The organism is Paenibacillus sp. 2TAB23, assembly GCF_052115165.1.
GTDB lineage: Bacteria > Bacillota > Bacilli > Paenibacillales > Paenibacillaceae > Pristimantibacillus.
Genome location: NZ_JBFRGD010000023.1, coordinates 1 through 57,671, shown reverse-complemented (window position 1 = coordinate 57,671; position 57,671 = coordinate 1). Strand labels below are relative to the sequence as shown.

The 57,671-nt window shown below is 50.0% G+C and carries 51 protein-coding genes (1 of these 51 running past the window's edge); 34 read left to right on the top strand and 17 right to left on the bottom strand.

Annotated elements, in window-relative coordinates:
- The 10 genes from AB4Z29_RS25880 to AB4Z29_RS25835 all read left to right on the top strand — a co-directional run.
- Window positions 1–593: the end of a sensor histidine kinase gene (locus AB4Z29_RS25880; RefSeq protein WP_441945860.1), read on the top strand. It extends 1,165 nt beyond the left edge of the window; 593 of the gene's 1,758 nt are visible here — the last part of the coding sequence; the start codon falls outside the window, past its left edge; its stop codon occupies window positions 591–593.
- Window positions 586–1,080 (top strand): hypothetical protein, encoded by a 495-nt coding sequence (locus AB4Z29_RS25875; protein ID WP_441945859.1) that lies wholly within the window; start codon window positions 586–588, stop codon window positions 1,078–1,080. Before AB4Z29_RS25880 ends, AB4Z29_RS25875 begins: the two co-directional genes overlap by 8 nt.
- 88 nt (window positions 1,081–1,168) lie before the next feature.
- Window positions 1,169–2,173: a LacI family DNA-binding transcriptional regulator gene (locus tag AB4Z29_RS25870; protein ID WP_441945858.1), complete on the top strand. Its 1,005-nt coding sequence runs from the start codon at window positions 1,169–1,171 to the stop codon at window positions 2,171–2,173.
- Between the two features lie 280 nt (window positions 2,174–2,453).
- The gene (gene iolD, locus AB4Z29_RS25865) at window positions 2,454–4,319 is read left to right on the top strand and encodes a 3D-(3,5/4)-trihydroxycyclohexane-1,2-dione acylhydrolase (decyclizing) (protein ID WP_441945857.1); all 1,866 of its coding nucleotides are present in this window, start codon (window positions 2,454–2,456) and stop codon (window positions 4,317–4,319) included.
- Window positions 4,320–4,344: 25 nt separating this feature from the next.
- Window positions 4,345–5,244, top strand: a complete 900-nt coding sequence (gene iolE, locus AB4Z29_RS25860) for a myo-inosose-2 dehydratase (RefSeq protein WP_441945856.1) — start codon at window positions 4,345–4,347, stop codon at window positions 5,242–5,244.
- 13 nt (window positions 5,245–5,257) lie between these two features.
- On the top strand, window positions 5,258–6,268 hold the full coding sequence (gene iolC / locus AB4Z29_RS25855; protein ID WP_441945855.1) for a 5-dehydro-2-deoxygluconokinase: 1,011 nt from the start codon (window positions 5,258–5,260) through the stop codon (window positions 6,266–6,268).
- Between the two features lie 19 nt (window positions 6,269–6,287).
- A complete protein-coding gene (locus AB4Z29_RS25850) occupies window positions 6,288–7,733 on the top strand; it encodes a CoA-acylating methylmalonate-semialdehyde dehydrogenase (RefSeq protein ID WP_441945854.1) in 1,446 nt (481 codons plus the stop codon).
- Between the two features lie 52 nt (window positions 7,734–7,785).
- A complete protein-coding gene (iolG, locus tag AB4Z29_RS25845) occupies window positions 7,786–8,841 on the top strand; it encodes an inositol 2-dehydrogenase (RefSeq protein ID WP_441945853.1) in 1,056 nt (351 codons plus the stop codon).
- Window positions 8,834–9,652, top strand: coding sequence for a 5-deoxy-glucuronate isomerase (gene iolB / locus AB4Z29_RS25840; RefSeq protein WP_441945852.1), 819 nt, complete (start codon window positions 8,834–8,836; stop codon window positions 9,650–9,652). The genes iolG and iolB overlap by 8 nt, the downstream gene beginning before the upstream one ends.
- Before the next feature lie 278 nt (window positions 9,653–9,930).
- The gene (locus AB4Z29_RS25835; RefSeq protein ID WP_441945851.1) at window positions 9,931–13,566 is read left to right on the top strand and encodes a glycoside hydrolase family 44 protein; all 3,636 of its coding nucleotides are present in this window, start codon (window positions 9,931–9,933) and stop codon (window positions 13,564–13,566) included.
- 83 nt (window positions 13,567–13,649) lie between these two features.
- On the opposite strand, the gene AB4Z29_RS25830 is transcribed toward AB4Z29_RS25835, so the two are convergent.
- On the bottom strand, window positions 13,650–14,120 hold the full coding sequence (locus AB4Z29_RS25830) for a GNAT family N-acetyltransferase (protein ID WP_441945913.1): 471 nt from the start codon (window positions 14,118–14,120) through the stop codon (window positions 13,650–13,652).
- A gap of 86 nt (window positions 14,121–14,206) precedes the next feature.
- Between AB4Z29_RS25830 and AB4Z29_RS25825 the strand changes: the two genes are divergently transcribed.
- Both AB4Z29_RS25825 and AB4Z29_RS25820 read left to right on the top strand, forming a co-directional pair.
- Complete coding sequence (locus tag AB4Z29_RS25825) at window positions 14,207–14,743, top strand: cysteine hydrolase family protein (RefSeq protein ID WP_441945850.1); 537 nt, start codon at window positions 14,207–14,209, stop codon at window positions 14,741–14,743.
- Between the two features lie 282 nt (window positions 14,744–15,025).
- Window positions 15,026–16,378: a cytochrome P450 gene (locus AB4Z29_RS25820; protein WP_441945849.1), complete on the top strand. Its 1,353-nt coding sequence runs from the start codon at window positions 15,026–15,028 to the stop codon at window positions 16,376–16,378.
- A 111-nt stretch (window positions 16,379–16,489) separates the two neighbouring features.
- Here AB4Z29_RS25820 and AB4Z29_RS25815 read toward each other — a convergent pair whose 3' ends face one another.
- Window positions 16,490–17,458, bottom strand: a complete 969-nt coding sequence (locus AB4Z29_RS25815; protein WP_441945848.1) for a hypothetical protein — start codon at window positions 17,456–17,458, stop codon at window positions 16,490–16,492.
- 220 nt (window positions 17,459–17,678) lie between these two features.
- On the opposite strand from AB4Z29_RS25815, the gene AB4Z29_RS25810 reads away from it, so the two are divergent.
- Window positions 17,679–18,836: an MFS transporter gene (locus AB4Z29_RS25810; protein WP_441945847.1), complete on the top strand. Its 1,158-nt coding sequence runs from the start codon at window positions 17,679–17,681 to the stop codon at window positions 18,834–18,836.
- Between the two features lie 89 nt (window positions 18,837–18,925).
- On the opposite strand, the gene AB4Z29_RS25805 is transcribed toward AB4Z29_RS25810, so the two are convergent.
- From AB4Z29_RS25805 to AB4Z29_RS25795, 3 genes are all read right to left on the bottom strand, one after another.
- Window positions 18,926–21,112 (bottom strand): glycoside hydrolase family 3 N-terminal domain-containing protein, encoded by a 2,187-nt coding sequence (locus AB4Z29_RS25805; RefSeq protein ID WP_441945912.1) that lies wholly within the window; start codon window positions 21,110–21,112, stop codon window positions 18,926–18,928.
- 133 nt (window positions 21,113–21,245) lie between these two features.
- Window positions 21,246–22,118, bottom strand: a complete 873-nt coding sequence (locus AB4Z29_RS25800) for a carbohydrate ABC transporter permease (protein WP_441945846.1) — start codon at window positions 22,116–22,118, stop codon at window positions 21,246–21,248.
- A 15-nt stretch (window positions 22,119–22,133) separates the two neighbouring features.
- The gene (locus AB4Z29_RS25795) at window positions 22,134–23,084 is read right to left on the bottom strand and encodes an ABC transporter permease (protein ID WP_441945845.1); all 951 of its coding nucleotides are present in this window, start codon (window positions 23,082–23,084) and stop codon (window positions 22,134–22,136) included.
- A gap of 144 nt (window positions 23,085–23,228) precedes the next feature.
- Here AB4Z29_RS25795 and AB4Z29_RS25790 point away from each other — a divergent pair, with 144 nt between their 5' ends.
- The 3 genes from AB4Z29_RS25790 (at window position 23,229) to AB4Z29_RS25780 (ending at window position 28,438) form a co-directional block, all read left to right on the top strand.
- Window positions 23,229–25,064 (top strand): sensor histidine kinase, encoded by a 1,836-nt coding sequence (locus AB4Z29_RS25790; RefSeq protein WP_441945844.1) that lies wholly within the window; start codon window positions 23,229–23,231, stop codon window positions 25,062–25,064.
- The gene (locus AB4Z29_RS25785) at window positions 25,045–26,652 is read left to right on the top strand and encodes a response regulator transcription factor (protein WP_441945843.1); all 1,608 of its coding nucleotides are present in this window, start codon (window positions 25,045–25,047) and stop codon (window positions 26,650–26,652) included. Before AB4Z29_RS25790 ends, AB4Z29_RS25785 begins: the two co-directional genes overlap by 20 nt.
- Window positions 26,653–26,758: 106 nt before the next feature.
- Window positions 26,759–28,438 (top strand): ABC transporter substrate-binding protein, encoded by a 1,680-nt coding sequence (locus tag AB4Z29_RS25780; protein WP_441945842.1) that lies wholly within the window; start codon window positions 26,759–26,761, stop codon window positions 28,436–28,438.
- A gap of 100 nt (window positions 28,439–28,538) precedes the next feature.
- Here the strand turns inward: AB4Z29_RS25780 and AB4Z29_RS25775 are convergent, their stop codons facing one another.
- On the bottom strand, window positions 28,539–29,393 hold the full coding sequence (locus tag AB4Z29_RS25775) for an SDR family oxidoreductase (protein ID WP_441945841.1): 855 nt from the start codon (window positions 29,391–29,393) through the stop codon (window positions 28,539–28,541).
- 207 nt (window positions 29,394–29,600) lie between these two features.
- Here AB4Z29_RS25775 and AB4Z29_RS25770 point away from each other — a divergent pair, with 207 nt between their 5' ends.
- Window positions 29,601–30,533 carry an AraC family transcriptional regulator N-terminal domain-containing protein gene (locus AB4Z29_RS25770; protein WP_441945911.1) on the top strand — a complete coding sequence of 311 codons (933 nt, stop codon included), beginning with the start codon at window positions 29,601–29,603 and terminating at the stop codon, window positions 30,531–30,533.
- A 73-nt stretch (window positions 30,534–30,606) separates the two neighbouring features.
- Here AB4Z29_RS25770 and AB4Z29_RS25765 read toward each other — a convergent pair whose 3' ends face one another.
- A complete protein-coding gene (locus tag AB4Z29_RS25765; RefSeq protein WP_441945840.1) occupies window positions 30,607–30,891 on the bottom strand; it encodes an Atu4866 domain-containing protein in 285 nt (94 codons plus the stop codon).
- A gap of 365 nt (window positions 30,892–31,256) precedes the next feature.
- Entirely contained in the window at window positions 31,257–32,507 is a 1,251-nt protein-coding gene (locus AB4Z29_RS25760) for an FAD-dependent oxidoreductase (RefSeq protein WP_441945839.1), read from the bottom strand.
- Window positions 32,508–32,656: 149 nt separating this feature from the next.
- On the opposite strand from AB4Z29_RS25760, the gene AB4Z29_RS25755 reads away from it, so the two are divergent.
- The 7 genes from AB4Z29_RS25755 (at window position 32,657) to AB4Z29_RS25725 (ending at window position 41,591) form a co-directional block, all read left to right on the top strand.
- A complete protein-coding gene (locus tag AB4Z29_RS25755) occupies window positions 32,657–33,700 on the top strand; it encodes a LacI family DNA-binding transcriptional regulator (protein WP_441945838.1) in 1,044 nt (347 codons plus the stop codon).
- 288 nt (window positions 33,701–33,988) lie between these two features.
- Window positions 33,989–34,951: an ABC transporter permease gene (locus AB4Z29_RS25750; protein ID WP_441945837.1), complete on the top strand. Its 963-nt coding sequence runs from the start codon at window positions 33,989–33,991 to the stop codon at window positions 34,949–34,951.
- A gap of 16 nt (window positions 34,952–34,967) precedes the next feature.
- The gene (locus AB4Z29_RS25745; RefSeq protein ID WP_441945836.1) at window positions 34,968–35,849 is read left to right on the top strand and encodes a carbohydrate ABC transporter permease; all 882 of its coding nucleotides are present in this window, start codon (window positions 34,968–34,970) and stop codon (window positions 35,847–35,849) included.
- Between the two features lie 33 nt (window positions 35,850–35,882).
- Window positions 35,883–37,433: an extracellular solute-binding protein gene (locus AB4Z29_RS25740; RefSeq protein WP_441945835.1), complete on the top strand. Its 1,551-nt coding sequence runs from the start codon at window positions 35,883–35,885 to the stop codon at window positions 37,431–37,433.
- 172 nt (window positions 37,434–37,605) lie between these two features.
- Window positions 37,606–39,438 carry a cache domain-containing sensor histidine kinase gene (locus tag AB4Z29_RS25735; RefSeq protein WP_441945834.1) on the top strand — a complete coding sequence of 611 codons (1,833 nt, stop codon included), beginning with the start codon at window positions 37,606–37,608 and terminating at the stop codon, window positions 39,436–39,438.
- 5 nt (window positions 39,439–39,443) lie between these two features.
- Window positions 39,444–41,021: a response regulator gene (locus AB4Z29_RS25730; RefSeq protein WP_441945910.1), complete on the top strand. Its 1,578-nt coding sequence runs from the start codon at window positions 39,444–39,446 to the stop codon at window positions 41,019–41,021.
- A 105-nt stretch (window positions 41,022–41,126) separates the two neighbouring features.
- The gene (locus AB4Z29_RS25725) at window positions 41,127–41,591 is read left to right on the top strand and encodes a GyrI-like domain-containing protein (RefSeq protein WP_441945833.1); all 465 of its coding nucleotides are present in this window, start codon (window positions 41,127–41,129) and stop codon (window positions 41,589–41,591) included.
- Between the two features lie 125 nt (window positions 41,592–41,716).
- On the opposite strand, the gene AB4Z29_RS25720 is transcribed toward AB4Z29_RS25725, so the two are convergent.
- Window positions 41,717–42,169: a DinB family protein gene (locus AB4Z29_RS25720; RefSeq protein WP_441945832.1), complete on the bottom strand. Its 453-nt coding sequence runs from the start codon at window positions 42,167–42,169 to the stop codon at window positions 41,717–41,719.
- A gap of 238 nt (window positions 42,170–42,407) precedes the next feature.
- On the opposite strand from AB4Z29_RS25720, the gene AB4Z29_RS25715 reads away from it, so the two are divergent.
- From AB4Z29_RS25715 to AB4Z29_RS25705, 3 genes are all read left to right on the top strand, one after another.
- A complete protein-coding gene (locus tag AB4Z29_RS25715; RefSeq protein ID WP_441945831.1) occupies window positions 42,408–43,319 on the top strand; it encodes a helix-turn-helix transcriptional regulator in 912 nt (303 codons plus the stop codon).
- A 143-nt stretch (window positions 43,320–43,462) separates the two neighbouring features.
- Complete coding sequence (locus AB4Z29_RS25710; RefSeq protein ID WP_441945830.1) at window positions 43,463–43,771, top strand: hypothetical protein; 309 nt, start codon at window positions 43,463–43,465, stop codon at window positions 43,769–43,771.
- A 52-nt stretch (window positions 43,772–43,823) separates the two neighbouring features.
- Entirely contained in the window at window positions 43,824–44,381 is a 558-nt protein-coding gene (locus AB4Z29_RS25705) for a shikimate kinase (RefSeq protein ID WP_441945829.1), read from the top strand.
- 70 nt (window positions 44,382–44,451) lie between these two features.
- Here the strand turns inward: AB4Z29_RS25705 and AB4Z29_RS25700 are convergent, their stop codons facing one another.
- Window positions 44,452–45,264, bottom strand: a complete 813-nt coding sequence (locus AB4Z29_RS25700; protein ID WP_441945828.1) for an alpha/beta fold hydrolase — start codon at window positions 45,262–45,264, stop codon at window positions 44,452–44,454.
- Window positions 45,265–45,554: 290 nt separating this feature from the next.
- Here AB4Z29_RS25700 and AB4Z29_RS25695 point away from each other — a divergent pair, with 290 nt between their 5' ends.
- Together AB4Z29_RS25695 and AB4Z29_RS25690 are read left to right on the top strand one after the other, a co-directional pair.
- A complete protein-coding gene (locus tag AB4Z29_RS25695) occupies window positions 45,555–46,208 on the top strand; it encodes a DNA-3-methyladenine glycosylase family protein (RefSeq protein ID WP_441945827.1) in 654 nt (217 codons plus the stop codon).
- A gap of 17 nt (window positions 46,209–46,225) precedes the next feature.
- Window positions 46,226–46,918 (top strand): DNA alkylation repair protein, encoded by a 693-nt coding sequence (locus AB4Z29_RS25690; RefSeq protein ID WP_441945909.1) that lies wholly within the window; start codon window positions 46,226–46,228, stop codon window positions 46,916–46,918.
- Window position 46,919: 1 nt separating this feature from the next.
- On the opposite strand, the gene AB4Z29_RS25685 is transcribed toward AB4Z29_RS25690, so the two are convergent.
- From AB4Z29_RS25685 to AB4Z29_RS25660, 6 genes are all read right to left on the bottom strand, one after another.
- Window positions 46,920–47,600 carry an SRPBCC family protein gene (locus tag AB4Z29_RS25685; RefSeq protein WP_441945826.1) on the bottom strand — a complete coding sequence of 227 codons (681 nt, stop codon included), beginning with the start codon at window positions 47,598–47,600 and terminating at the stop codon, window positions 46,920–46,922.
- Between the two features lie 78 nt (window positions 47,601–47,678).
- On the bottom strand, window positions 47,679–48,020 hold the full coding sequence (locus tag AB4Z29_RS25680) for an ArsR/SmtB family transcription factor (protein WP_183569636.1): 342 nt from the start codon (window positions 48,018–48,020) through the stop codon (window positions 47,679–47,681).
- A gap of 112 nt (window positions 48,021–48,132) precedes the next feature.
- Window positions 48,133–48,951, bottom strand: a complete 819-nt coding sequence (locus AB4Z29_RS25675) for an SPL family radical SAM protein (protein ID WP_441945825.1) — start codon at window positions 48,949–48,951, stop codon at window positions 48,133–48,135.
- 52 nt (window positions 48,952–49,003) lie between these two features.
- The gene (locus tag AB4Z29_RS25670) at window positions 49,004–49,717 is read right to left on the bottom strand and encodes a 2OG-Fe(II) oxygenase (RefSeq protein ID WP_441945824.1); all 714 of its coding nucleotides are present in this window, start codon (window positions 49,715–49,717) and stop codon (window positions 49,004–49,006) included.
- The gene (locus AB4Z29_RS25665; RefSeq protein WP_441945823.1) at window positions 49,710–50,261 is read right to left on the bottom strand and encodes a methylated-DNA--[protein]-cysteine S-methyltransferase; all 552 of its coding nucleotides are present in this window, start codon (window positions 50,259–50,261) and stop codon (window positions 49,710–49,712) included. The genes AB4Z29_RS25670 and AB4Z29_RS25665 overlap by 8 nt, the downstream gene beginning before the upstream one ends.
- A complete protein-coding gene (locus AB4Z29_RS25660; RefSeq protein WP_441945822.1) occupies window positions 50,258–50,833 on the bottom strand; it encodes a bifunctional transcriptional activator/DNA repair enzyme AdaA in 576 nt (191 codons plus the stop codon). The genes AB4Z29_RS25665 and AB4Z29_RS25660 overlap by 4 nt, the downstream gene beginning before the upstream one ends.
- 538 nt (window positions 50,834–51,371) lie before the next feature.
- On the opposite strand from AB4Z29_RS25660, the gene AB4Z29_RS25655 reads away from it, so the two are divergent.
- Window positions 51,372–51,767: a VOC family protein gene (locus AB4Z29_RS25655; RefSeq protein WP_441945821.1), complete on the top strand. Its 396-nt coding sequence runs from the start codon at window positions 51,372–51,374 to the stop codon at window positions 51,765–51,767.
- A gap of 171 nt (window positions 51,768–51,938) precedes the next feature.
- Here the strand turns inward: AB4Z29_RS25655 and AB4Z29_RS25650 are convergent, their stop codons facing one another.
- The gene (locus tag AB4Z29_RS25650; protein ID WP_441945820.1) at window positions 51,939–52,232 is read right to left on the bottom strand and encodes a hypothetical protein; all 294 of its coding nucleotides are present in this window, start codon (window positions 52,230–52,232) and stop codon (window positions 51,939–51,941) included.
- Between the two features lie 2,015 nt (window positions 52,233–54,247).
- Between AB4Z29_RS25650 and AB4Z29_RS25645 the strand changes: the two genes are divergently transcribed.
- From AB4Z29_RS25645 to AB4Z29_RS25630, 4 genes are all read left to right on the top strand, one after another.
- Window positions 54,248–54,784 carry a hypothetical protein gene (locus AB4Z29_RS25645; RefSeq protein ID WP_441945819.1) on the top strand — a complete coding sequence of 179 codons (537 nt, stop codon included), beginning with the start codon at window positions 54,248–54,250 and terminating at the stop codon, window positions 54,782–54,784.
- 103 nt (window positions 54,785–54,887) lie between these two features.
- Complete coding sequence (locus tag AB4Z29_RS25640; RefSeq protein WP_441945818.1) at window positions 54,888–55,517, top strand: hypothetical protein; 630 nt, start codon at window positions 54,888–54,890, stop codon at window positions 55,515–55,517.
- Between the two features lie 93 nt (window positions 55,518–55,610).
- Window positions 55,611–56,351, top strand: coding sequence for a hypothetical protein (locus AB4Z29_RS25635; protein WP_441945817.1), 741 nt, complete (start codon window positions 55,611–55,613; stop codon window positions 56,349–56,351).
- Window positions 56,352–56,460: 109 nt separating this feature from the next.
- On the top strand, window positions 56,461–57,513 hold the full coding sequence (locus tag AB4Z29_RS25630) for a M42 family metallopeptidase (protein ID WP_441945816.1): 1,053 nt from the start codon (window positions 56,461–56,463) through the stop codon (window positions 57,511–57,513).
- Window positions 57,514–57,671 lie beyond the last annotated feature (158 nt).

Here is a 57,671-nt window from a genome sequence, read left to right as displayed (position 1 = left end):
AGAAGAGAGAGCGTTATCTCTCGCTAATCGTGAAAGAAACGGATCGAATGAATGCGTTAATACTGGATATGCTGGAGCTCTCCAAATTCGAGGTCAGAGCCGTTCGGCTTCAGCTCGAAAGCTTTTCCATACACGAGCTTGCCCTAAAGGTGCTGGATTCGTTCACGCAACAGCTTCAGGCTAAGCAGCTGCGAGTGCGGCTGGATCCAGCAGGCAAGGAAGATTGGCTAGTCATGGCGGATCCAAGGCGTATCGAACAGGTACTTCTCAATTTACTCAGCAACGCGATCCGCCATGCTGATGAGAACAGTGTCATAACGATTGCGATTCGCCATTCTTTGAACGGAACAGTAACGACGGCAATCGAGAACATCGGCCCGCCAATCGGCGAGGAGGATCTAAGCCGGATCTGGGACCAATTCTATCGGGCGGAACGCTCACGCGACCGCAAATTCGGAGGGACAGGGCTCGGCCTTGCGATCGTCAAACATATTCTGGAGCTTCATGGCAGCAAGTTCGGTGCAGCCAATACGGAGCATGGCGTCTTCTTTTCTTTTACCTTATATGAAAACGGAGGATATTCTCATGAATAAAATAAAGTTAATCTCTCTCTTTGCAACTATGCTTGTGCTGCTTCTTGCCAGCGCTTGCGGTGTGAAATCAAATGATGGTACTACCAATAACGCGAACGTGCAGCCGGCCGATTCCGTGAAGGACACGAATGCTGTCAATGCTGGCGGATCAGCCCAAAACGAAGATGACATACTCATTATTGTAGACCAGACACCTAAGCCAATCGAAGGAAACAGCTTTGATTTCGTCGTGAAAAAGCTGCCCGAAGGCTATGCTTTAGCAGAAATGCAATGGAAATCCGACAAGACCAATATTAAAAATACGGTCCAGGAAGCTATTGCGCATGGCGGTAATGGCGAGGATGGCTTTTACATTAGCGGCAATGGGCAATTCTCAGGTTTCTTCTATCCCGACTCCATGAAAGGAGAGGAAGGCAAGGTAACTTTCGTATTCCGCAATGAGCAGGGCAAGGAACGGACGTGGCAGAAGTCGATCACGTTGAAATAATCGAAGTTTATGGTTACTTTCTTGCAAATTCCGCATGCGGTATTCATAATGGGGGAAAACCTATACAACCGCAAAATGGGGAACTTACATGAAAATGACGATTTACGATGTGGCTAGAGAGGCGGGCGTATCCATTGCCGCGGTATCGCAAGTCATTAACGGGAAAGGCAAAATCAGCGAGCTGCGCAGACAGGAGATTATGCAGGTCATGGAACGGCTTAATTATCAGCCGAGTGTCATTGCATCGGCATTAACGGGGAAAAAGACATTTACGCTGGGTCTTCTCGTGCCGGACATTTCCAATCCGTTTTTTGCTGAAATCGCGCGTGCCGTTGAGGATCAAAGCCATCATCTGGGCTATAGCCTGTTTATATGCAGCACGGACAATAAGAAGGAGCGGGCGGAGCGGTATTTATCGTTGATGCAGCAGAAGCGCGTAGACGGCATGATTATCGGAACGGGCATTGCTAATAAGAGCACACTGGCGAGCTTGATGAAGGGCAGAGTGCCCGTTGTCGTGATTGCCCGCGAAGCGAAGCTTGCGGCCAAAACCGTGATCATTGATGATTACTGCGGAGGAGGCCTTGCTGCGAGCCATCTGCTGGAGCAGAACCACGTACAGGTTGGCTTATTGTCGGAGAATGAAGAGGTCAGCAGCAGCAGGGAACGGATTAGAGGTTTTGTATCCACATGGAACGAGGCCGGATTGAACATTGGTTCGGACATGATTCGGATTTGCGGTGATGAATTGGTACAGGACGGCAAATCGCAAGCGGGAGAGCTGCTGCGCGGACCGAATCCGCCAACGGCACTGTTTTGCTGCAATGACCTCCTCGCGATCGGTGCACTCAAAGCGGCAAAGGAGCTTGGCTTGCGGATACCGGAGGACGTATCGATCATCGGTTTTGATAACACGATCTTGGCAGAGCTGACGGATCCTCCTCTTACGACGGTTGCCCAGCCTACCAAGCAGATGGGGCAGCTGGCAGTCGATTCGCTGATAGAAATGCTGGAGACGGGTGAAAAGAATGACGAGCGGATTGTGCTTCAGCCTGAGCTAGTTATTCGCCAATCTACGGGTATTAAACGCTAGAATATGAGGTTTGGTTTATGAGGATCGGACAGTGGGGAGGCTCCCACTGTCCGGTCCTTTTTATAAATATAAGATTTTATATGTTTTACGCAAAAAGCATTCTTCTAATGCTACGAGAAACGGATAACTTCCTTTTGCAAAGGAAGGCGACAGCCGTTTACGTTTGATGCCCATCAAATAAAAAGATTGCCGGAGTTGTCATTTTGGTGTATATTAAGGTCAATTAAGCGCTTAACCTTGTTAAGTTAAGCGCTATACCTGTTATTGGAGGCTGCTATATATGAAAAAAATCCGGTTGACGATGGCCCAAGCATTGCTGCGTTTTCTAGATAACCAATATGTATCCGTAGATGGAACGGAATCGAAATTCGTAAAGGGCATTATGGGGATTTTCGGTCATGGCAACGTGACAGGGATTGGTGAAGCGATTGAGCGCAGCCCAGGAGAATTAAGCTTCATTCAGGGAAAAAACGAGCAAGGCATGGTTCATGCTGCAACCGCTTTCGCGAAACAAAAAAACAGGCTTCAAATTTACGCATGCACCTCCTCGATCGGCCCAGGGGCATTGAACATGGTGACGGCTGCTGCCACAGCGACCGTCAACCGTATCCCGGTACTGCTGCTGCCTGGCGATAATTTCGCATCCAGACAGCCTGATCCCGTGCTTCAGCAGCTGGAAGTCCAATCGGACTACACGATTTCCGCGGTCGACGCTTTCAAGCCCGTAAGTAAATATTGGGATCGCATCGTGCGTCCGGAGCAGCTGATGCAAGCAGCTATCCAAGCGATGCGCGTATTGACGGACCCGGCGGAGACCGGGGCAGTGACATTGGCATTGCCGCAGGACGTTCAGGCGGAGGCGTTCGATTATCCGGAATCCTTTTTCGATAAAAAGGTTCATTATCTGGATCGTCGCCAGCCTGCGCCGGAAGCGCTGCAGCGGGCGACCCGATTGATCGCGAAGAAGCAAAGGCCGCTTATTATTGCAGGCGGAGGCGTGCTGTACTCGGGTGCCATGAAGGAGCTGGCAGCATTCGCCGAAGCGTTCGGCATTCCGGTAGCGGAGACGCAGGCGGGAAAAAGCTCGCTGCCATGGAATCATCCGCTGAATGCGGGAGCTGTCGGCGTTACGGGCACGCTTGCTGCCAATCGCCTTGCAGCCGAAGCGGACCTCATTATTGGTGTCGGCACGCGGTATTCCGATTTCACGACCTCCTCCAAATCCGCATTCCGCAGCGAAGAGGTTCAATTCGTCAATTTGAATGTCAGCGCCTTTGACTCCCATAAGCTGGGCGGCGTATCGCTCACCTGTGATGCGCAAGTCGGATTGAAAGGCCTTCGACTTGCGTTGGCTGAGCTGGATTATCATGCAAGCTATGAATCCTCCGAGGTTGCAGCGCTCAAGCAGCAATGGGATACGGAGGTTGACCGGCTGTATGCAGCAGAGCACGAAGACGGTCTTGCTCAGACGAGAGCCCTTGGCGTAATCAACGAAAGCTTAGGCGATACCGACATTATCGTCTGCGCGGCGGGCAGCCTGCCAGGCGACCTTCACCGCGTATGGCGTTCGGTTATGCCGAAAACCTACCATATGGAATACGGTTTTTCCTGCATGGGCTATGAGGTTAGCGGAGCGTTCGGCGCGGCGCTGGCTGAGCCGGATAAAGACGTCTATGCCATTCTAGGCGACGGCAGCTATCTGATGCTTCACTCCGAGCTTGTCACGAGCATTCAGGAGGGACGCAAAATTACGGTGCTGCTGCTCGACAACCACGGCTACCAATGCATTCACAATCTGCAGAGAGGCCATGGCAGCGACGGCTTCGGCAATGAGTTCCGTTACCGTACGGGACAATCCGGCGGCTTAACGGGAAGCTATATGCCGATCGATTTCTCGGCGCATGCGCGCAGCATGGGGGCTGCGGCCTATAAAGCAACGACGGCGGAAGAACTGAAAGACGCCTTAGCGCAAGCAAAGAACGAGCAAGGGACGACATTGATTGAAATTTCGGTCGTGCCGGGTACGAACACCGGAGGCTACGAATCATGGTGGAACGTTGGCGTGCCTGAAGTATCCGTTAGCGATAAAGTGACACAGGCCCATAAGGAAATGAAAGAGACGATCGATTCGGTAAAACTCATCTAAACGGGAGCAAAAGGAGAAATCACAAATGGGCAATTATCCTTTCAAGCTAGGCATTCACCCGATCAACTGGGTAGGCGAGGATGTCAAGGAGCATGGAGAGCATACGACTTTCGAGCAAATCGTAGATGAAATTCAGCTGCTCGGGTTAACGGGGACGGAGATGGGATGCAAGTTTCCGACTGACCCGGACGTATTGAAGGAGGAGCTCTCGAAGCGCGGCATCGGCTTAACCTCGCAGTGGAAAACGGTCTTGTTCTCAGATCCGAGCTTTCGCGAGAAGGAGCTAGCTGCTTACCGCGAGCATGCGAAATATTTGCAAGGCATGGGCAGCACGGTCATCAGCACCTGTGAAGGAGGGGGCTCGCTCCATTTCGATGTGCGGCGGACACCGCATGAGAAGGAGGTGCTGCGCCTCGACGAAGCAGGCTGGCAGCATCTAGCCGAAGGACTGAATGCGGCTGGCGCGATTGCGCAGGAGTACGGCTTGAAGCTGACCTATCATCATCATGGCGGAACGGTTGTTGAAAGCCCGGATGAGATCGACAGGCTGATGGAGCTTACCGATCCGACGCTCGTCTATCTGCTGTTCGACACGGGTCATGCCTATTACGGCGGAGCTGATCCGCTGCATGTGCTGCGCAAGCATTACGACCGAATCGCGTATGTCCACCTGAAGGATATCCGGCAGAATGTGCTGGATCGCTCACGCGCCGAGCAAGCGGACTTCGTAACCTGCATCCGCAACGGGGTGTTCACCGTGCCTGGCGACGGCTGCATTGATTTTGAACCGATCATCGGCGAATTAGTTTCCCGAGGCTATGACGGCTGGGCGATGCTGGAGGGCGAGCAGGACCCTGCCGAGCATCCCGCATATGAGTATGCGAAGCAAGCATTAAACTACTTGAAGTCGCTTAAAATCACATAAAGGAGGATGCAGCATGCAGCATGTGACTTTCCCAACTGGCAGAACGTTTGACTTTGCAGCCATTGGACGGCTGTGCATAGATTTGAACGCGAATGAAATTAACCGCCCAATGGAAGAGACGATGACCTTTACCAAATATGTCGGCGGATCGCCCGCGAACATCGCGATTGGAATGTCGAGACTCGGTCAGAAAACGGCTTTTATCGGCAAAATTGCCAACGATCAAATGGGCCGATTTATTGCCAGCTACTTGGAGCGTGAAGGCATTGATACATCAAGCGTTTCGGTGGATGACACCGGAGCAGTGACGGGTCTTGCTTTTACCRAAATCAAAAGCCCGTCTGAATGCAGCATTCTTATGTACCGCGACAACGTCGCTGATCTGCTGCTGAAGCCGGAGGAGGTAAGCGAAGCGTTGATCTCGCAAGCCAAGCTGCTGCTGATCTCGGGCACGGCTTTGGCCCAAAGCCCCTCGCGAGAGGCGGTATTCCAATCGCTTGAATATGCGAAGAAGCATGGAACGGTTATTGCGTTTGATCTGGATTACCGCCCTTATACATGGAAATCCGCGGAGGAGACGGCCGTTTATTATAATTTGGCGGCGGAGAAATGCGATATTCTCATCGGAACGCGCGAAGAGTTCGACCAGATGGAGATGTTCGAAGCCAATCCCGAGCATGATGACCGGGTGACGGCCACGAAGTGGTTCAGCCATACCGCTAAGATTGCGATTATCAAGCATGGCAAGGAAGGCTCGATTGCTTACACGAAGGATGGTTCGGAGCATCGTGCCAAGAGCTATCCAGCGAAGGTTATCAAAACCTTCGGAGCGGGCGATTCGTACGCGGCTGGATTTCTATACGGCGTGATGCAAGGCTGGACACTGGAAAAAAGCATGGAATACGGCAGCGCGGCAGCTTGTATTGTCATTTCGAGCCATAGCTGCTCAGATGCAATGCCAACAACTGAACAGGTAGAGGACTATATCAAGCGCTGCGAGCGCGGTGAAATTACAGCTTCATAAGCCGAGAGGAGAGCGAAAAATGGTGAAAACATTGAAAAACTGGATCGGCGGGGAATGGGTGGAGGCTTCAACCTCCGCAGCGGAGGCGGTTGTTAATCCGGCAACGGAGGAGACGCTTGCGCATGTGCCTTTATCTACGAAGGAAGATGTCGACAAAGCGGTTGCCGCGGCAAAAGCCGCATTCCAAGGCTGGAGCAAAACAGCTGTGCCAAAGCGTGCACGCATGCTGTTCAAATATCAGCAGTTGCTCGTTGACCATTGGGAGGAGCTGGCTCAGCTCATCACAAAAGAAAACGGGAAAAGCTATAACGAAGCATATGGCGAGGTACTGCGCGGCATCGAATGCGTAGAATTCGCCGCGGGAGCTCCGAACCTGATGATGGGCAAGCAGCTGCCAGACATTGCTTCTCATATTGAATCGGGCATGTACCGGTATCCGATCGGCGTAATCGGCGGGATTACCCCGTTCAACTTTCCGATGATGGTGCCTTGCTGGATGTTCCCGCTCGCCATTGCATGCGGCAATACCTTCGTTTTGAAGCCGTCTGAGCGTACGCCGCTGCTTGCGGAACGGCTTGCGGAATTGTTCGATGAAGCGGGCCTGCCTGCCGGCGTGCTGAACATCGTGCATGGGGCGCGTGATGTCGTGAACGGCATTCTGGAGCATAAGGATATTGCTGGCGTATCATTCGTTGGCTCACAGCCGGTTGCGGAGTATGTGTACAAAACCGGAACGGCGAATGGCAAGCGCGTGCAGGCTTTGGCTGGCGCGAAAAATCACTCCATCGTGCTTCCAGACGCTGATCTTGATCTTGCTGTCAAAGAAATCGTCAGCGCCGCTTTCGGCTCGGCGGGCGAACGCTGCATGGCCTGCGCGGTCGTCGTGGCGGTCGGAGAGGTAGGCGACCAGCTGGTAAGCAAGCTGACAGATGCCGCCAACCGCATTACGATTGGCAACGGCATGACAGAAAATGTGTTTCTCGGTCCGGTTATTCGCGGTGCTCATAAAGAGAGAACGCTTCACTATATTGAAACAGGCGAACAGGAAGGCGCTCTGCTCGTTCGCGATGGGCGCAAGGACTCGGCTGCTGATGGAGCGGGCTACTTTGTCGGGCCTACCATTTTTGATAACGTCGCGTGCGGCATGAAAATTTGGCAGGACGAGATTTTTGCTCCTGTGCTGGCCGTCGTTCGCGCAGCCACGCTGGAAGAAGCGATTGCGATTGCGAACGAGTCTGATTTCGCCAATGGCGCCTGCTTGTTCACAACAAACGGCAGCAGCGTAAGGCAATTCCGCGAGACAATCGACGCAGGCATGCTGGGCATCAACTTAGGCGTACCGGCGCCTATGGCGTTCTTCCCGTTCTCAGGCTGGAAAAAATCATTCTATGGCGATCTCCACGCGAACGGCACCGATGGCGTTGAATTCTATACACGCAAAAAAATGGTGACGGCTCGGTGGTAAGCTGCCTAGGTTTACATTCATACATGCAAAGCGAAGCGGGAGGAATAGCGAGATGACGAAGAAAGTAACGATCGGCATTATCGGAGCAGGGCGCATCGGCAAAATTCATGCCGACAATCTGCTCCGGCTGCCACAAGTACAGATTACAGCGGTAAGCGATCTGTTCGCAGGTCCCGAGCTTATAGAGTGGGCGAGTGAACGGGGGATTGCCAAGGTAACGAAGGACAGCTCCGATATTATCAATGACCCGTCGATTGACGCGATATTCATTTGCTCCTCGACGGACACCCATGTTCCGTTGATTAAAGAGGCGGCTAAAGCAGGAAAGCATGTGTTCTGCGAGAAGCCGCTCAGCATGGACATTGGCCGGACCGAAGAGGCTGTTCAAGCGGCGGAAGAAGCGGGAATCAAGCTGCAAATCGGTTTTAATCGGAGGTTTGACCATAACTTCAAACGCGTGCGCGAGCATGTGCTCATTGGCTCGGTCGGTACGCCTCATATTGTGAAAATCACCTCGCGCGACCCCAATCCGCCGCATGAGGACTATATCCGTGTTTCCGGCGGCATATTCATGGACATGATGATCCATGATTTCGACATGGCGCGGTACCTGACGGGCAGCGAGGTTACGGAGGTATACGCGCAAGGCGGCGTCCTCATCGACCCTGTATTCGGCAAATACGGCGACGTCGATACGGCAATCGTTACGCTTCGCTTCGAGAACGGAGCGCTTGGCGTCATTGACAACAGCCGCCAAGCTGCTTACGGCTACGACCAGCGCGTAGAAGTATTCGGCTCAAAAGGCAGCGTTGCTGCGGGCAATGACCATCCGAACACAACGGAGGTCAGTTCAGCGGAGGGCGTTTCAAGAGACAAACCGCTTCATTTCTTTCTCGAGCGCTATAATGAGGCCTACATCGATGAAACGAGGCAGTTTATAGCGTGCCTGGCCAACGGACAGCCGCTTCCTGTTACGGGAGAGGATGGGGTCAAAGCAGAGATGATCGCATTGGCTGCCAAGCTGTCGCATCAGCTCGGGCGGCCGATCAAAATCAGTGAAGCCGCGCAGTTGAAACGGGAAACAGAAGGGATGGAGAGCCATGTCTAAGTTAATCGTTAGGCCGAATGCACCGGACAAGGACGGCATCGTCCTTGCTGTTTCACCGGAGTCTGCAGGCTGGGAATATGTTGGGTTTGAGGTAGCGAAGCTTGAAGCGGGACAGTCGCTGCAGCGCGATACCGGCAGCCTTGAATATTGCCTTGTGTTTTTGTCCGGCATTGCGAATGTAGCTACGCAGGAGCTGAGCTGGGAAAACGTCGGGGAGCGCATGAGCGTATTCGAGAAAAAACCGCCCTATTCGGTATACGTTCCGGATGGAAACAGCTTTGAGGTGACGGCTGCGACCGCGGTCGAGCTTGCGATCTGCAGCGCTCCCGGCAAAGGCAGCTTTAAGGCACGGCTTATCGCACCATCGGCTTCCGCTCAAGAAACGCGCGGTTACGGGAATTTGGAGCGGCAGATCTATAATATTTTACCAGAGATCGAGCCTGCAGACAGCCTGTTGGTTGTGGAGGTAATCACGCCGGAGGGACATTGGTCCAGCTACCCGCCTCATAAGCATGACCGTGACGCTATGCCGGAAGAGTCGCTGCTGGAAGAAACCTATTATTACAAAATCCAGCCCGAACAGGGATTTGCCGTACAACGTGTCTATACCGATAACCGATCACTAGATGAGACGTTGATCGTAAAGAACGGTGAAACGGTGCTCGTGCCGGAAGGCTATCATCCCGTTTCCGCCCCTCCAGGCTATGAAGTGTATTATTTGAACGTGATGGCGGGACCTACCCGTGCTTGGAAATTCACCAATGATTCGGAGCATGCGTGGATCATGACGAAGCCGGAAGATCGCAAGTAAATAATAGGCACATAAACAGAGCCTTCAGCTCCGCTTTAATAGTGGGGTTGAAGGTTCTTTTGTGCTTTTTATGGGATGGATCCGCTTTGGTTACCTCTCTGATTAGGACAGTCGCTTCGTTCTGAAAAGCATCTTATTTATCCGCCTTTTGGTAGGGGTGAATATTTTTCATCCTCCTCAAGAGCATTAAAGCTGCGTTATACTCCAATTTGGAACAGCGGGTCGAAGCGCTTTAGTTTCAGACCTACCATGAAGAAGCTGAAACATAAGGAGAATGAATGATGAACGGATTAGCTAGAACGGTGAAGAAACCAGCGCTTATTGTACTGATAGCACTTATGCTGCTTGTAAACAACATAAGTTTACCCATGCCGATCGTGACGGCTTTGGCGTCAAATCCGTTGACAGCATCTGCAGTGCTCGCATCCTCAATCGTTGAGGCGGGAACGGGGGCAGCTGTAAACGTAAGCGTGAAAGCGACAGATCAGACGGATGTACTAATTGACGTGGAGTTTTTTGACTCCTCGCTTAAAAACGTAGGCAAAGTGTTCGTTGACCATATAAAGCTGGAGGCTGGGGTGGAGCGAACGGTCCCGCTTGTTTGGCAAGTACCGGCTAACTTGCCCGCGGGCCAATATCTGGTGAGCTTCGGCATCTTCGGCGCCGGCTGGGGAAGCGGCGTGAGCAAATGGTTTCCAGGTGCGGCGACACTGACGGTAACGGGAGGAGCTCCGGTACTCAGCTTCTCATCACAAGCACTGGCATCGCCTTCAAGCGCAATGACAGGCGGCGAGGTGAGCATCGATGCTTCAGTGACAGCAAGCGAATCAGCGTCTGTACTCGTCGAGGTCAGTATTGTTGAGCCGAGTGGAACGAAGGCGAAGATACAATCGTTCACCGAGTCGTTTGCGGCCGCTCAGACAAAGCATTTCCCGCTGGCTTGGACCATTCCTGCGAATGCACAGACGGGCAATTATAAGGTTGAGATCGGGGTATTCAGCCCAGACAGAACGAAGTCCTATATGCAGAATCAAACGGCAGCGCAGTTTTCGGTAGGCTCTGCGTCGCAGCCTGTACCCGCCATACCTGCGAACGTGAAGGCTGCAGCAGGCGCGGCAGAAGTTACTGTGACATGGGACGCGGCGGAGCACGCGATTTCTTATGACATTGAGATTGACGGTACGCTTGTTAATGACGCTGGCACTGCTTCCTATGTACATAAGGGTTTGCAGCCGGATAGCGAGCATACGTACAAAGTAAGGGGCAAAAACGGCAGCATCGTAGGACCATGGAGCGGGCTAGTTAAGGCTAAGGTTCTTCCCGCAGGCAATGACACGGAAGCCATTAAAGTCGTGACAGCGACAGGCAACAACGCCAAAACCTCGTCGATATCGACAAAGTTTAAGGTGGCAAACAAAGGGAAGACGCCAATCCAATTAAAGGATCTGCGCATTCGCTACTACTTTACTGCGGACTTTGCGGGCGAGGATGAGAAGGAGTTTGCAGTCGGGTTCTACAGCATGGTGAAATGGAGAACGGTTCTGAAAGAGAGCATAAATGCGCAAATCGTGAAGATGCCGATTCCTTCCGCTGATGCCACTCATTATCTGGAGATTGGCTTTACGGAGCAATCGGGTGCCATTCCGGCGGGCGAGGAGCTGGCGTGGAATGGCTGGTTCAATAAAAGCGATTGGTCCTCGTTCAATCAAGCGAATGACTATTCTTACCTGCATTCGTCTACAGAGCAGGAGAGCTCCAAGACGATTGTTTACAAGGACGGGACACGTACTTGGGGAGTTGAACCTGTGCTGCTCGATATGCCATCCTTCCCGGTGAATGTCAAAGCAGCTCCGAATGATACTTCTATTACGTTGACTTGGGATGCTGTAGAGGGAGCGACCGGCTACGAGGTATATGCGGATGGTGTGACAACGAATGTTGCCGATCCTTCCTATGGCTATGATTATCTGAAGCCGGGTACTCTGCATACGTTCAAGCTTAGAACGATTAAGGACCAAACAGCGAGCTTATGGAGCTCGGCGCTTACCGTTAAAACAACGGGCGAGCAGCAGCTCCCTGCGCCATCAGGCATACGGGCAGAGAAGACGGAAAGCTCGATTAAAGTGACTTGGAGGGCGCTTCAGGAATTGGTGACCGGCTATGATATTGAAATTGACGGGACGGTCATGCCGTTAGAGTCGACTTTGTTCTATACACATAGCGGTTTAACACCAGCTTCACTGCACACTTATCGGGTACGAGCGAAGGATGGGAGCACGTTAGGCCCATGGAGCGACCGAATCAAAATCAATACGCTTCGCACGCCGACGGCCGCCTTTGACGTGGATTTCCGCATCGACCCGACAGCCGAAAGAGCTCCGATCAGCCCTTATATTTATGGCTCGAACGAGGATTTGACGGGGACAGAGAACCTCACTGCAAGAAGAGCTGGCGGCAATCGCTTCTCTGCGTACAACTGGGAGAACAATGCTTCCAACTCCGGAGATGATGCGGGCTTTGTAAGCGACTCGTTCGTACCTTGGTATTACGGCGGCATTCCGGTTTCCGAGAGCGCCAAGTGGAATATCCCGGGGAGCGCGGCAATCGGCTTTCACCAGAAGTCGCTCGAGAAAGGCGCCTATACGCTGTGGACACTGCCGACGGCAGGTTATGCGGCGAAGGACAAAAACGCGCGGGTAACCAAAGCCGAAACTGCGCCATCGAATAGATGGATCGATGTGAAGGCAGCCAAAGGCTCGCCGTTCAGCTTGTCTCCGGATTTAAATGATAATGTTGCCTACAACGATGAGTTCGTTAACCTGATGGTCAACCGGTTCGGCCTTGCATCCTCAGGAACAGGAATTAACGGCTATTCCATCGATAACGAGCCGGGACTTTGGAAAAAGACGCATGCCTATATGCATCCGGAAGCGACGAAGGGGGCTGAGGTGCTCAGCAAATCGGTTGATCTTGCCAAAGCGGTCAAACAGGTCGATCCAAGCGCTGAAATGTTCGGTCCTGTATCCTACGGCTTCAGCGATGCCTATATGGTCGACAATAAGCAGGAATGGGAACAAATCAAAGGCAATTATCGCTGGTATTTGGATTATTATTTGGATAATATGGCCCGTGAATCACGCAAGGAAGGCAAACGTCTGCTCGATGTGCTGGATATTCACTGGTACTCTGAGGAAATGGGCGGAGGAACGCGCATTACGAGCACCGCTCTCGATAAGCATAACCTGGAGACGCATAAGGTGCGCGTTCAGGCTCCAAGATCGCTTTGGGATCCAAGCTATCGTGAGAAGACGTGGATTGGGGATTGGTACAGCGAGTTTCTGCCGTTAATTCCGGCCATGAAGAAATCGATCAACACGTATAACGAAGGTACCAAAATGGCGTTTACCGAATACGATTTCGGCGGAAGCCACCATGTGTCAGGCGGGATTGCGCAGGCAGACACGCTCGGCGTATTCGGCAAGCAAGGGCTGTACATGGCGAACTATTGGAACATGGCGGGAACGTCACGTCTATCCCAAATCCCTTACTTGTCCTCCGGATTTCGAATCTTCAACAATTACGACGGAAGCCATTCAAAATACGGTGACACGAAGGTAGCTGCAGACACGAATGACATCGAGAACAGCTCGATCTACAGCTCGGTGTTCAAGGACAGCGACAACAATCTGCACATGATCGCCATCAATAAAAACTTCGATTACGACATGAATGCTTCGTTCACGATTGGCGGAGATACGGCCTATCAATCGGCCCGAGTCTGGGCGTTTGACGAGAGCAGTCCGGCAATTACGGAAAGAGCAGGTGTTGCGGAAATTAGCGGCAATACGTTTACGCTGAGCATTCCGAAGCTGACCGTCGCGCATATCGTGCTTTCGGCGGAGAGCAGCTCGTAAAATTGTACATGGCGCTAATTCAAAAGGCTATGGCCGCGAGGCCATAGCTTTTTGGGCTGGATGGGCGAGTGGAAGCCTTATGCCTACAGCGGTTTGAGCATTTTAAAATTGACGAGCTTAATTCCTCGGCGTTCAACCTCCTGCGCGAGAACGACGCGGTATCCGCGGCTCTCGAAAAACGGTTTGGCGGTAATGCTTGCTTCCGTATCGATTTCGACCATGCCTGCATGTCTTGCGGCTTCTTCGAGGCGATTGACTAATGCAGACGCAATGCCTTGCCTCTGAAAATCTTTATGAACATATAGACGGTCCAAGAGGCCATGTGGAGTCAAGTCCGAAAAGCCGACGAGTTTTCCGTCGATTTCGGCGACGTAAGCAATATTTTGCCGCATTGATTGTCCCCAAATTTGCAATTTGAGCGGTTTATCGTCCTGAGACGCCCAAGCATCGAGCTGCTCTTGCAAATAATCTCGTTTGTTAACCTCATGGACCGTTTCGTAGAACAAGGAAACAATAGCATCGATATCCGTATCGGTAAAAGCTCTAACTTGCACCATTCATCCTCCTTAGATGGCGGGGAACCCGCTTGAATGCTAGCAATTTTAAAAGCAATGAAAATATCAATCAAGGATGTGTCGCTTTGAAATCTGTCCTATTCGTCATGGATATCCAGCAGGACTTTGTGGGAGAAGGCGCTAGAATGCCCGTTGCGAAACATCAGGTCGAGCAACTAATTACGAATACGAATGCAGCCATTACGCAGGCTGAAATCCACAGAATCCCGATATTTTACATTAGAAATGAATTTGAAAAGGAGCAATGGCTATCGAACTGGTTCAGGAATCATGCGGCCATAAAGGGAACGGAGGGTGCACTACTAGATCCTCGATTGAAGGTTGTCAACAGCTTCGGCTATGCAAAAAAACAGAGCAATGCGCTCAGTAATCTAGCGTTGCTTCAGCATTTACAGAAGCTTGGGACCGAGCATTTATACATCGCTGGATTATTTGCAGAGGGCTGTGTCTCCTCGACGGCCTGGAATGCAATGACTAAAGGCTTATTGGTGTCCGTCATTCAGAATGCTGTTGCAGGAGCCAATGAATCGAAACTGCAATCCGCGTTGAAGAGACTTGAACATCGTGGAGTCAGGCTTCTCCATGCCAAACGGGTTAGTTAAGCCATCATAAACGGATTGTGGCTGGCGCGCAATATGATTCTTCAAAAGTTGTCTGCAATGATACTTATCGTCCGTCGACTTCAAGCGGAGGCGTAAATTAACATAAGGGAAGAGCATGTGAGTGGATGGATCAGCGCTCCATTTTATTAACGATCGTAAGAAGTGAGGGATAGTGATGACAGAGCTTCATCCTTATATTTTTGAACAAGTGCTATACATCCAGCAGGCAGAGCTGGAGCAAAGAAGCCGACATGCATGGTTGTGGAATTGGAGGAGAGACATATGAAAACGGCTTTAGCGAGTAAATACACGCCGAATGGACCGAAAGGGTCATGGCTGAGCGGGAATTTGATGGCCTATCGGAAAGACCCGCTCGGATTTTTGACGGATCTGCAAAGAGATTACGGGGGAGTCGCAAAAATTCGGTTCGGGCCGCAGCAGATGTACGTTATTTATGATCCTGCGCTGCTGAGGGAAGTGCTATTGACGAAGCAGGAGCACTTTGTGAAGCTAAAGGCGTTTCAGGAGGCTAGGCTCTTTGTCGGTGACGGAATGGCGACAAGCGAAGGAGAGAAGCACAAAAAAATAAGAAAATTGATGCAGCCGCATTTTACGAAAGCCCATATTCAGAAGTATGCGGAACAAATGGTCGATATCGTGGAAAATGAGCTCGATACGTGGGAGCCTGGCCAATATCGCAATCTGACGGATGACATTTCAAACATGACATTCGCCATCATAGCGAAAACGCTATTTAGTCTCGAGGGCAACGAATATTCTCGTGGGATTCGGGAGCCATACGAGCTGATTAATCGTATGTGCTCGGAGCGGATGCGCTCGCTTCTGTCGATGCCCTTATTTGTGGGGACGGCCAAAAATCGGGCCTATAAGGCGGCGCTTCAAGCGCTAGACCAAGGCGTTTATTCGATCATTCGGGAGAGAAAGCTGAACCCCGAGCAGGGGGAAGGCGATCTGCTATCCGTGTTGTTAACGGCGAAGGATGAGCAGGGCGAAGGCATGAGCGACCAGCAGCTTCGAGACGAGCTAATGATCATGTTCATCGCCGGGCATGAGACCTCGGCCAACGCCTTGTCTTGGGCATTTTCTTATATCTTAAAGCAGCCGGAGGTATTGCATAGACTTTACGAGGAATGGGATCGCGTATTAAACGGCAGCAGCGTTACGGCAGCGAATTATATGCAGCTTACCTATACGCAGAACGTGCTTTGGGAGGCGATGCGCCTGCGGTCGCCAAGCTTTTTTACCGGACGCTCTGCAACTGCCGACGTAGAAATCGGTTCTTTTACCGTCAAGAAAGGGCAGTCTGTTTTGTTCAGTCCTTATGCCATTCATCAAAATCCTGAGTACTTCCCGAACCCGCTTTCGTTTATTCCGGAGAGATTCGAGAACGATTTGCTGAAAAGAATTCCGCAATTTGCTTACATCCCGTTTGGCGGCGGGCCGAGAGGATGCATCGGCAACCATTTTGCTATGCTGGAGATGGTCATCACGCTATGCACGATTGGTCAGCGCTTCCGTCTGCGGCTTCCGCTTGGTCATCCCCCAATCGAAATGGAAGCCCTTATGACCTTACGGCCGAAGAATGGCATCGAGGTATTAGTGAATAACCGCTAGACGGGCTGCACGACACAGCAAGCTTTCGGGCAGATGGAAAGAAGAGCAAGCTATGAGCGGTGGCTCATAGCTTGCTCTTTTGTTCCAATCGAGATGGATTGTTTCTGTTCCTTACCATGCATGCGGAGATGGTCTATCCGGGTAGGCGTCATTCCACTGAGCGACCGCGTCGCGCAGCGCGTCCTTGCCTCTTGGTATAAGCCATGAGGTAGGTGCAATGATATTCCCGGCATCGGAGCCGGCGCTACGCTTCACATGGAGGTAGTTCGCCGATGTAGGAACCGGATGGTAATGGATTTCGATATTGTAAACATTCACCTGCGGCACGCCAGGCACGGAGTTATCTGGAATTCTAACGGTAGCGTATATATATACGGTCTCCACGCTTACTTCAATTCTTCTCTCAATAATGGTTGCGGAAGGAGGCTTTGAAGCAATCCAAGCATTAAGGATCGGATTTGTCGCGATAGCCTGAACGTCTACCGCCTGTTGAACGGTTTTTGTCCCGCCGGTGAACAGCAGTGCCGCTAGATTCTCCTTTGGCTCTTTTTTCTTTTTCTCTTTTTTCGGCGCAGGTACGGCCATCTCTTTCGATTCTTCCTTTGCTTTAGGGGCTGGCGGTGGAGCTGCTGCCGCTGCCGCTTCAGAGGCGAGCTTGGCCGTTTTCGCGGTATCTGCTTTAGCGGCAATCGTATTGATCCTTTTTTCCAAATCGTCGAGACTGGATGCTGCTTCAAAGAGGTCGTCAAAAGTCAAATCATTAAAATGATAGAGCGCAGACATGACACCAAGCTTATTACCGAAGAGGTCTCTTAGTTTTTTTAGCTTTGTTTTATCGCTTCTTGATTCTATATCTTCTTCGGTCAAACGCTGAATGGGCATAGAAGAGGATTTGGCGGCTATCAATTGCCTCGCGGCGTTGTTGCCTGCCGTTCGCTGGAGCTGCATGAGCTGGGAAGCAGAGAAAGCGCCGGATGGAGATGTCATAAGCTGCATGGGCTGTGCGGACCGAGGAGTATGGGATTGCTGTGCTGGTGTCGTCGTCTTTGTTGCAGGCTGCTGCGTAACTGAGCTTTTCAAAGGGATGCCTCCTAGTATACGTATACCGCATGCTTTAATAGTTTTACAGTAGCATATTTTGGAAATGTGCTCAATGTGGCTCTGGGAGCAATTAGCGTTAAGTACGGTTGTCAGGGTTTAGTGATTTATCTGTTATAATGTATAAATTCAACTAACGAATGAATAGCCATTCGGATGCCGTTCGCGGCGGATTCCATGACCAGCGAGGAGCCTTAATTGTATGCCAGCCTTAAGATTGCTGCGGAGCTTTAATTTTCTTTATTTTTCTATGCTTGCTATGTTTGTATCGTTCCTTCCCGTCTATCTGGACGAGCAGGGCCTTACGCCTGCCCAAATCGGCTTCATCATCGGTACGGGGGGATTTGTCACCATCATCACCCAGCCCCTATGGGGGATCATAAGCGATAGAACGAAGACGATTCGTAAAATATTGCTGCTGCTGCTCGTGGTCTCCAGCATTACGGGGTATATGCTTTACAGCTCTAGCAGCTTTATTCTGCTTATCCTGTTTGCGATGCTGCTGTACTTTTTCCTCATGCCGATTGATCCGCTAACGGAAAGCCTTAACTTCTCGATATCCGAGGAAGCTGGCGTCAGCTATGGCTCGGTACGTACTTACGGCGCGTTAGGCTATGCGGTAACATCGCTGCTTACGGGCTATGTCATGTCTTATTTCGGGGCGAACAGTCTCGCTTTGCTATTTGTTGCAATTGGCGTTATCAGCTTTGTCACCAGCTGGCTGATGCCGGATGTTCCGGTTACAGGCAAGCCTGTTACGTTAAGCAGCCTGAAGCAATTCATTAGCAACAAAGAAACGCTGATGTTTCTTCTGCTAATCTTTATCTGCGCCGTTCCGGCTCGGATGAATGATACGTTTCTTGGCATATACATTCGGGAGCTTGGCGGTGAGCCAGAACTGGTCGGCTTGGCGTTCTTTCTGGCGGCAGGCAGTGAAATTCTCGTGTTTGCTTTAAGCTTCTGGTGGCTTCGAAAAGGCAAGGAGATGCTGTTGATCGCTATTTCGGCGGCCTTTTTCTTCATTCGGTTTTTTATTTCGGCTTGGATTACCGATCCGCATACGCTGGCGTATTTGCAAATTCTTCAGCTGCTCACGTTCCCGGTCTTCTACTCCGCAGCGATCCAATATCTGTACCGGATCGTGCCAGTGGAATGGCGGGCTACCGGCCAGACCGTACTGGCGCTGCTTTTCTTCGGCGTATCGGGCATTATCGCCTCTTATTTGGGCGGCTCGGTCTACGACATGTTCGGTGCGAAAACGTTATACTTAACGATCGCTGCTATGTCATTCGCCGGCATGCTGTTTGGATTCGTTCTGTACCGGGTTTATGAAAAGAAGGAGAAATCAGCAGCGGCATAGTAAATGCCGACGACTTCGTTAATGAGGTGATAGATATAGAAAAACAACCAACGCGCCGCAATGGCATGTTGGTTGTTTGCTTTAGCTTGTTATTTCGTTAATTGGAAGGACAATGCAGTCGTCTCTCTGCTGTTAGGTCCGACAAAGACGGTGAAATCGCCGTTATCGCTTGTATGGCTAAGGTCGGAGTGATAATAACGAAGCTGAGTCTCCGACAGCGTAAATGCCATTTCTTGCGTCTCGCCTGGCTCTAACGCGACTCTGCGGAAATCTTTCAGCTCCTTGACCGGCCGTACAACCTCGCCTGCCAAGTCACGCACATACAGCTGTACCGTTTCTATACCTGCGACGCTGCCGGTGTTGGTTACTTTTACACGAACCTCAAGAGGCTGCCCCATAACCATCTGGTCCGAGGAGATCCGCATGTCGCTGTATTCAAACGACGTATAGCTGAGACCGAAGCCGAAAGGCAGCAGCGGCTCATTCGGAATATCGAGATATTGCGATACATAGCGCACCTGAGCATCGGCCGCGCCTTGCGGGCGTCCGGTGTTGTAAGCATTGTAATAGACAGGCACTTGTCCGACGCTGTACGGGAAGGACATCGTCAAGCGGCCTGATGGGTTAGCATCGCCAAACAGCAATTCCGCTACCGCGTTGCCGCCTTCGCTGCCGGGGAACCAAGCTTCCAGAATGGCATCAGCTTCATGATAAACGCCATGCAGGTCAAGCGGTCGACCGTTGAAGAGCACGACAACGATCGGTTTATCAAGCGAACGGAGCTTGCGGAGCAATTCGAGCTGAACCGCTGGCAGCTGGATGTTCGATCGGCAGCCCGCTTCACCGCTCATATCCGAATGCTCGCCGAGCGCAAGGACGATGACATCCGCAGCTTCAGCTGCCGCGCGCGCTTCTTCCCACTGCGCATCCGTTGACGTTTCGATACCGCAGCCCTCGGCAACATGGAGCGCAGCTGGATGGTCTAGCTTATGTTTGATGCTGTCAGCCAAACGAACAACAGCGTCATGAGAGCCGGTCCATGACCATGGTCCAAGCAGGTCGCCGCTGCGGGCGAAGGGACCGATCACCGCGATCCGCTGACTCGGCTGAAGCGGCAGCACGCCTTCGTTTTTAAGCAGAACACAGGATTTAACGGCTAGTGCAAGCGATGCTTCCCGGTGAGCGTCGCAGAATACGATCTCTTTCTCGCGCTCAGGATCAGCCGCTCGGTAAGGATTCTCGAACAAACCGAGCTTCTGCTTCAGCGTCAGAATGCGCATAACCGCTTCGTCGATTAAAGCTTCTTCGATTTCCTTGTTCTCTACCAGCTCGGAGAGATGCTTCGCGTAGCAGGAGGTCATCATCTCAATGTCGACACCGGCCTTCATCGCTTTGGCCGCAGCCTCAGATTCATCGGCTGCGATTCCGTGCGCGATCAGCTCCTTAACAGCTCCCCAGTCGGAGATAAGTATGCCGTCGAAGCCCCATTCCTCGCGGAGCAGCTTGCGCATCAGCTTGGCGTTGCCCGTCGCGGCGATGCCATCGACCGTATTAAACGAGGTCATGACCATCTCGCAGCCTTCGTCAAGCGCAGCCTTGTAGCCCGGCAGATAAAACTCGCGAAGCTGGCGTTCAGAGAGGTCGACGGTGTTGTAGTCGCGGCCGCCCTCAGCTGCGCCATAAGCGGCAAAATGCTTCACGCATGCCGCTACTCTATCCCTATCACCCGCAAGATCGGAGCCTTGGAATCCGCGGACGAAAGCCCGCGCGAACTCGGCGTTCAGATAAGGGTCTTCCCCCGTGGATTCCATCACGCGTCCCCAGCGCGGGTCGCGCACAAGATCAACCATTGGCGCATACGTCACGTGAACGCCGGATACGGCTGCTTCCTTAGCGGCAATCTCGGCGCTGAGCTCTGCAAGCTCCAACTCCCAAGAGCAGCCAATCGCAAGCGGCACAGGGAATATCGTTTTGAACCCGTGCACGATATCTGCCATCATGAGCAGCGGAATGCCAAGCCGGTTGTTCTGCAAATGGATGCGCTGCACGTTGATGGTATCCGCTGCGCCAGCCATGCCGAGCACGGAGCCGCTATTGCGAACCGTATCCTCCGTAATGCCGAGCGACTCCATAGGACCCGTAATAAGGCCGGCATCCACTGCCCCCTCGTAGAAAGGAACGGCTAATTGGATCAGCTGGGCAATTTTCTCGTCCAGCGTCATTTGTGCGAGCAGATCAGGCAAAGAAATAGTTGAGCCCGTTTTGGTTTGCTGCATGGATTGTTGTTTGGTTTGCTGCTTGGTTTGCTGCTTGGTTTGTTGCCCGGTTTGCTCCGCGTGTTTCGTCATGTTGTTCGCTACCTCTCTTGATTATATAAGTGATTTCATGAAGTTTGATGGCAGGCGGATGCTATTCCTTCACCGCGCCAATGACGATGCCTTTGACAAAATAACGCTGTAGGATCGGATACACGAGCAGGATAGGCAGGGCGCCGATGAAAATTTGCGAGGCCCGGAGCGTACGCTGCGATTTGTTGGCCACGATGGACGGATCGAACTTGCTCATATCCGCCTGGACGATAACCGTCTGCAGGAAGCTGGCAAGCGGCAGGTCCATTGATTCCTTGATGTAGATCAAGCCATCGAAATAAGCATTCCAGTGCATAACCATCGTGAACAGGGAAATAGTGGAAATCGCCGGCATGGAGATCGGCAGATAAATGGATACGAAGCTTCTCATATGGCTGGCTCCGTCAATGAAGGCTGCTTCCTCCAGCTCCTTAGGCACGGTGCGGAAGAAGTTGAGCAGCAGGATGACGTTATACACGGATACCGTCACTGGAAGAATAAGCGCCATTAGCGTGTTCATAAGACCAAGCTTAAGAATGAGAATGTAGCCTGGGATGAGTCCGCCGTTGAATAGCATCGTCACAACGAAGTACCACAGATAAATATTTCTTGCCCGGAATACTCGGGTGTCCTTCGAAAGGGCGTAAGCCGCTACCGCATTGATGATCATGGCGAATGCCGTTCCGAGCACGGTCCGCTGCACCGATACCCAAAGGGAAGACAGGAAGTTGGCGTTCTCGAACGTTTTGGCATACGCCTCAAAGGTGAAGCCTACTGGCCAGAAGGTGACAAGCCCGGCATTCGCCGGAGCGGACGAGCTTAACGAAACCATCAGCAAGTGATAGAGCGGCAGCAAACAGACGATCGAGATGACGGTGAGCAGCACATTATTGAAGATGCTGAATAGTCGGTAGGATACGGTTTTGTGGTACATGAGCGTTCACCCTTTCTAGAAGATCCTGTAGCCGGCGAATTTATAGGCTAGACGATATGAGATTACGATTAGAATTAAACTAATGAATGATTTGAAGAAGCCAACAGCCGTTGCGAAGCTGAATTGTCCGCTGAGCAAGCCTTCACGATAGACGAAGGTGTCGATAATATCGCCTTGCTGGTAGATGAGAGGGCTGTAAAGATTGAACACTTGGTCGAAATTGGCGTTGAGCACGTTACCAAGCGCAAGCGTTGCGACAACGATAAGAATCGGGATAAGCGCCGGAATCGTAATATGCATCGTCTGCTTGATCCGATTTGCCCCATCGACCTCGGCTGCTTCGTACAGAGCCGGATTAATGCCGGAAAGAGCCGCAAGGATAATAATCGTATTGAAGCCGAATTCCTTCCACACATCGCTGAATATAATTGTGAACCGGAACCAGAAGCCGTCTCCGAGGAAGAAAATCGGCTTAATGTCGAATACGCCCGAGAGGAATTGATTGACTAGTCCGGTCTGGGCAAGCACGTCGATCAGAATGCCGGAGAGTGTAACCCAGGAAAGAAAGTGAGGCAAATAAACGAGCGTTTGGATGGAGCGTTTGAGTCCCATATTCCGTACCTCGTTAAGCAGCAGGGCAAAAATAAACGGAATAACCAAATTCATAATGATTTTGGAGCAGGCAAAAAATAGCGTATTCCATGTAATTTGCAGGAAATATTCGTTCTCCAGCATATAGCGGAAATGCTTGAGCCCAACCCAGGGTGAGCCCGATATACCGAGTCCAGCTTTATAATCCTGAAAAGCCATAAGAAGTCCGGACATAGGAAGATAAGAAAAAACGAAGACCAGCAAAATGGCTGGAAGCACCATGAGATGAAGCATCCAGGGCTGTTTGTAGCCGCTGTCCTTCTTCGATTTCCGAGCAGCTTTAGGGTTTGGTTGCAATAGGGTATTAGAGTCCATAGTTCTCCCTTTCCGTAAAATCATATTTGTGTAACACTTGAAACCCTGATATAAATAGTAACAAAGTGCATCCGCACCAAACTATAAGACAATGTTAGGATTCATAGGTTTTTGTTAGGCAGATCAGCCGGGGAGGATCGGAATATGGTACTACGTCAAACCGCAGCGTATGTGAAGAAGAAGATGGGACCGAGGTACAGCCTTTTCGTCAAAATGAATATTTTGATTCTGCTCCTGTTCATTCCGATCATCATCTTATTCACGTATTCCAACGAGATCGCAACGAATACGATCAGCAAGGAGCTTCGGGGCTCCAACATGAAGCAGCTCTCCTTTCTATCGAGTCAGATTGACTCGCGGATCAATCAAACAATCGATTTCGTCATTACGTTCTCGAAGGACCCGAATGTCGAGAAGTTCAACGGCCTAAACATATGGGATGATCTCTACGACCGAATGCAGACCAGATATGTCGTGCAGGAGAAGATGATGCTGCAATCGGGGATTGCGAACATTTGGCCCGTCACGTATACGGTTTATTCGCAGCAAAACAAAGAAGCGATATCCAACAGCAATGATACGATCAAATACGACGAGGCGTATCTGAACGACAATATGACAGGAGCATGGACATACGGAGACGGCAGGGAGAGCGTGCCGGACAATCAGCAATCTTTCCATTGGTTTTATACGGATTCCTTTGGCCATCAAGGTGCGCTTAAAGGCAGCAATCTCGTCGTGCAGGCGAGCTTCGGCCATGAGAATATCGAGAATATGCTGGATACGTACAAAGCGGGCGGACAAGGCGACCCGATCTTTTATCGCCAAGGCGAGGCGCCGATTCTGAATCGGAGCGCATCCAAGGAGCTGGCAAGCGAGCTGGTCGCCTTTCTGGACGGCAAGCAGCTGGATGGAACCGAGCAAGAGGTCGTCCGTTTAGGGGATAAAAGCTATTTGGTGAGCGCCGTTAAGTCGCCGCAGCTTGGTTGGTATTTGGTTGATAGCGTGCCGCTGGACCAAATGCTCGGCCCGATATCGTTCAGCCGGAACTTATTTTATTTGTCGATGGCCTTGTTGTTCGCCATCGGCATATCCGCTTCGGTGCTGCTGTACCGCAACGTGCAGCGTCCGATTATTAAGCTGATTCGCGGCTTGCAGAGCGTACAGCGCGGCGATTTCTCCGTGCAGATCAAAGAGAAGGCAAGCAATGAGTTTTCCTTCCTCTTTTACCGGTTCAACGAAATGTCGCGGCAAATTCAGGACTTGGTCGAGAAGGTGTTAGGCGAGAAGCTGCGGGCTAGAGAAGCTACGCTGAAGCAGCTGCAGGCGCAGATTAATCCTCATTTTCTCTATAATTGCCTTGGCTATATTATTAACATGGCGCAGATGAAGGAGCAGGAAGCTGTCGTATCGATGGCCTACAACCTGAGCGCATATTACCGCTATACGACGCGGATGGAGCGGCAGACGGGCTCCGTCGAGGAAGAGATCAAGCTCATCGTCAATTACTTGGACATTCAGAAGCTTCGCAATGAGCGGATTTACTACACCATTGATATTCCTGACGAGATGCTGAGGCAGCAGGTGCCGCGCTTGCTGATTCAACCCGTTGTGGAGAATGCCGTCATTCATGGCGTTGCCAAAACCTATTCGTCGGGTGAGATTCGAATTAGGGGCGAAGTAGAGGACGGTTTATGCAAAATTTACATCGACGATGACGGTCCAGGCATGACGCCGGAGCAGCAAGAAGCGCTTAATCGCAAAATGAAGGAGCCGCTGCAGGAGGAAATGGGCTGCGGATTATGGAATACGAACCAGCGCATCATGCATCAATTCGGGGACGGTTCTTGCCTTCATTTCACTAAATCGCCGCTGGGAGGCTTCCGGACCGAAATTATTTGGCAGATGCCCGTCCAAGAAGAGCCGCGCCATCAACTACACATAAAAGGGGAACCATTACATGCAGATGATTATCGTTGATGACGAAGCCCACTGGGTAGACAATTTATCGATGCACAAGCCTTGGCATACGCTCGGCATTGAGCAGGTTCATAAGGCGTATTCCGCGCAGGAAGCGCTGCAGATTATCGAAACGCAGCCGATTGATATCGTCATATCGGATATTCTAATGCCGGAGATGACCGGAATTGAGCTGATTGAGAAAATTCGGGAAAGCGACAAGCGAATCAAATGCATTATTTTATCCGGTCACTCCGATTTCGAATATGCCAAGGAGGCTCTGCGCCATAAGGCGGTCGAGTATTTGCTGAAACCTCCGACCGATGAGGAATTGTTCGGTGCGGTTAAGTCTGCTATCGAGCAATTGAAGACGGAATGGGAGAGCATCAGCTCCCAGGAGCGTACGGAATATGCGCTGCGGGAGAATCTGCCGCTGCTGCGGGGGCAGCTGCTGCTTGATGCGCTGCGGGGAGCGAGGCTGCCTGCCGATGAATGGAGCCGAAAGCTGGAAAATTATCAATTGCCGATCCAATTCGGGGATTGCGCGTTGCTGCTCGTTCGGCTTGAGGAGGAGTTCGGCCAATACCGGAACAATGGCCAGCAGCTGATGGAGTATGCGATCATCAACATCGCGGAAGAAATATTCGGCGAGTTCACGGAAGTATGGGGCGTCAGGGAGGAGCACGGTTATTTGGCCTTTCTGCTGCAGTTCAAGGGCGAGTCCACAGACATGAAGAAGGAGGTGCTGCTTGAGAAGCTGGCGGTGCAGCTGCAGGCCAAGGTAAAGCAGTATTTGAGAGGGTCGCTCTCGATTGTCATTACGGAACCATTCCGGTTTCCCGAACAGCTTGCTGACACATATCGAAAAGCCGCATCCTCCTTTCGCCAGATTGTCGGGGATGAACGGGAATTCGTTATGCGTGTCAGCGATTTGGGACAGCAGGTGTCCGAGGGTGCTTTGGACGCGATCCATAGTCCCCCCACGATAAGCAATCTGCTGGAGTCCGGGCGCTGGGATGCGCTTGAGGAGAAGCTTGCCCATGTATTCGAGGAGCTTGACCTCAAATGGTCGGATTCGTGGGAGCATTGCATGGAGGCGGGCTTCTTAATTGCCTCGGCCTTTACCCATTATGCCCATCGTAACGGCCATAAGCTTGAGCAATTGTTAGGCGAGGACATGGAGCTGCTTCAGAGCGGAGAAGCTTTCGCCACGATTGGCAAGCTGCGCAATTGGTCGATGTCTGGGCTTCGCAAGCTGAAGGAAGGTACCGCAAATGAGGTTAACGACATCCGTTCCCATTACGTGAAGAAGGTGCAGGCCTTTACGGAAAAAAACCTGCATCTGGACGTATCGCTGCGCGCGCTTGCCGATCACGTTAACCTGCATACGACGCATTTGTCCAAAATTTATAAGATCGAAACCGGTGAAGGAATAAGCGATTACGTGTCGCGGCTTCGCATGGAACGCGCGTGTCATTTGCTCAAAACGACGGATAAAAAGGTCTATGAGATCAGTACGGAAATCGGATATTTGGAGCCGGCATACTTTATAAAGGTGTTCAAACGCCAGTTCGGCGTGACGCCGCAGGATTACCGGATCGGTTCTTAACAACATGACAGAGTCCTATGGAAACTAACAAAGTCATATAGATGACATCCCCTGCTGCTTGGTAAAGTAGCTTATGTGATCATCTTACTTCAAAGGGGACTGAAACATGAACAAACTTAGAAAAGCATTAGTACTGCTCGTAGCAATGGCTTTCGTCGTCAGCGCATGCAGCGGGAATGCCGGCAAGGATGAGAATAAAGGAACGGATAATACCGGCTCGAATACAGGGACTTCGTCGGAAGCCGATGCAGCTTTCGCGAAAGGCAAATATGATCCTCCGATTGACATCAGTACGGTCATCATGCCGCGGAAATATACGAACGGCGACAGCAAGGAAAACAATGTCCATGACCGCTGGATGCTGGAGCAATTCGGCATGAAGCATAAGGATACTTGGTATCCTGCAGGCAACGACCAGTACAAGCAAAAGCTTCAGCTCGCAATCGCATCAGGCGAGAAGCTGCCTGATTTCGTATTCGTGCCGACTGACTCGATCTTAACGAACCAGCTCATCGATTCTGGGCAATTCCTCCCGATAGACGAGCTGTTCGACAAGTATGCGAATCAAACGTGGAAAGACCACGCTGAGCAGCATCCTGAGCTTTGGTATCCCTTCACGAAGGACGGCAAGAAATGGAATGTGCCGATTCTTGAATATACCGACAACGATGACACGCTATTGTGGCTGCGTGAGGATTGGATGGAGAAGCTGAATCTGGAGGCGCCTAAGACGATCGCGGACCTCGATAACATTTTGGACAAATTCAAAAACGAGAATCCGGACGGGCTAGCTGCCAAGGATGTATATCCGCTTGCGATCTCTTTGAAAAACAACACGAATACGTGGATGGGCTCGCTTGACTGGCTCTTCGGCGCATACGGCGCAGTGGAAGAGCAATGGAACAAGGATGCTGACGGCAACCTGGAGTACGGATCCGTTAATCCAGGCGCGAAGCAAGCTCTTGCCAAGCTGAAGGAATGGATGGAGAAAGGTTATATTCACCCGGATGCCGCATTGTGGGATGAAGGCAAGACAGCTGAAATTTGGACAAACGGCAAAGCGGGCGTTCTGCCGGGCGCGAACTGGGTACCAGACTGGCCGGCACCGGATCTGCTTAAGAACGTAGCAGGCTCCAAATACAAAGCGTATCCGATCCCGGCAGGTCCGGATGGCGCAATCGGAACGAAATGGCAGAACTCAGGCGTGAACAGCAGCTTTATGATTAACAAGGATGCCAAGCATCCGGAAGCATTCTTCATCTATTACAACTATTTGCTGGACAACTTGGCTAACCCTAAGGCTGGCGGGGCCTATGAATTCGGCTTCGCGAAAGGCTATGACTGGGACGAGATAGACGGACAGCCAACGAACAACAAGGACAAAATTAAAGACTATAATAACGAGTTTGCGTTTATTACAGGCCCGGCACGTATTCCGGATCTTTATATGAAAACGCTGGTTAAGCTTGCTGACGGCGCAGCGCCAGAAACGCCTTACGAGAAGCAGACTGCCGAATTCCGCAAGCCGGAAAACTGGTATTCCGCGAAGGTCGTCATGTCGCAAATCGATATTCGCAAGCAGAACTACTTCACGGGAGCGGCAACGCCAACCATGATTACCAAGTGGAGCCTGCTTCGCCAGTCGGAGCTGGAAACCTTCAACAAAATCATTTACGGCAAATTGCCGATCGACGCCTTTGACACTTTCGTTACGAATTGGAAAGCAAACGGCGGCGATCAAATTACGACGGAAGTGAACGATTGGTTTAAGTCGGTTTCGAAGTAATAAAACGATTGTGAAGCGAACGGCCAAATGCCGGCAAGACCACAGGAGTGGTCTTGTCGGTTTTTTGTATGCGTAACGGATTGAAAAGGCAGACCCGGGTCTATCGTTGCTCTTCAAACGTAGTCGAAAGTGTAAGCGACTTCGTGCTCTCGAGCGCTTGGGTTACCTCTTTAATCTTTTCTTGGGCAGCGGTATAAGCATCTTCACCTAGAAACAAGTGCAGCGGAGGATTGGCCGATGCAGCTACTTTGATCAAAACATCAGCGGCTTTCGCAGGATCACCAGGCTGATTCCCCGCGATAACTTCGGTATGAAGATCAAGCGAAGCTTGCACTTCCGAATATTCGCTGTTGGAAGCCGGGGATACCGCTAAAGAATCACTGGTTAAGAAGTTGGTTCGGAAATAGCCAGGATAAACGACCGTAGCCGTAAGACCAAGCGGCTTCACTTCGACAGCGAGCGATTCGGTCATGCCGGTTACTGCGAATTTGGTAGCTCCGTAACAGCCCCAGCCCGCATAGCCGCCGCTGAATCCAATAATGGACGATATGTTGAAAATATGTCCGGATCCCTTTTCCCTCATATGCGGAATGGCGTAGCGGAGCACATTCATAATGCTGAATACGTTAATGTCAAAGTTGCTGCGTATCTCCTGGTCCGTTAGCGTTTCGAACGTTCCGATCTGCCCATATCCGGCATTATTCACGACAACATCGATTTTTCCAAAATGGCTAATGACGGAGGACATGGCAGCTTGAACGCTTTCCTCACTCGCAAGCTCTACTTGAAGCGGTAGAAATTGGCTGGTATCAGCGTGTTGGACCGCTTCCTGCAAAGACTCCGCAGATCTGGATGTGGCGGCTACGTTAAAGCCGGCAGCTAACAGCTTCTTGACCAGCGTAAGTCCTAACCCTTTTGATGCTCCTGTAACGAGCCAAACCTTTGATTCATTCATGTGATAGAAACCTCCTAATGTGTATGGGATCTGCTTGATAAGCTGTTTCTCGTCTTCACAAGCTGCTTACTAGCTGTTACTAAGTATGGAGCATTAACATTGTCTTGAGGTAACCGTTTCGAATCAGCTTCTTGCCTAATCCGATCAAAGTAGTTAAAGTAGGAGAACATAGAACGAGCACGAGATTAAAGAAGCGAGGTGGCGATGATGCTTCATTCCGCACATCAGAATGAAGGCATGCTTGAGAAGCAAGCCGAATTGGCTTTTCTTATGGGGAAGGATATACGTGAGGATGGTATTCATGAAACAAAGATCTCAAAGCTGAAATTCATACGAAACTCACAACCGACTATGCCCATTCATCTCGTTCATCAGCCAGCGTTATGTATCATTGCCCAAGGAAAGAAAATCGTCATACTCGGCGAAGAAAGCTATTATTACGATGCGTCCGATTATTTAGTTATTTCTGTTGATTTGCCCATTTCGGGTCAAGTCATTGAGGCTTCTTCCGAAGCTCCTTATTTATGTCTGTTGTTTGAATTGGACCTGAGCCTCGTACTTGACGTCATGAAGGAATCCGAGCTGTCCATGACCAAATCGAAAGAATCCCTCAGAGGACTATATGTTAGTAAGACGAATGAAACGCTGCTGGATGCTGTAATCAGACTTATTCGACTTATGGATTCGCCGCAGGACATGAAGGTGCTTGCACCGATGGTAACGCGTGAGATTATGTACCGCATTCTAAACGGAAGCCAAGGCGAGCTGCTCAAGCAAATCGCAATGACCGGCAGCAACACGAATCGGGTCGCTGCGGTCATTCAGCAACTTAAGAAAGAATATGACAAGCCGCTGCGAATCGAGGAATTAGCCGCGTTTGCGAATATGAGCTCGGCCTCTCTTCATCGCCATTTCCGGGAAGTGACGGCGATGAGTCCATTGCAATACCAGAAGCAAATACGGCTGCAGGAGGCGCGGCGATTGCTTCTGTCCGAATCGGCAGACGCCGCGGAGGTTGGCTTCCGAGTCGGCTATGAGAGTCCGTCGCAATTCAGCCGGGAGTACAGCCGTTTGTTCGGCTTGCCGCCGATCAGCGACATGAAGCGTCTTCGATTGCTGCCTGACCAGCAGTCGGTGTAAGCTTTGATGAACAAAAAAAGCCAGCAAGTGTGAGGGAAGCGCCTCGTACCTGCTGGCATTTTTTGTTCGCGGACTAATCATAGAAAGGGATGATTTTATTTTTTTCTTCCCGGTAGAAAATCATGCCTCCGTGATAGAGAACGCCATTGCGAAATTCTCCATCGGCCGTAAAATGGGTATCGTCCACATAATCAATGTGGTTGCCAGTTACGTTGTAGCTGCCTGTATAGGCGCTTCTCCGGTTGCCTCTTGCTTCGTCATATCGGCCGTTAGGCAGAAGTTCCTGGCGGACATGTCCATCCGTAGTTACCCACATGCCGAGATAGGGGTGATGTACTGTATTCATAGCGTTATTCATATCATTCGCTCCTTTTTGCGTGTCATTCTTTTAAGCTTCTACACTCTTAGTATGGACAATTCAGAGCGGAAGGAGGTAGACGATTTCGATCATAGAATTGCCTATTCCACTCAAAAGTTAGAAGAGCTGAATAATCAAATAAACCATCACGATTTTCGCAATGGTTTTAACAATAGATGTGTTTTAAAGCGAGCTAGTTGCCTTGACAAGATGACTCCTGATTGATGCTATTCCGATTCACCGAGATCTATTACATAAATCAGGAGACTAAGACTTTGTGGAGGGATAAAAGCCCCGAAGTCCATCTCTGATCGAGAGCGCTTCGGGGCTTTGCCTTCTTTATGAATCGGTTCTGCGCAGGCGGACTATTGGATAAAAACGACGCCTTGTTCCGCCAGTTTCTCGTGGAGCTTCGGAATCGAAATGTCAGCAACAGGCACATTGTCGCCGATGGCAATAGAGGCGGCAACGCCCGCTGCCTGACCGAGCGCATAGCAGGTCGCCTGTACGCGCATGGAGGACATAGCAACGTGGGTGGCGGATATGCTGCGGCCAGCGACAATCAAGCCTTCTACATGCTGAGGAAGCATGCAGCGGTAGGGAATGTCATAACCCTCAAGCTTCCGCTCATCCGTATTCGCTCCGCCGGTTGGATTGTGAATATCGATTTCGTAGTTGGTTTGCGCGACTACATCGTCGAAGCGGCGTCCGCTGGTCAGATCATTCTCAGTCAGCGTATAGCGGCCTTCAATCTGGTTAGTCTCGCGCACGCCTATCTGGCCAGGCACATGGGACAAAATATGGTTCGGATGGTTGGTCCGCTGCAAGTAATTGGCGACGGAGAACACCTGCCGCAGCGCTTCTTTCTCCGCAAAGTTAACATCCTCGATCTTTGCGCCATTGCCTCTCACCCTAGTCATGTTCACTAGCAGCGTGCCATCTCCCATGCCGCCCCAATACAGATGACGTCCCTGCGGCAGTTCTTCAACGGATTCATATTTGTAGCAATCCTCCGGCAAGAATGGTGTTACGGGCTTGCCTGTATCCTGCATCATGAACATTAATGTCATCGGCTGCGTTAAGCCGTCTTCGCTTCGTCCCGAGTGGGTCGGCACACCTGCTTCGGCGGCAACTCTCGCATCGCCCGTACAGTCAATGACGGTGCTGCCTTCGAAGGCACGAAGCCCTTCGCGTGTATTGGCAATGACGCCAGTAACCTTGCTGCCTGACATCATTACAGACACGAAGCTGGCGTGGTAATAGACGTCGATGCCTTCTTTCTCCAGCTTTTGATTCAGATAATGGCGCAGTTCAAAAGGCGAGTATTGCGGCCATATCGACTCATGATGGGAGCTCGGCAGCGCCGCTGGCAGAAATTCCGAGATCATTTCGCGGTAAATCCCCGTTACATTGCCTACGCCCATGAAGACGCTCACATTTCCCAGCGTGCCCATGCCTCCTAGTTGACCCGAATGTTCCAGCAGTATCGTTTTGCAACCGCTGCGTGCAGCGCTGATTGCGGCTGCTGTTCCAGCGGGGCCGCCTCCAACGACTACAACATCGGCTGAAGCGTGTACGGGAACGATGCGCTGCATCGTAATTTCCTTGTTCGACATGTTAGATATCCCCTCTCGTTTAGGCGCTGATGACGCTAAGTGCGTCCCCGGCCGTTTGCATTTGCCTTCAGTGTAGGAGAAAATGGCACTATTTTATAGTTTCATTTTTGTTACAATTAACGCAATGAATCACGCGAGGGGGCTCTTCCATGCCGAGAAAAAAAACCGTCACCTTACATACGATTGCGAATGAGCTGGGCTTGACGATCCATACGGTTTCAAAAGCGCTCCGAGGTTTGCCAGGCATGTCCGAGGCGACACGCAAAGCGGTCGCGGATTGTGCGCGCAAGCATGGCTACCGGACGAAGGAGCAGGAATCGGGCATTTTTGCAGAGCGCATATCCTGGGCGAACACGAATCCGCGGCGCTTTGCCATGCTGCTGATCGGGGATTCGCTGTTTCATCGGATGCAGCTTGAAGGCGTGCAGCTTCGGTTGAACGAGCTTGGACATTCCCTATATCCGCTGCTGGTGCCAGCCTCTCTGACGAATGAAGCGGAACTCGCGGAGTGGCTGGAGCAGAACGGCTTGTTTTTTGCAGATGGCCTGTTTCTGACCGCCGCCATACCCGAGTGGATGGAAGCGGCGCTCTTAAAGCTGAACATGCCAAAGGTGCTGTTGAATTATCCTTCCGATCTGGCTGAGGTAGACAGCGTTATCTGGGATGTGGAATACGCGATTCATCGGACAATGGAGGAGCTGTACCGCTGCGGCCATCGGCATATTCTGTACGTGGGGGAAATCGAGCCACAGCGCGGCTTTCGATTAAGATGGCAGGCTTTTGATGCAGCAGCAGAGCGGCTGGGATTGGGTGGGTTGGCCGAGCCGGGCAATCATATTACTATATCTACCGCAGATCGTGCCGCGTGGATGTCCTTGCTTCGCGATCGGTTAAGCTCGGGCGAATATACGGCTGTTATCGGCGCCATTCCTGGCGTAGCCGAATGGGTTTATGTCGCGGCATCTTTTCTACACTTAACTATTCCAGCGGATTTCTCGCTCGTAGGGATGGAGAATGAGGAACCTACATATTTTCCTGAGATGACAAGGCCTCTCCTGCTTGTTAGGGAGGCGGGGGAGCGTGCCGCCGAGCTGATGCTTCGACGCATCGCGAACCCGCTGCTGCCATTTGAGGAGGTTAGGCTCAGAGGATCCTTTTATATGGGGCATACCCTTATTGGCATTAACTCTTGATGTCATAGAAGCCTCAAATAAGTCATCAATCTTCCCTAATAAACCTACATCTGAAATTTTGCCATAGTCGAATAGGAGAAGCCATTGAACGGTGATCTTGACGTTCATGGCTTCTTTTTTATGGACGCTTTGAAAACAGCAGCAGTTAATATGGACTTCTTGCCTGGGAGGTCATCAATTTACCGATAAAGGTCATCGCTGTCCCCTAACGTATTGTAATCGCTTCCCTTACAATTTAGTTATCCGGAGCAATCATAGGGATGACGCATAGCGAGGGGAGTGAAAGGCATGGCTGTTACTGATGCCGCCGGATTGAAGGCGGAGCAAGAGTGGACTTTAAAGCCGGAGAAACGCCGGTTTCGGGCCATTCGATCATATTGGGATTTATATCTCATTATGCTGCCCGGCATTTTATATTTTGTCGTGTACAAATATTTTCCGATGTGGGGGGTTGTCATTGCTTTTCAGAATTACAGCGTGTTTAGCGGAATATGGGAGAGTGAATGGGTTGGCTGGCTGCATTTCAAAAATATGTTTTTGGCTGACGATTTCTACACCATCTTCCGCAATACACTGCTGATTAGCATTTATAAGCTGATATGGGGATTTCCGGGCCCGATCATATTGGCAATCATGCTTAATGAAATCCGGCACATGTTTTTCAAGCGATCGATTCAGACGCTCGTGTACCTGCCGCATTTTCTATCGTGGATCATTCTTGGGGGCATAATGGTCAACGTGCTGTCGCCGTCCTCGGGTATCGTCAACAAGCTGATTGAGATGCTGGGCTTTGAACCGATCTTCTTCCTCACCAACGAGGATTGGTTTCGCAGCATTGTCGTCGCCAGCGACATCTGGAAGGAGGTAGGCTGGGGGGCGATCATTTACTTGGCGGCTATCGCAGGCATAGACCCGCAGCTATATGAAGCCGCGATCGTAGATGGCGCAGGAAAATGGAAGCAAATTCTACACATTACGCTGCCATCCATGATGGGCGTCATCGTCATCTTGTTCCTGCTGCGGCTCGGACATGTGCTGGATGTAGGCTTCGAGCAAATCTTCGTCCTCTATAACTCCATGGTGTATGAGGTGGGAGATGTTATTGAAACCTATGTGTACCGTGTCGGTATCCAGCAGGCGAAATTCAGCTTTACAACAGCTGTAGGATTGTTTAAAGCAGTTATTGGTCTAATCCTTGTCATTCTTGCCAACAAAGGCGCCAAGAAGCTTGGACAAGAAGGAATATGGTAGCGAGGGAGGCGAATTCATGAGACTATCCAGAGGAGAGCGTCTGGGATCGGCAATTAATTATATCTTACTGGGAGCATTCGCCCTGCTTGCGCTAGCGCCATTTGTCCATGTCCTGGCGCAATCGCTCAGCAGCCATCAAGCGATAACAACAGGCCGAGTATCGTTATGGCCGGTTGATTTCTCGCTGGAGGCGTACAGCAGGGTGCTTAGCGAAAATGCTTTTTTGAATGCGTTCAAAGTCAGCGTGCTGCGAACGGTTGCCGGAACGATCGTCAACGTAGTGCTTACCTGCTTGCTTGCGTACCCGATTTCCAAAACGTACATTAAAGGCAGATCGGCGATCATGTTTCTGATCGTGTTCAGCATGATGTTCGGCGGCGGCATGATTCCGACCTTCCTGGTTGTTAAGGAAACGGGCTTGCTGAATACGTTCTGGGCATTTATTATTCCAGGCGCGATCAGCGCATTCAACGTCATTATTATCAAGAACTTTTTCCAGAGCGTACCAGCGGAGCTGGAGGAATCGGCGAAAATTGACGGCGGCTCAAATCTTGGCATATTGTTCAGAATCGTCATTCCGCTTTCTATGCCAGCCATTGCCACAATTACGCTTTTCCATGCGGTAGGCCATTGGAATTCCTTTTTCGATACGGTGCTGTATGTCACGAATCGGGAGCTGTTCCCGCTGCAGGTGTATTTGCGGGAGCTTGTTATGTTCAACCAATCCAACATTGACAACAACTCCGGCTACTCGGCGAATCTGGACAGCACCTTGCTGGCGCTTGAATCGCTTAAAGCAGCGGCGCTTGTCGCAAGCACGATTCCGATTCTTATCGTGTATCCGTTTTTGCAGAAATATTTCGTCAAGGGCATTATGCTTGGCTCAGTGAAAGGCTAGACCAAAGAGAATACGAGAGGGGAAATGAAAACGATGAAAAAATGGAAACAGACCCTATCACTGCTCACGCTCATCACGATGGTAGGCTTGACGGCTTGCTCGTCAGGGACGGCGAATACGCCTGCCAATCCTTCCGCATCACCGGGGAGTCCATCCGATGCACCAAGTGAGGTCGGCTCCGAGGAGCTGGAGAAAAAGTCGATTCGCGTCGTCTTCAACAACGGCGGCCGCAAATTCCCGGATGGCATGGATGAGAACAAGAATCCGTACATCGATTATGTAAGAGAGAATACGAACCTGGATATTTCGCTGCAAATCCCTCCGTCGGATGGCTATCAGGATGCGCTGAACGTCATTATGGCTTCAGGCAATTTGCCGGATATGATCTACACATTTGATTCCAGCTGGTTCGAGAATTATGTGAAGCAGAATGCACTCCAGCCATTGAATGAATGGATCGACAAGTACGGGGAGGATCTTAAAGCGAACATCCCTGAAGATGCTTGGAAAACGGTCACGATCGACGGCAAAATCTATGCGATCCCATCGATGAACGCCGTTCCGGGCAATGAAATTATGTACATTCGCAAGGATTGGCTGGATAACCTCGGCCTGCAGCCTCCGAAAACGCTGGAGGAATATCGCGAGGTCATGAGAGCCTTCGCCCAGGATGATCCGGACGGGGATGGCAAAGACGATACCTACGGCTATATTATGGCAGAGAACCTGGCAAGAATGGCTCCGCTTGTCGGCGCGTTCGGCATTCAGAAGGGGATGTGGACGGAGCGTGAGGGCAAGCTGGTCAATTCCAGCATTTTGCCGGAAATGAAGGAAGCGTTGGCTTTCGTCGCTGGCTTGCACAAGGATAAGCTGCTCGATCCCGAATGGCTGCTTAATAAGGAAGCGAACTTTAATGAGAAGATCGCCAGCGGGCAAGTCGGTTTGTTCTCTGCCTTCTGGTATGACACGCGCGGTCCGATTCTGACCAGCAAAAACAACGAGCCTAACGCCGAATGGATTCCGCTCGAATTCCCGGTTGGTCCAGAGGGCAAGCAAGGCACGATGGGTCATGGGTATATTTCCGGCTACAACGTGGTGCCGATTACGAGTAAAAACCCGGATGCCGTCGTACGTATGCTTAACTTTATGAACGGCGATGGCTACCGTACGCTTCTGCTTGGATTCGAGAATGAGGTCTGGTCGTTGAAGGACGGCAAGATCGTAACCGATTTCGAGAAGCACAATGAGCATATTTATCGCCAAACGCTGGGTGAATCGATTCGGCCTTACGGAGCAAAGGAGGAACGCGACCGTTTGGATTCGCTAGGCATGGAATTCAAACTGAACGATAACATCGACCGGATTGAAAAAGTGGCGATCCGTGATCAATTCTTCGGCGTTCCGACACCAGGCATGGGCACATATAAAGCCGACCTGCAGAAGCTGGAGGAAGAATATTTCACGAAAATTGTTGTAGGCAAGCTGCCGCTTGATGCTTTCGACGAGTTTGTTGCGGAATGGAAGAAGAAGGGCGGAGACGAGATTACAGCAGAGGTTAATGCCTGGTATACGGAAAATAAGTAGAGTTGCAAGGGTGAATGGAATGGTCGGTGATCTGCTTACTAGGGATATTGCCGCGGACCGTGGTCCGGACCTTGCCCGCGCATAGCGGAAATAGCGCTCCTTGGGAGCGCTATTTCCGCTATGCGGGCAAACTACTATAATGGAGCTACTATTACGGCACGGAGGGATAGCGATGAAATGGCTCAGAGCGTTTCAGAATAAATTCAGCGGGTCCATTCAAGTGAGACTGACCTGTTATTTTATCGTCATACTGCTCCCTCTCATCCTGTTCAGCATGTATGCCAATGCTCGCTCGCAGCGTATTCTGGAGCAGGAGCTTGGTGAGCGTACGATGAGTGCCATGAGCTCGGCTCTGAATTATGTGGACATGACGATGGAGGGGCTCAAAAACTTGTCTACGCTGCTCTCGACCGATCGCAGTCTCACCACCCACTTGAAGCATAATGAGGAACAGCTGACGCCGGATGCGCTCTATGATTTCTCGCAGGTGATGCTGCAGCTTGTTAATATTACCGCTATTAATCCGAATTTATCGGGGGTTACGGTCTATCACGGAAGCTCTAGACGGATGCTGTCAAGCCGGATAGGGGCGCTGTACAGGCCGGAAGCAGTGACAGAAAAATGGTATACCGATGTCGTCAACTCCGGAGCCGCTTACAGCTTGTATTTGCCGGACCATCACGAGGAAGCCTTGTCAGGCTGGGCTGATCCGGTATACAACGAGGAGCAGATTGTGCTTATGCAGCGAATGGATTTGTACAGTCGGGATCGGGACACGAATGTGCTGATGCTCTCGGTTCCGAAGCGGCTGCTGCTCGGCTATCTGATGAGCCTGGTTCCCAGCAAGGCCTCACAGGTCTATCTGCTGGACGATGCGGGACGCCTCATTGTCACCAATGCGTCCAAGGAGCAGCGTGTTGATCTGTCGGATAGGAAGGAGGAGCAATCCATGATACGGCTGACGCCGGGGTCCTCCGAAAACCATCTGGTGCTGCGTGCGCAATCGAGCAGCGGCTGGTCGGTGCTCCTCGTGCAGCCGGAGAAGGAGATTTATAAGAAATCGCGGCCGCTGCAAATTTTCTCCTACTGGATTATTTTGATCAGCTGTTTGCTTGCGGTGTGGATTTCCTGGCTTGTGTATAGCAGCATATCCTCGCCGATATCCTCATTGGTATACGGGATGAAGCAGCTTCGCATCGGTAATCTCGAAACGAAGCTGGCGAATAACAGGCAAGACGAGCTCGGTTATTTGACCGATGCGTTTAATCAGACAGCGGAGCAGCAGCGTTATCTGATTCGAGATATTTATGAGCAGCAGCTGCGGATGACGAAGACGGAGCTTAAGTTTCTGCAATCACAGATTAACCCTCACTTTTTGTATAATACGCTTGATTCGATCTACTGGTCGGCCAAAAACTACGACGCCGACGAAATCAGTGAGATGGTGCTGAACCTGTCCCGCTTCTTCCGGCTTAGCTTAAGCAAGGGGCAGGAAGCCTTCACCGTGGAGGAGACGTTCTCTCATCTTCAATATTACATACGTGTGCAGCAGCTGCGCTTCGTGGATCAGTTCACCGTAAGCTTCCAGTCTATCGGAGACAGCAGCGGGCTGTACGTGCTTAAGCTGCTGCTGCAGCCGCTTGTGGAGAATGCGATCCTGCATGGACTGGAGAAGAGAAGGGCTGGCGGAGATTTGCGCATTTCAGCGGAGATAGAAGAGCAATGGCTCGTACTGACGGTGTCCGACAATGGCAAGGGAATCGGGGAGGAGCGAATGGTACGGATCCGCGAAGCGCTTGGCCGGAGCGGAGGCGGTGACGTGAATGCGGCTTCGGATCGGGGCATGGATTTTTTTGGGTTGTTGAACGTGAAGGCGAGAATGAAGCTTTATTATGGAGAAGCTGCCTCGTTTACGGTTGAGAGCGAGGAGGGAGCCGGGACGACCGCTCGCATCAAGCTGCCGGTTGAGCGCTGCAGGCAAGATTGGGGAGGCGAAGAGACGTGAATCTAATGATTGTGGAGGATGAGATCCGCATTCTGAACAGCTTAGCCAATAACATACCTTGGGAGCTCCACGGCATAGAGGTTATCGCTTTGGCCGAAAACGGCAAGGAGGCGCTGGATGTCGCTGGACGTCGCATGCCGGATATTCTGCTGTTGGACATTGAAATGCCGGAGATGGATGGCTTGACGCTGGCTGAATCAATCCTTAAGCGGGAGCCGCAGACCAGGATTATCATACTGAGCGGACATGACGACTTCCAATATGCGCAGCGTGCAATCGGGCTTGGCGTGAGCAAATACTTGCTTAAACCGGCAGGCGAAGAAGAAATTTTGCATACGGTGGTAGAGGTTGCGGAGGATATTAGGCGAGAGCTGTCCGAGAAGCACAGCCTGAGTGAGCTTCAGAGGATGTGGCAAAGCAGGCTGCCTCAGCTGCAGCAGGATTTCCTGCGCAGCTGGTTGACGAATGGCTATGCCGAATGGGAGCTGCACAAGCATATTCGGGAGCTGAATTTGGCGCTGCAAGCAAGCGGGAGCTATGCCGTTGCCGTATGCGAGATTGATCCGTTGTCGGAGACTGAATCGCGCTTTTCCCCAGCAGACATGCCACTGCTGCAATTCTCGCTGGACCGAATCGCTAAGGAATGCATGCCTTCGGATGAATGTCATGTGTTCGGTGATGCCAACGGATCCACGGTATTGCTATTCGCAAGCCAGTCAGGGGAGCCCGAAGGTGAGCTGTCGAAACGAATGAACGGAAGGATAACCAGGCTGCTGAGTGTTGTGAAGGAGTGTCTCAAGCTGACGGCGAGCGTTGGCATGGGGACCGTATGCGTCTTAAAGGATGTGCCAATCTCCTATCAGCAGGCTTGCCGTGCTTTGCAGGAGAGAGCGATTTATGGACACGAAATTGCTATTCCCTATCTTGAGGTCAGACAGTCCGAGCGACCAATTGAGTTCGACACCGCGTTCGAGCGGCAGCTGGAAATGGCTTTATACACGGGGGACGCAGCCGAGTTAATGGATGGGTATGTGGATAGCGTCTTTAACGAGGCGGATTCAACCGAGCTCGCTTATGAGCATTTGTTATTTTTGAGCGGCGTATTTATTCGAATTATCCAATCACAGGGTTGGACGCTGAAGAAGGTGCTTGGACATGATTATTCTTATTTCCTGTCGCTGGAGGGATTGGTGTCCCGCAGCCAGATTACGGAGTGGGCGAGACGGGTGACCGGGCAGATCGGCGCTTATCTGGAGCAGGAGCGAAGAAGCTCGAGCCATCAGATGATCAAACGTATCCTCTCGACTATCGACCAGATGCTGGCCGATGACCTAAGCCTGCATTCCCTTGCGGAGCGGCTGTATTTGAATTCGTCTTATTTGAGCCGTCTGTTCAAGAAGGAAACGGGAGAAGCGTTCTCGGGCTACGTGCTGTCTAGGCGGATGGAGCGGGCCAAGGAGCTGCTGCTTGGCGACGCCAAGGTGTATGATGCAGCCAGTGCGGTAGGTTATCGCGATCTCAGTTATTTTGCCAAGGTGTTTCGCAAATATTGGGGCGTAGCGCCAAGCGATTTGAAGAAGTAGATGGGGAAAAACGGACTTGGCTTGGCAGGCGAAAAACCTTATATTGATAGGAGGATCGCCATCATTGAACAAGCTTACTTTCCGAATAATAAGGAGGAATATAAGATGAAGTCGCATGAGTCCGAGGTTATGGAAAAAGAAGAGATCAAGCTGGTTGGTTTCACAATAACGGAAAGCTTAAACCATGTGCTAGAATCGAAAATCGTTGAAACGCTGCGCAGAGACTTAGCGAAACGAATAGATGAAATTAAAAATAGGGTAGGAACAGGGATGTATTTGAATCAAATCTATCCTCATGACGGTGAATGGACGCCGGATGTACCGTTCGAGCACGTAATCGCAGTAGAGGTGAGCGCGTTCGATCACTTGCCAAGCGGCATGATAAGCCATACGATTGCAGCTGGCCGATACATCAAAATCATGCATAAAGGCCCAGAATCACAGCTCGGCGCTACGTATGAATATATAAACAGCAGCTTTGGAATTAGACCGATTGATCTCGAATATTGGCAGGATATAAACGATTTGGACAGTGAAGAGAGCCGAATTGATATTTACATACCAGGGTAGCAAGAGAATGCTCTTGCTCCTCGGCATATATCAATCTTTCATTATATTCTGTTGGGTTCATTACCTGCAACGAGCCAGAAAAGGAGGAGCTGCCGCAGCAGCTTCTCCTTTTCTGTTTGATGCGATTAATCGTTTGGATTTTTTAGAAATTGAACCACCTGTTCCTTATGCTCATCATCATGTACAACAAATTCATGGATTAAAAAGGCGAGGTCATAGTCTAAATGTACATGGAATAGCTCGTCGGGCAATGCTAGCAGCTCGGCAACGAGCGCTTCACGGGTTCGAACGGCTTCTTCTATTAATGCGGATTGTGTAATACCAGACCTTGCATACTCAGAAGCGATTTGGTTGTAACGGTTAATCGAAGGGAACGTAATCGTATTCCCGCTAAGGACAGATGGGATTATTGACGAGCGTATATGTCGGTCCCAATTCATAATATGAGCAATGATTTCGCTAATGGACCATTTTCCTTTGGCAATGGGTTTCGTCCAGAGCGAGGAATCCAATTCGTTTAATGTAAGCACCCAGGCCGTAAAATGCTTAAAATCTAAAATGTCTTTTTGCACGGTCATCTATAATCGCTCCCATTCTAATAAAAGCTTCGCTTGTTGCCGCTTCTGCTCAGCTATACAGAGAGTATATAACTTATAAGTGGACAACAGCCTGTCATATTCAAATGAGAAAATGCAGTAGGCTGCGAAGGAATGATCGAATATGGAATTACGGCCGTATTGTGATTGATGCAGGTCGTTTTTCATTAAGCTTTGTAATAACAAGCTTAACCCGTATACTACTATTGAGGTGATAGGCATGTCGATAAGCCGGCATTTCGAGATCGTGTATCTCCTTCTGCATAAGAAGAATGTAACCGCTGCTGAACTGGCCGAATATTTCGAGGTTTCTACCCGAACGATATATAGAGATGTGGATACGTTAAGCGCTGCGGGAATTCCCATTTACAGCAGCAGAGGGAAGGGCGGAGGAATATCGCTTGTAGATGGTTATGTATTGAACACCTCGCTTCTCTCCGAACAAGAGCAAGAACATATTCTAATGTCGATACAGAGTCTTACTGCTGTGCAAATTCCTGATTTGTATGGCGTGCTGGGCAAGCTCAGCAGGTTATTTAAGAAAGAGACAAAGAGCTGGATCGAGGTGGATTTTTCCCCATGGGGTAGTGAGGAAGGCCAGAGAGAGCTATTTTCACGATTTCGGGAAGCTATCACTTCGAATCGCATCATTGTGTTTCGCTACTATAATAGCTCGGGCCAGCAGAGCGAGCGAAGGATTGAACCGACCGAATTGCTCTTTAAGAACAAAGCTTGGTATGTAACGGGACATTGTCTGCATAGTGATGCTTACCGTGTCTTTAAAATCAGTCGAATGAAAGACATAGTTACGACGGACCAGAGCTTTGAACCAAGAGAGCCAGTCCCATTCTCAGAAGCTGAAGAAAGTATGGGTGCCAACCTAGTAAGTGTGACTTTACGCATATCTGCGGAGGGTGCTTATCGTGTTTATGATGAATTTGCCGAGAGTATGATTACACATAATGCCGACGGATCTTTTATCATCAAAGGAGATTTCCCTGCCGGCAATTGGCTGGAGAGTTATCTGCTTTCATTCGGGAAGCTTCTTGAAGAAGTAGGCCCGGAGTCTTTGCGCGAAAGGTTATTGTCCAACATAGATGAAATCAAAGACAAGCTAAATCGTCCCTCGTAAACGATCCCTATTGGTTGAAGGAGTGTAGGATTGATCCAACGGGCAATCTCGCTTATACTTTTCAGAAGCTTAAGCTGCGGTTGAACGAGATGAAATACAGCGTTACATACCAACAAATGGAAAATCATAGGGGAGGCATATCAATGAGTCAACGCTATCGCATTACTAGATCATTGCAGGAAACGAACGGTTCGCCGCTCACGATATCATTGGAGGAATGCAAACAGTATTTTGCTTCAAAAGCTGATTTTGCGTATTCCCCCGTCTTTACGGTATCGGGTGAAACGACGATGTCAATTGAAGGAGATTTCTTCATGTGGAGCTACGGTGATGCGAAGATCCCATTCAGGCATTATGATGGGGATATTTACGTTTCCGGTACCAATGAGGCAGTCATTCCTAAGCTTATGGAAGTCGCAAGCGAGCTAGTAGCAGATATAACGGAGGGATGATCCTTCCTTCGTAAGCTATTCACGAGATCCTTCAAAAAGGGGTGAAAGAGCAATGAAATTTGTATTGGTATTTGGACCGCAAGCCGTCGGTAAAATGACTGTCGGGTTTGAATTAGCCAGCAAAACAGAATTGAAATTATTTCATAATCACATGACGCTGGAGATGCTCAACCCCATTTTTGGATTCAGCGCGGAGACCTGGAGACTATCCTCTCTCTTTCGTTTTGAAATATTCGAGGCGGTAGCGAAGAGTGACATGCAAGGGTTGATATTTACCTATGTGTGGGCATTTGACCAGCAAGAGGATTGGGATTTTGTTAACGAAACATGCCGTATTTTTGAATCGCACGGTGCTGAAGTTTATTTTGTCGAGCTGGCAGCGACCCTTGAAGAAAGGCTTGAACGCAACAAAACCCCGCATAGACTCGAGCAAAAGCCTTCAAAGCGCAACCTTGAGCATTCAGAGAATGAATTAAAAGCGTCCATGGATAAATATCGGTTGAATTCACTGGATGGTGAAATCACAAGAGAGCATTATCTAAGAATTGATAATTCGAATATATCGCCAAGCGAAGTAGCCCAGCTTATAAAAGACGAGTTTAAGCTGTAGACGGATGAGGATAGAAGTATCGATTAGGAGCAGGTTTGCCGCGGCGGCAGCTGCTCCTTCTTGAATGAGGTTATTTATTTCCGAGAAAGAAGGAGCCAAGCTCTTTAGCAATGAGTTTGGCTTGAAGCTTCTTGGTATGGCCGAGGCCTTTTTTGCTTTGCAGTCTCGCATTAGGAAGGACCCTCGCAAGCGCTTGCGCAGCATGGCGCAGGGAAGCTGGACTCTCTGTACCTTCGAGCACAAGCGTTGGCATCGCTACTTTACTCCATAAGCTAGCTGGCAATGCCTTTCCCGCCATAAATCCATCAAGCAATGCGGCATCATAAGGAAGCGTGTGCGCAACGGCCACAAGATTGGACCAGACACCAGGCATCATGCGCATGAGGCTTACAACAAACGAAGGTGCGCCCATCCCCTTGGTCATAAAATATTTGATCGTCTCGGCTCGCTGATTAGCATGGGTAAGCTCATTTACATGTTGAACGAAATTTTCCGGAGGTTTGGGATCTGCTTCATCGACGACGAACGGAGGCTCGTGAAGAGCCAGCTTTGTAATGCTGGCCCCGCTTGCTGCTGCTTGGAGGGCAAGTACGGCCCCGGATGATAGACCCCACACATAAGCCGATCCGCCAGCTGCATCGATCATGGCTTGAAGATCTTCATATTCACGTTCAACCGCATAAGGCTGTGTATCACTGCTATCCCCGCGGCCGCGCCGATCATAGTTGTAAACGGTGAACTGCTCGGACAGCATCTTAGCCAGCTGCACCTGTCCAGGGAATTTCCTGTAGCTGAACGCTCCCGCCACAAGTATGAGCGCTGGACCTTGACCCGTTTTGTCATAGGCAATTGTCGTACCGTCTTTTGATATAAGGGTTTGCATTATTGTTCTCCTCTGCTGTTGTTACAGCGTATATTGGTGTTATTTCATGTAAATAAATTAACTAACCAAAACCTGCGATCGGAAGAATGACTTTGGTCGCGCAGTGATAACGGCATACTGATGTTTAGTTCATCTTATATATAGACGACGAACGCTCGATCATATAATCGACACACTCGTTCCATTTATTTTAAATTATTTTTAGGGAAGGTAAAATCATTCGTTATCTTGCTGTTTTATTCAAGCTTCGCCATTTGTGGCTTCTGTATTTGGTATAGTAGAGGAAACATATGATGCTAGAAGGATCGTACTTGGAGGTGAACGATATTACGGCGGCCACAACGAAGCATTTTGATTATGGACAAGCGGAAATCGACTTTCTGTCTGTTGCGGAACCTGTGCTGGGCGAAGCGATTCAACGCCTTGGCAAGATCGAACGCGTCACGATGCCCGATCTGTTCACAGCACTCATCCATGCTATTGTCGGACAGCTTATTTCGGCGAAGGCGGCACATACGATTTGGGAGCGGATGCAGGAGCGGCTTGGTGCGATAACGCCGGCCAACCTAGCCGGGCAGCGGACCGAAACGATTCAAAGCTGCGGCATAACGATGAAAAAGGCGGCTTGCATTACCGATATCGCGAAGACGATTTCAACGGGCGCATTTTCATTGGAGGAGCTGCGGGAGCTCGCGGACGCCGAGGTTATCCAGAGACTGATGACGCTAAAAGGCATTGGCAGATGGACGGCAGAGATGCTGCTGATCCATGCGATGGAGCGGGGCGACATTGTCAGCTGGGGAGATATCGCCATACGACGGGGCATGATGAAATTGTATGAGCTTCCGTCTCTGACCAAAGAGCAGTTCGATGCTTACCGTAAGCGTTATTCACCGTATGGATCGGTAGCATCCATCTATTTGTGGAGATTATCCTTTGACTGAAGACAAGGAGTAGAATGATGGAATATAACATAAAAGAACAGCTGCACGCGCTCGCGGAAGAGGATTATCGAATATTCACTTCTGCGCTTATACCAAACGTAACGAATATACTAGGGGTTCGCCTTCCTCAGCTGCGTAAGCTAGCCAAACCGATTGCGAAAGGAGATTGGAGAGAGTATCTGAATCATGCCGAAAGCGATTATTTCGAGGAGGTTATGCTGGAAGGAATGGTCATCGGCTTGATTAAAGCGGAGCCCGAAGAGCTTCTGCGTCGAATTGCCGATTTTGTCCCCAAAATAGATAATTGGTCGGTATGCGACAGCTTCTGTATCGGACTGAAAATGGCCCAAACGAACAAAGCAGCCGTGTGGGACTTTATTCAGCCTTACCTTGCGTCAAGCAAGCCGTATGAAATACGCTTTGGCGTAGTCATGCTATTAAACTTCTATATTGAAGAAGCGTACATTGACCGATTGCTGGCGCTGCTTGACCAGACTGATCGAAGCAGCTATTACGTTCAAATGGCGGTAGCGTGGGCGATCTCTATTTGCTATATTAAGCTGCCGGAAGTAACGCAACGCTACTTGGAGGACAATACGCTTGATGACTTTACCTACAACAAGGCTTTGTCAAAAATAACCGAATCATACCGCGTAAATCCGGAAACGAAAAGCAGAATACGCGGCATGAAACGGAAGAAAAGGGTATAGACTACGCTTTGTGCTGCGCTAAAAGCTTCAGCAATTGCACGCCTGCATCCGTGAAGAGGACGGATTCCTGCTCGACATAACCTAAGTAACGGAGACTGAAAATCGCATGCTCATATTCGTTCTTGAAGAACGATTCTCCAAGCTGCTTAAGGGCCTGACCATCCGATTCTGCTATGTGGTCAGTACCGATTTGCTGAATCCGCACATAAAGGGACAGCATGTCCTTTAAGCCGCCGAACATCAGGTTCCAGCCATGCTCCGTGCTGCTGTTGTATTCGCCAAGCGCTTTCTCGATATCGGCTTCCGTCCAGTTTTCCTCTTGCGCTACGTTGATGACCTGTGTGAACGTCATTTCACAGCCCTTTGAGAGAGGCTTCAGCTCAACGGTTAGGCGGTCAATCAGCTCGCTGAATTGCGGCATCTGGAAGGTAAAGACCAATCGGGTTGGACGCTCAATTTCCAAGTATTCACCGGTAGCCGTGTATTCAACGCCTTCGCGCTCATCGATTATCGTCCATCTTCCGCCTACGATAGGCTCATTCGCGGCTAATTTATTCGTGCCCTCATTCGTCATCAGCCATTTTCTCATCATGACAGGATTAATCCAAGCATCGAATACGCGTTCCGCCGAAACATCGAATTGCCGTACCATAATCAGCGTAGTCTGGGACACTTTAGCCATTTGTTAACATCCTTTTCTGTATCGTATTTGTTGTTCGAGCTCTTGACTAAATCTAGCATTAATATGGAGATAGAAACGTTAATGCTTTTCCTTTTCCGCTTTGCTCAGCTCGCGTTCAAGCGCATCGAATTGATGATTCCAAAATTGTTCATAGACATGCAGCCATTTGCTTGCTGAAGCGAGCGCTTGCCGGTCAAGCGAGCAAATATGCGTACGGCCGGCAACCGTTCGGTGCAGAAGGCCCGTGTGCTCCAGCACTTTAATGTGCTTGGAAGCAGCGGCAAGCGACATGTCAAAGGGGGCGGCCAGCTCCGACACCGTCCGCTCTTGCAGCGACATCAGCCTAACCATCTCTCTTCGCGTCGGATCGGAGAGCGCATGGAAAATGGCATCGAGTTCATCGTCATGTTGTTTAACCATACGGTTAACTATATACGAACACAAATAAATGTTCAACCATTTGGTTGAACATTTATTTGTTTAACTAAGCTTATGGTTTGGAGGGATAATCATGCTTCAACAACAGAAGGCTTTAAGGCTCAAAGCCTTTCTGGCTAATAAAGATTTGTTCCTCGGAGAATACCTGCTTCATCCGTTCCTGGACGAGCTTATATGCTGACGGGTGATGCCACTCCTCGAGGCCTAGCTGCTCATACCATTGATGGATTCCGAGCTGCCTGCTCCGTTTCCCGCTGCTGCCATCGCCCATGAAAAAATCATCGATGCAGATGCGATCAACGAGCGGCCTCAGCTTATGCGGGAATTCCTCACTGCTTGGCAATATGGGCGCGATAGCGGCTTGGGTGCTGACACCTGCTTCGGAAAGCAATTGCAGCGTCTTCAGCCTGGCCTGTATCGGAGGAGCATCCGGCGAGAAGTGCTTGCGAATGGGTTCGAGGTCCGTCTCTATCGTCATGCTAATACGCACCTTGTCCCCAAGCTGCAGGAACAGGTCAATATCGCGTCGCACCAGCGGGCTGCGTGTTTGGACGAGCAGGAAATCAGGCGGCTGCTCGACCATAACCTCCAGCAAGGATCTAGTGATCCGTTCCTTATATTCGATCGGCTGGTATGGATCAGTGCTGGAGGACATGAAGATCGTAACCGGTCCCTTGGAGCGGGCGCGAAGCAGTTCTTTGCGCAAGACAGCCGCCGCAGCCTGCTTAATATCTACCCAGCTTCCCCATTCCTTGCCTCGGAATAGAGAAACCGGCATTTTCCGAACGTAGCAGTAGGAGCAGCCAAACGTGCAGCCTGTATAGGGGTTAAGCGAGTGGCTGTAGCCGGTTAGAAATCCAGTTCCTTTATTGAGAAGCGATTTGGGCTGTTTGTACGAATACTCTATGTTCATCTATTCACCTGCCTCAATTAAAGAGTAGCATGAACAGCCCCGAGAGGAAACATTAGGTCGCATCATGAAAAATAATGCCTAAGCTGTATCTTGTTCCGGCAGTAACTGTGCTTATGCCATGGCGAAGCGTTGTTCTATAATAGCCGCGGGAGCCTGGGACCGGGCGGTGTTGCGTCGGAAATATGAGCCCTTCGCCTTGTCGGAGCGTGATAACATGTCCTCGGCTTTGCGTCCGCGGTCTCTGTTCGACGAGCAGGAATTCACCGCCCGTAAAATCACGTTCCTTCTCATTCAACGCGAATACCGCCTGAAATGGAAAATAGACATCCCCATATAGATCCTGATGAAGGCAGTTGTAGCCGCCTTCCTCATACTTCAATAGTAAAGGCGTTGGGCGCTCTTGTCCCGCGGCATGGCAACGGGCGAGAAACTCGCTCAGGTAAGGCGGGTACACGGCGGATTGTCCCAGCAGCCCAAGCCAGCGGTTAGCTATTTCAGCCAATCCAGGATACAGCCCTTCCCGCAGCTGCTGCACGCATGCAGGAAGAGGAGCCTGGTAATATTTGTACTCGCCGACGCCGAATCGGTATCTTGCCATGTTGATCGTGCTGCGATAGAGCTCTTCATTTCCATAGGCTTCTATGATTTCTTGGCATTCTGTTTGGTTTAGCAAGGCAGGCAGCCTCGCAAAGCCGTGTTCATTCAACGAAGGCTGTATGGCATCGAAGTCAAGCATAGCGATACGCTGCGGGAGGTTGTCAGCCATGTGCGCCGATCCTTTCGCGGCTAATCGCTGCGCTCTCCAATTGAAGCAGCCTTGTTTTCATTTCGATCCCGCCCCGGTAGCCTGTTAAGGCTCCGTTCTTCCCAATTACGCGGTGGCATGGGATTGTGATTAAGATTGGATTGGCGCCAATGGCCGTGCCGACCGCACGAACCGCGGATGGACGCCGGATCAGATTCGCAATATCCGAGTAGGACTTGGTTTGGCCGTATGGAATATCCCGCAGCGCCTGCCATACTTCTAGCTGGAAAGGTGTTCCCCGGTAATCGAAAGGAATGGTAAAGTCGGCGCGCGCGCCTTGCAAATATTCAATCAGCTCGTTTCTAAAAGGCTCAAGCGCAGCATCGTCGCGTACCAAACGATATTCCGGAAGCTTTTTACCCTTCCATTGCTCCAGCTCCTCGAACGGAAGGTTCTGCGATCCTGCAAAGCATAGCCCTTGCGCGGTAGCTGCAAGATGAATGTTCCAGTCCTCATAAGCAAGCGTAGACCAATACAGCTCAGGCGAATCCTTTTTGTAAATCATTCAAGCATCTCTCCATTCGTTTTTGGATGGTCTTTCCGATAGCCTGCCGGCGTTTGATTCGTTTTTTTCTTGAAGAGGGTGATGAAATAAGGCGTATTCGGCAGACCGACGCGCGTTCCGATGTCGGATACCGTTAAGTCCGTTTCAATCAGCAGTCGTTGCGCCGCTTCGATCCGAACCTGCTGGATATACGCCACCGGCGTAAGCTGCATGATTTTTTTGAAGGTTCTATGAAGATGATAAGGGCTGCCATGAAGTGCCTCCGCCAACGCCTCCAAGGAAAGCACGTTCATATAGTAATGATCGACATAAGCAGTCGCGGCGGCAATCCATTCCTCATCGGGCATGCGCTCCCTGGTAGGCTTGCACCGCTTGCAAGGGCGAAAGCCTGCGGATTTCGCTTGATCAGCCGTGTCGAAGTAAGCGATATTGTCAGGGTTAGGCGGTCTGGATTTGCAGGAAGGTCTGCAAAATATACCCGTCGTCTTAACGGCATAATAAAATTGGTCATTGTAGGAAGCATCATTGCGAAGAACCGCATTCCATTTCTCCATTTGGCTGCTATCCGTCATAGGGCTTCACCTCTTCCACTAGTATAACCTCAAGATTGAACGTATGTACGCATGTAGGAATGGAATAGCAAGATAGTGAAACAGGATGGAATGGAAGCAAATGAGGGTGTGATTTTGTAAGATTGACTCGGCGGGTATTGATTGAATCAAAAAGCATGTGAAAATTGCAAGCATCGTCATGGCGCTTAATTACCCCAAGCCATCCTTCCTTCTTTTTGATGCTCTAGATTATGAATGTTTGCCCCGATTCGCGGCAAGATTACAGCTTCGATAACGACTTAACCGACTTTCAAAATCCGAATCACGTAATCGCCGATAGCGCAGCCTAACCAATCACTAGACCGTCAACTCCTACATTTATCGCCATTCCAAACCGCATGACTGATTACATCCTTTTTTTCGATAAAAGCAAGAGTGGAGGCTAGGTGGTCGGGGAAAGCTGCGCGGCAGCATAGCAATCCATAAGAAACGCCGCTGTTTCTGAAATGCTATAATGGTAACGAATAACCTAATAACTGGATGGAAGGATGATTTGTGAGTGGCAACGCTTAAACCTTTTATAATCTCGGAGGATTCCAGAGCGCAGGCTGATTTCTATATTGGAGCGCTTGGCGGTCAAATCCAATCCATCATGACACATGATCAGGCACCGGAGTCGAATGATGCGATGAAAGATAAAGTGATGCATATGTGCTTTGATGCAGGCGGAGTAAACTTCTTTATGGCCGATGCATTTGGCCCTCTTACGAGAGGGAACGGCTTCAGTCTGAACATGGAGTTTGAGTCGGCAGCAGAGGGAAGGGCAGCATTCGATAACCTGGTGGCAGGCGGCAATGTCATACAACCGCTGGAGCCGGTTTTCTGGGGCGGCATGTACGGACAGCTGGAGGATAAATACGGCGTTTATTGGATGATCAGCTGCGGAGCCGAGTAAGCATCGCATAATCAAATACGATAAATTAGAGGAATAGGGTTATCCCAGAAGAGAAATGCTCCCCCATACGGCAGATAGGTGATACAATAACCGCCTGTTGCTATGAGGGGGGCATTTTTCATGGGTGAAAGGAAACTAGCAGCCTCGGCAAAATTCATTTGCATTCTCGAGTCACACCCGTAGATGCTGAGCTACGCTGCACTTTGTGAAGAAAAATATGTCCTTAGCATGATTGCACGTACCTCCTGTACCTCCCGTACCTCCCGTACCTCCCGTACCTCCGGCACCTCCCGTACCTCCCGTACCTCCCGTACCTCCCGTACCTCCGGCACCTCCCGTACCTCCCGTACCTCCCGTACCTCCCGTACCTCCCGTACCTCCCGTACCTCCCGTACCTCCGGGACCTCCCGTACCTCCGGCACCTCCCGTACCTCCGGCACCTCCCGTACCTCCCGTACCTCCCATACCTCCCGTACCTCCCGTACCTCCCGTACCTCCCGTGCCTCCCGTACCTCCCGTACCTCCCTTACCTTCCGTACCTCCCGACCTCCCGTACCTCCCGTACCTCCCGTACCTCCCGTACCTTCCGTACCTTCCGTACCTCCGGGACCTCCCGTACCTCCGGGACCTCCCGTACCTCCGGCACCTCCCGTACCTCCGGGACCTCCCAGTGCAGTTTCTGCAAATCGAGTCACACCTGTAGATGCTGAGCTACGCTGCACTTTGTGCAGTAGAATGGCCCTTTAGCACGACTATATTCACTTTTCATTGCAGTTTCTGCAATGGAATTAGCGGTTTCTAGTTTGTTTCACGGAATTTATCGTTTTTCGTTGTACTTAGTACAACGTAGCCCCATAAATGCTTTACTTAGAAGGGTTCTATTGCATTTAGTGCAGCGTAGCTTCCTCAATAGCTCAGGGCAAGCTAGATCACTCTAAAATACCAGTAATATCTGTGTGCAATGCAGCTACAACATTCTGTTCATAGCGTTTTGGTTGATAAATAGAAGGGTGTGTCCCATAGGGTAATGTTAAACCTTCCAACCTCATAACATTCGCAGCGAACAATATCTCCTTAGCACGATTGAACGTACCTCCCATTACAGTTTCTGCAAATCTAGTCTCACCTAGATACTTTTCGCTACGTTACACATTGTGCGCACAATATCTCCATAACACGATGAACGTGCCTCCGATTACAGTTTCTGCAAATCTAGTCTCACCTAGATACTTTTCGCTACGTTACACATTGTGCGCACAATATCTCCATAGCACGATGAACGTGCCTCCGATTACAGTTTCTGCAAATCGAGTCGCTCTGATATACTTTGAGCTACGTTGTACATTATGCGCACAATATCTCCAAAGCACGATTAAACCTACCATCCATTGCAGTTTCTGCTAATTGAGTCACACTAATATACTTTGAGCTACGTTGCACATTAAGCGCACAATACTCCATAGCACGATTGAACCTACCATCCATTGCAGTTTCTGCAAATTGAGTCATAACTATAGATGCTGAGCTACGCTGTACTTTGTGAAGCTCAATCTTCCTGCAGCACAATATCTCCAAAGCACGATTAAACCTACCATCCATTGCAGTTTCTGCTAATTGAGTCACACCGATAAACTTTGAGCTACGTTGCACATTATGCGCACAATATCTCCATAGCACGATTAAACCTACCATCCATTGCAGTTTCTGCTAATTGAGTCACACTGATATACTTTGTGCTACGTTGCAAATTATGCGCACAATACTCCATAGCACGATTGAACCTACCATCCATTGCAGTTTCTGCAAATCGAGTCACTCTTCTATACTTTGAGCTACGTTGCACATTGTGCGCACAATATCTGCTTAGCACGATTAAACGTACCCCCATTACAGTTTCGGCAAATGGATTCACACTTGTAGATGCTGAGCTACGCTGCACTTTGTGCAGTAGAATGGCCCTTTAGCGCGACTATATTCACTTTCCATTGCAGTTTCTGCAATGGAATTAGCGGATTCTAGTTTGTTTCACAAGAAATATCGTTTTTCATTGTACTTAGTACAACGTAGCCCATTAAATGCTGTTACTTACAAGGGTTCTATTGCATTTAGTGCAGCGTAGCTTCCACGATAGCTCAGGCCAAGCTAGATCACTCGAAAAACACCAGTAATATTCGAGTGCAATGCAGCTTCAACATTCTGTTCATGGCATTTTTGTTGATAAATATAAGGGAGTGTCCCAGAGGGTAAAATCATGTGGGAGCTGAAATTCCTAATGATCTTTGAACCAGCACTATTTTTGTATATCGAACTAGGAAAAGGAGAATTCAAAGCTTATTCAAAGCTTAATCAGAGCTTATTCAAGAGTTTATGCGTTTAAATACATCTCTAAAAAATTATAAAGCAGAGACTGATGGGCGGAACAATTCTCCCCACAGCAGCGTCTTTAGTTTACAGATCATGTATATTTTAGGGGGGAAGTTATGAGAAGATTGAAGCATGGTATAGTGATGCTAATCGTAATCGTAACAGTACTATCCGGTTGCTCAAAAACAGAAGAGAAGCCATCACCGGATTCAAGCAGCGATTTAGCCGTTATTTATTCATCTTTAGATGCATTGAAAGCTGATTCTGAATTCATAGCGGAAGTAAAACTGACAGGTGTCTCCAAGAAACTACCGGAATACGAAGGAGCAAGGTTCTCACTTACGGAGGTAGAGGTGCAAGACGTAATAAAGGGTGATGAACGCTATAGCGGTCAGGTTATTTCATTAATAGGCTTTGTGCCGCTAAGTACAACCAAGAAGAGCGACAGGTTCGTGTTGTTTCTTCATCGCTATGAGGGTCCGGTCGTTTCCGAGGAAGCCTATGTCGTTTCCGGCGCATTCCAAGGCAAGTTCAGAATAGATGATAACGCAAACATCCATTACGACGATCACGATTATTTGGAAACAGCGGCATTTTATAAGGAATTGAATGGTATGAGTCTTGGGGCGTTTAAGTCGCTGATTAGAGAGTGAATGAAAGAAATCTATTAGTATTAAAATAAATGTTCCTTGTGATTCAATAGCAAAAGTAAGAAAAAGCATCGGATGATATGTTGATTTTTCAAAAAGGAGTTGAATGATGCCACGTATTCGAGCAGTCGTTACAGACCCTTATTACGAACAGCCTTCGTGGTTATCGAGAGTGGAGAATCCCCATATAGCCTATTTATCCAGAAATTCAAGTCCAGAGGACGTCTCGATTTTTCTCACAGTGTTATGCGGAATGAATGATATAGAAATTAATCAAGAGCCACGTATGGTTATAAAAAAATTGATCAAACTTGAAGACGTTGCATTAAGCGGCGGAATCTCCTTCGAGGGTCAAGGGAAGGAGATTGTGCCAAGCTGCTGCTGTGGCCTCGAGCAATGGAATGAGGTCAGTGAAGCAGTAAGCAGTAAGAAGGATCCATGGCTGGGGCATGATCCTTTCCCGTCTATTCAATATGATGCTGATAATGTTAGGATTTGGTCGGACGACTATTTCGGAGTGATGAAGAGTGAGCCGCCAACAGAATTAGAGAAACAAAACATGTTTTTTGTTGAATACAGCTATAAAAACTTGATTGAACAACTGGAAGGAATCAAATTAGATCTGTTGCAATTCTACAAATATCCATTAGTAGAGCAATTATCAATGGTAGATACCAAGCTACTAGATACACTATTTTTGAAGTATTGTAGTTGGCTCGGTTTAGATAATTCTTGATTTCAACTGCAGTTATTACTATTTAAGATATAAAGAAGATCTTCTATATCTAATTAAAACGTGTGAAGAGCATGTCCCGGCCGGAGGAAACAGATGAATAAATACGATTGTGGCGAAAAGCTAGGAACGAAGGTAAACGCCTATATTTTCGAAGAAGCTCAAGAAAGATTAATAGAGCTTGCGCGCGAGACTGACGTAACGGATGAGAGCCGTTACTGTTTTATGCTGGATGGTGTATCCGACATTTCCTATCTGACGGATCATTTGTATAAACAAATGGCGCCGCTTGAGCTCGCAAAACTGCATGAAAGGATTGCCATATACGATCTCAACATGGTCGCGTACAGTTTTTCGCCCGCTAATGCGCTCCAGCGCAGCAGTTGCTTCTACTATAAGGCAGGTTTGAAAGAGGAAGCTGAGCTTACCGCAAGGCGGAATTATTTGGGCTTTTCTAAAGAGCATAAGCGAATATACGAATACTTGGAGCTTTTGACGGTAGATGATTACAAAAGCGATGAAACAGACGGCAGAATTGCTGATTTAACTGAAAGTGTCACGCATATCGAGCTCTTAGGCGATATGTGCTGGTTTTTTGACCATGACCGCGCCAGAATGTACTACCGTTCAGCCAGAGATAAATTGAATATAATCAATGAGGTCGATCCTAATCAATTGGAATATATGAATTATGTTTACGAGTGGTCGTCGTCGATGCAGATGTACACGCCTGCGCTGCGATATTGTTTAGGTCTCAACCTCTATAATCTAGATGACGTGGAATTTGCCGCGCATATAAACGCCAAAGAAGCGTTTCTGGATCATATCAGCTTATAACGAGCAGCATCGTTGATTATGAACCGAGCGAAGAATCGTATAAAATAGACAGATGGTCACTTAGAGGACTGCAACGATCAATCTATCCCTACATATAAAGGAGCACGACATGATGACATCACCTTATGCGCCGAAGCTTGATCGGACTTACATACTAGGCCAGCTAGAGGCGCTGCTGAACATTCCAAGCCCGAGCGGTTATTGCATGGAAGCGATGAAATATATGGAGCAAGAGGCAATACGCCTGGGCTATGCCCTTGCATTCACGCCGAAGGGAAACGGGATCATTACGGTTCCGGGGCAATCAACGGAGAAGGTAGTCGGCTTGACTGCGCATCTTGATACCCTTGGGGCAATGGTTCGTTCCATCAACGCCAGCGGAACGCTGCGCATCACGCCGATTGGCGGTTATGCGATGCATACCATTGAAGGCGAGTATTGCGTCATCCATACGCGCGATGGCCGGAAATATGAAGGAACGGTGCTTTCAACTAAAGCATCCGTACACGTATTCAAGGATGCAGGCGAGTGGAAGCGCGAGGAAGCGAATATGGAAATTCGGATCGATGAGCTGGTAAAGAGCAAGGCGGACACGGAGAAGCTAGGCATTTCCGCTGGCGACTTCATATCATGGGAGCCGCGCACACGCCTGCTTGCGAATGGCTGGGTGAAATCTCGGCATCTTGATGACAAAGCGAGCGTCGCTGCTCTGCTTGGCTTTCTGGAATGGCTGAAGCGGGAAGGAAAGACGCCTGCCTATACGCTCAAGCTGATTTTCTCGACTTATGAGGAGGTTGGGCACGGCAGCTCCTATATTCCAGAGGATATTACGGAAATGATTGCCGTTGATATGGGCGCCATAGGCGATGACCTATCGACGACCGAGATGGATGTCTCGATCTGTGCGAAGGATTCTAGCGGTCCATATGATTACGAGATGACTACTCGGCTTATTGAGCTGGCAAAGCGTGAAGGCATGGCTTACGCGGTTGATATTTATCCGTATTATGGCTCGGACGCATCAGCGGCTCTCCGAGGAGGCAGCAACATTCGTGCGGCTTTGATTGGCCCGGGCGTCCATGCCTCCCATGGCATGGAGCGCACGCACGCTGACGCAGTCGTCAACACGGCAGCTTTGCTGCTGGCCTATGTCATGGAATAAGCTTGCCGGGATGTGGACAATCCAAGAACAGCAAGCCAGAACAGCAAGCCAGAACAGCAAGCCAGAACAGCAAGCCAGAACAGCAAGCCAGAACAGCAAGCCAGAACAGCAAGCCAGAACAGCAAGCCAGAACAGCAAGCCAGAACAGCAAGCCAGAA

Excerpts from the sequence above, each read along its gene's own strand:
- AB4Z29_RS25850 (WP_441945854.1), top strand. The coding sequence starts at position 6,288 with ATGGTGAAAACATTGAAAAACTGGATCGGCGGGGAATGGGTGGAGGCT.
- AB4Z29_RS25775 (WP_441945841.1), bottom strand. The coding sequence starts at position 29,393 with ATGAATGAATCAAAGGTTTGGCTCGTTACAGGAGCATCAAAAGGGTTA.
- AB4Z29_RS25720 (WP_441945832.1), bottom strand. The coding sequence starts at position 42,169 with ATGACCGTGCAAAAAGACATTTTAGATTTTAAGCATTTTACGGCCTGG.
- AB4Z29_RS25740 (WP_441945835.1), top strand. The coding sequence starts at position 35,883 with ATGAAAAAATGGAAACAGACCCTATCACTGCTCACGCTCATCACGATG.
- iolG (WP_441945853.1), top strand. The coding sequence starts at position 7,786 with ATGACGAAGAAAGTAACGATCGGCATTATCGGAGCAGGGCGCATCGGC.
- AB4Z29_RS25630 (WP_441945816.1), top strand. The coding sequence starts at position 56,461 with ATGATGACATCACCTTATGCGCCGAAGCTTGATCGGACTTACATACTA.
- AB4Z29_RS25705 (WP_441945829.1), top strand. The coding sequence starts at position 43,824 with ATGAAATTTGTATTGGTATTTGGACCGCAAGCCGTCGGTAAAATGACT.
- AB4Z29_RS25820 (WP_441945849.1), top strand. The coding sequence starts at position 15,026 with ATGAAAACGGCTTTAGCGAGTAAATACACGCCGAATGGACCGAAAGGG.
- AB4Z29_RS25805 (WP_441945912.1), bottom strand. The coding sequence starts at position 21,112 with ATGCAGCAAACCAAAACGGGCTCAACTATTTCTTTGCCTGATCTGCTC.
- iolE (WP_441945856.1), top strand. The coding sequence starts at position 4,345 with ATGGGCAATTATCCTTTCAAGCTAGGCATTCACCCGATCAACTGGGTA.
- AB4Z29_RS25675 (WP_441945825.1), bottom strand. The coding sequence starts at position 48,951 with ATGAACATAGAGTATTCGTACAAACAGCCCAAATCGCTTCTCAATAAA.
- AB4Z29_RS25870 (WP_441945858.1), top strand. The coding sequence starts at position 1,169 with ATGAAAATGACGATTTACGATGTGGCTAGAGAGGCGGGCGTATCCATT.
- iolB (WP_441945852.1), top strand. The coding sequence starts at position 8,834 with ATGTCTAAGTTAATCGTTAGGCCGAATGCACCGGACAAGGACGGCATC.
- AB4Z29_RS25695 (WP_441945827.1), top strand. The coding sequence starts at position 45,555 with ATGATGCTAGAAGGATCGTACTTGGAGGTGAACGATATTACGGCGGCC.
- AB4Z29_RS25790 (WP_441945844.1), top strand. The coding sequence starts at position 23,229 with ATGGTACTACGTCAAACCGCAGCGTATGTGAAGAAGAAGATGGGACCG.
- AB4Z29_RS25795 (WP_441945845.1), bottom strand. The coding sequence starts at position 23,084 with ATGGACTCTAATACCCTATTGCAACCAAACCCTAAAGCTGCTCGGAAA.
- AB4Z29_RS25770 (WP_441945911.1), top strand. The coding sequence starts at position 29,601 with ATGCTTCATTCCGCACATCAGAATGAAGGCATGCTTGAGAAGCAAGCC.
- iolD (WP_441945857.1), top strand. The coding sequence starts at position 2,454 with ATGAAAAAAATCCGGTTGACGATGGCCCAAGCATTGCTGCGTTTTCTA.
- AB4Z29_RS25635 (WP_441945817.1), top strand. The coding sequence starts at position 55,611 with ATGAATAAATACGATTGTGGCGAAAAGCTAGGAACGAAGGTAAACGCC.
- AB4Z29_RS25760 (WP_441945839.1), bottom strand. The coding sequence starts at position 32,507 with ATGTCGAACAAGGAAATTACGATGCAGCGCATCGTTCCCGTACACGCT.
- AB4Z29_RS25700 (WP_441945828.1), bottom strand. The coding sequence starts at position 45,264 with ATGCAAACCCTTATATCAAAAGACGGTACGACAATTGCCTATGACAAA.
- AB4Z29_RS25835 (WP_441945851.1), top strand. The coding sequence starts at position 9,931 with ATGATGAACGGATTAGCTAGAACGGTGAAGAAACCAGCGCTTATTGTA.
- AB4Z29_RS25665 (WP_441945823.1), bottom strand. The coding sequence starts at position 50,261 with ATGATTTACAAAAAGGATTCGCCTGAGCTGTATTGGTCTACGCTTGCT.
- AB4Z29_RS25765 (WP_441945840.1), bottom strand. The coding sequence starts at position 30,891 with ATGAATAACGCTATGAATACAGTACATCACCCCTATCTCGGCATGTGG.
- AB4Z29_RS25875 (WP_441945859.1), top strand. The coding sequence starts at position 586 with ATGAATAAAATAAAGTTAATCTCTCTCTTTGCAACTATGCTTGTGCTG.
- AB4Z29_RS25650 (WP_441945820.1), bottom strand. The coding sequence starts at position 52,232 with ATGGGAGGTACGGGAGGTACGGGAGGTGCCGGAGGTACGGGAGGTGCC.
- AB4Z29_RS25780 (WP_441945842.1), top strand. The coding sequence starts at position 26,759 with ATGAACAAACTTAGAAAAGCATTAGTACTGCTCGTAGCAATGGCTTTC.
- AB4Z29_RS25710 (WP_441945830.1), top strand. The coding sequence starts at position 43,463 with ATGAGTCAACGCTATCGCATTACTAGATCATTGCAGGAAACGAACGGT.
- AB4Z29_RS25715 (WP_441945831.1), top strand. The coding sequence starts at position 42,408 with ATGTCGATAAGCCGGCATTTCGAGATCGTGTATCTCCTTCTGCATAAG.
- AB4Z29_RS25730 (WP_441945910.1), top strand. The coding sequence starts at position 39,444 with ATGATTGTGGAGGATGAGATCCGCATTCTGAACAGCTTAGCCAATAAC.
- AB4Z29_RS25745 (WP_441945836.1), top strand. The coding sequence starts at position 34,968 with ATGAGACTATCCAGAGGAGAGCGTCTGGGATCGGCAATTAATTATATC.
- AB4Z29_RS25800 (WP_441945846.1), bottom strand. The coding sequence starts at position 22,118 with ATGTACCACAAAACCGTATCCTACCGACTATTCAGCATCTTCAATAAT.
- AB4Z29_RS25670 (WP_441945824.1), bottom strand. The coding sequence starts at position 49,717 with ATGGCTGACAACCTCCCGCAGCGTATCGCTATGCTTGACTTCGATGCC.
- AB4Z29_RS25725 (WP_441945833.1), top strand. The coding sequence starts at position 41,127 with ATGAAGTCGCATGAGTCCGAGGTTATGGAAAAAGAAGAGATCAAGCTG.
- AB4Z29_RS25785 (WP_441945843.1), top strand. The coding sequence starts at position 25,045 with ATGCAGATGATTATCGTTGATGACGAAGCCCACTGGGTAGACAATTTA.
- AB4Z29_RS25685 (WP_441945826.1), bottom strand. The coding sequence starts at position 47,600 with ATGGCTAAAGTGTCCCAGACTACGCTGATTATGGTACGGCAATTCGAT.
- AB4Z29_RS25690 (WP_441945909.1), top strand. The coding sequence starts at position 46,226 with ATGGAATATAACATAAAAGAACAGCTGCACGCGCTCGCGGAAGAGGAT.
- AB4Z29_RS25645 (WP_441945819.1), top strand. The coding sequence starts at position 54,248 with ATGAGAAGATTGAAGCATGGTATAGTGATGCTAATCGTAATCGTAACA.
- AB4Z29_RS25810 (WP_441945847.1), top strand. The coding sequence starts at position 17,679 with ATGCCAGCCTTAAGATTGCTGCGGAGCTTTAATTTTCTTTATTTTTCT.
- AB4Z29_RS25750 (WP_441945837.1), top strand. The coding sequence starts at position 33,989 with ATGGCTGTTACTGATGCCGCCGGATTGAAGGCGGAGCAAGAGTGGACT.
- AB4Z29_RS25680 (WP_183569636.1), bottom strand. The coding sequence starts at position 48,020 with ATGGTTAAACAACATGACGATGAACTCGATGCCATTTTCCATGCGCTC.
- AB4Z29_RS25735 (WP_441945834.1), top strand. The coding sequence starts at position 37,606 with ATGAAATGGCTCAGAGCGTTTCAGAATAAATTCAGCGGGTCCATTCAA.
- AB4Z29_RS25660 (WP_441945822.1), bottom strand. The coding sequence starts at position 50,833 with ATGACGGATAGCAGCCAAATGGAGAAATGGAATGCGGTTCTTCGCAAT.
- AB4Z29_RS25640 (WP_441945818.1), top strand. The coding sequence starts at position 54,888 with ATGATGCCACGTATTCGAGCAGTCGTTACAGACCCTTATTACGAACAG.
- AB4Z29_RS25755 (WP_441945838.1), top strand. The coding sequence starts at position 32,657 with ATGCCGAGAAAAAAAACCGTCACCTTACATACGATTGCGAATGAGCTG.